Origin of the sequence: Citrobacter sp. RHB20-C16, assembly GCF_013890155.1 — a bacterium.
In the GTDB taxonomy this organism is placed as follows: Bacteria; Pseudomonadota; Gammaproteobacteria; order Enterobacterales; family Enterobacteriaceae; genus Citrobacter_A; species Citrobacter_A amalonaticus.
In genome coordinates this window covers 1,953,075-2,010,463 of sequence record NZ_CP057630.1, presented here as the reverse complement: position 1 = coordinate 2,010,463, position 57,389 = coordinate 1,953,075, and the positions used below count along the sequence as shown (strand labels likewise).

Genomic DNA, 57,389 nt, shown 5'->3' with positions numbered 1-57,389 from the left:
ACTGGCGTAACGCAGGACATCCATGCTCTGATCGCCGACGGCAAAACCACCAATAGAAGCCAGGCTCTTACTGAAGGTTCCCACAATAATATCGACATCCTGCTCCACACCGGCGGCTTCCGCCAGTCCCCGTCCCTTCGCGCCCATCACGCCGAAGGAATGGGCTTCATCGACAATTAAAAAGCCACCCAACCGTTTTTTGATCTCGACAATATCGACCAGTGGCGCAATGTCGCCCAGCATGCTGTAAATGCCTTCGACAATGATGATCGCGTCTTTGGCGCGCTCACCAAGGCGCATCATGCGCCGCTCGAGATCTTTCGCGTCATTATGACGAAAGCGGATAATTTCAGCTCCACCTAACGCGCAGGCATCATAAATGCTGGCGTGGCTGTCAGCATCCAGCAATACCACGGCATTGTGACTGGCAAGCGTGCTGATTATCCCCAAATTCGCGGTATAGCCTGTGGAGAATACGATGGCTGATGGCCGCTCAAAAAACTCGGCAATCTCCTTTTCTAAGGCTAAATGTGGTCCATAGCTGCCATTCGCCATTCGTGAACCGGTCGTGCCTGTCCCCTGACTGGCTAAAGCGGCCTGCCCCTCGGCAATCGCCTGTGGATTAAAGGTGAGCCCCAGATAGTTATTCGTACCTGCCAGAATAATTTTTTGGTTGCCAATCCGTCCTTCCGTTGCGGAAAACACCTCATCGATACAGGTGCCAAATGGGTTAATTCCTGCCATGCTAAATTGTTCTCGCTCGCAGGCCAGGCGCGAAAATTTATCATAGAGACTCATTGATACTCTCCAGATAAGGGATTAACGCTTCCATTAATTGCGCCGGGGTTCTGACATCCAGCAAAATATTAATAGGGATGGAAATGTCGAATTTATCTTCCAGCAACATTAATAAATCCATAACTTTAATCGATTCCAGCCCAAGATCATTAACCAGATCGCTGTCAGGATGGATATCTACGCCGCTTTCGACCATACCCTGTAAACACTCAAGGGTGTAATCCATTACTTCTTCATGATTTAACATAGAAAATAACATACCTGTAATATAAATAATTAAAATAACCCCTGCCGTAACGCATATTCCAGGCTAACCCGGGGAAACCAATTTATTTTCTCGCACAGAGATTTATTATTTGCCGACCAGTCAGAGTGGATTAACTCACAAACTTTACTCCGGGTTAACATCGGTTCTTTTCCGGCAAACCGACTGATTAACGTACTCGCGTCGGCAAACAATGTGAGTAACGGTAACGGAATGGTTACGGTGTGAACCGGTCCGTTGCGCACTGCGGCCGCAATTTCCTGAATGCGTTGCCAGTTGTAGCCACCGGCAACACCATCGCAGAGTTCATACGGATAAACCGGCGTCTGGTCGGCCATGAGCCATTGACTGACAGCCTGCGCTAAATCGCTCACGTGCAAAAATGACAAACGGGCCTCGGCAGCGCCAAAACGCGGAAGGTAACCGCGCAGCATCGCGCGAAACAGCGGTGTTAACTCTTTGTCACCGGGTCCATACACTGCCGTAGGTCGAAAAATCCCCAGCGTAATTTCTGCGGCCATCGTCGTTAGCCGTTGTTCTGCGACATACTTGGAATTTGCATACCATGAGAGTTCCGGGTGACGTGCTGCAAGCGACGAGATAAACAGAAAGCGTCGACAGCTGCCGCTCTCTTTCGCGGCCTGCATCAGCCGTTGGCTGCCTTCAACATTGCAGCGGGTGAAGATCGCTTCTGTGTGTCCGCGAACCTGCCCGGCACAGTGGATGACATGTTCCGCCCCGGCGACCAGTTGCGCCAGTACCTCACTGTCTTCCAGCGCCCCCCTGATCCAGACAAGATTATCGCGCACGTCGTGGCGAATCGTTCGGGTTAACGCCCGAACGGCAAAACCGCGGGACAGCAGGTCATCAATAATATGCTTCCCGATAAAGCCGGTTCCACCTGTCACCGCAACCGTGATGCTCATTGCAAGTATCCCGGCATAGGGATCGGTGAGTTAAGCGACTCAGCAAAGAGATTCAGGTAGCGTTTTTTTGCTTCCGCACGCGCTGGTTTCCCGGATGATGTCCGTGGAATACTGTGCGGCGGCAAGAGTTCGATGCTGACAGAAACCCCAAACTCGCTTTGTACCCGTGCGGTCAGGCTATGGACGATCTGCGCCCGACGTTCTTCACAACTGACCCGGCATTGGATCTGTAAAATAATCCGTTCCTGAGACGTCACAAATGCTATCGCATCGCCGGAATGTATTTCCGGTTCCTGTTCCGCAATATACTCAATATCCTGTGGCCAGATATTCCGACCGCGAATAATGATCAGATCTTTTATACGTCCCGTCACGTACAGGTAGCCATCCAGAAGATAGCCCAGATCCCCGGTATCCAACCATCCCGTTGACTGGATATCCTTCTGCGAAACCGGATCCTGAAAATAACCACTCATCAGACTCGGACCGGAAATGCAGATATGGCCAACGTCTCTTTCAGGCAATGGGCTCCCAACTTCGTTACGAATTTCAATGCGGTGGCCGGGAAGCGCTTTACCGCAATTCACGAAGGTAGATATCGCCCGGGTACTTTTCGTCGGCGCAACCGCTTTACCCTGGCATTCGAGTACGTCGCGATCGACATCGTTCACCTGTGAGCCGGAGGCTTCATCAGAAAAGCTCACCGCCAGCGCATTTTCAGCCAAACCATAGCACGGCATGAATGCTTTGCTGTCAAATCCCGCGCGCTTGAAACATTCGCCAAACTGATTCAGTTGTCCGGCGGAAATGGGTTCTGCCCCCACTCCGGCTACGCGCCAGCAGGAGAGATCCAACCCGGCAAGTTCGTTGTCATTGATACGACGCAGGCATAAATCGTAACCGAAAGGCGGCGCAACGGAGACGGTGCAGCGGTTCTGACTGATTAATTTCAACCACTGCAGCGGGCGCATAGCAAAATCCTGGGTGCGCAGATAGTCAACGGATAGCTGAGTCGCCACAGGCGTAAGCAGAAAGCCCACCAGCCCCATATCATGATAAAAAGGCAGCCAGGATACGCAACGGTCACTGTCTCGCAATTTGATTCCATCATGGCTAATCACATGCAGATTCGCCATAACTTCACGGTGAGTAATAATGACGCCACGAGGAAAACGCGTGCTGCCTGAGGTGTACTGAAGGTAAGCAATATCGTCTGGCGACGGTAATGGCAACTCAATATCCTTTTCCGGCAGCGCATTAAATTGCGCATTGCTGAGAATGCGGATTGCCGCACCATGCTCGTTGACCACATTTATCAGCGACAACCATTGGTCACTGCTGATGATAGCCGCAGGCTGACAACTGGCGAGCAGGCCCTGCAATTTCGCGGAATAAGAATCGCGTTGTCCAACCCCCATAGGAATGGCCAGCGGTACCGCCACCAACCCCGCATACTGACACGCAAAAAAGGCTTCGACAAAACCGACGCTGGTTTCCGCAATCAGCGCGACGCGATCGCCCTTGTTGAGATTCAATGAAAGCAACCGTCTGGCTCCGGCTTTAGCCCGCATTTTTAGCTCTCGGTATTCCAGTACCGCTTCAGGCTGAATGCGTCGATCATAAAAATTCATTCCTGCATTTCCCAAAGCGGCATAGTCCAGAGCTTCCACCAGGGTTGAAAAGTCAGCATAACGCATAGGAAGAGAATGAGTTGAGATTCTATTGGACATATACACCATGAAAATGTTTGAATTTAAAATCGATGGATATACAAAACAAATAATCGGCGGGTGATAATATAAATTAAATAGTCATTAAACAGTATCTCTTTTTTGGCTAAAAGATCATCAGCAAAATAAATGTTTTTCTGCATTTCAATTTCAATAATTATGATATTACCCAGCTAAATATTTTATTTCATTCTCCGAAGGGAGAGTTATCATTAAACGCCCTGTCCGACTCCAGCCTTATGTTTTACCGTCCTGTTTTATCACCAACCGCATTAAGTGGTAAAAGAGAGAAAGAAACATTCAGTAATTTATTTCGTTTCGACTGACCAGTTGGCAGTCAGTGTAATTATGTTTATTTCTGCACTTTTTATTTAAGGCTGTTTATGATTCAGATACAAAAAGTCATGAATAAACATGACCTCAACACGTTTATCTCTTTCCCTTCTTCACTTTATTGCGCCGACGACAGCTGGATCGACCCCTTGCACCTTGAACGTGCAGAGCATCTGTCCGCGAAAAATCCGGGTTCTGAACATATTCGTTGGCAGGCATGGATCGCTAAAAAAGCAGGACGGGTCGTCGGACGCATCACGGCACAAATTGACACCCTGCATCGCAAACGGTATGGCAACGACACGGGTCATTTTGGCATGCTCGATGCCATCGACGACCCTGAGGTCTTTAGCGCACTGTTTGCCGCCGCCGAATCATGGCTGAAATCCGCCGGGGCGCAAAAAATCACCGGACCTTTTAGCCTGAACATTAACCAGGAAAGCGGCCTGCTGGTTGATGGCTTTGAGACGCCGCCCTGTGCGCTGATGCCACACGGGAAACCCTATTATGGCGCTCACGTGGAACAACTGGGATACACCAAAGGAATCGATCTGCTTGCCTATTGGATGCAGCGCACAGATTTATCTTTCTCACCGTCGCTGGTCCGACTGATGGATCAGGTGCGTCAAAAGGTCACCATTCGCAGCATCAACCGTAAGCGGTTTAGTGAAGAAATGCAGATTCTGCGTGAAATTTTCAACTCCGGATGGCAGCACAACTGGGGATTTGTCCCCTTCACGGAACACGAATTCGCCTCCATGGGCGAGCAGCTCAAATTCCTTGTTCCGGACGATATGATTCACATTGCTGAAATAGATTCGGTGCCTTGCGCCTTTATCGTTGGCCTGCCGAATATTAATGAGGCGATCGCCGATCTCAACGGTCGGCTGTTGCCTTTCGGCTGGGCCAAACTGCTCTGGCGACTAAAAGTGAGCGGCGTACGCACCGCGCGGGTGCCTCTGATGGGCGTTCGTCAGGAATATCAGTTCAGCCGCATTGGCCCGGTCATGGCTCTGCTGTTAATAGAGGCATTACGCGACCCGTTTGCCAGACACCATATTGACGCGCTGGAGATGTCCTGGATTCTGGAGTCTAATAGCGGGATGCGCACAATCCTGGAACGCATCGGCGGAGTTGCCTACAAGCGCTATCGCCTGTACGAAAAACAACTCTGACTGCGGTCTGAAGAAGCAAACGCGGGTATCAGTAAGTTCCCTCTCTAAAGCAGGTCTTAGCCCATAACGTATGTTTTTCTGCTAACAGGCGTCGCAGTAAATGTTCGGTTTTAATGGCCCACATCAGGTATGCCAAAGCCATTCAATTAACGAACGTCAATCCTGACGTAACCCGGAAGGGCTTATCATCTGTATAGAATATCAGTCTGATGCGGCAAGGGGTGCCCCCTGCCGGATCTCCCTTGCCATAGACGTGCTGAACAGGACACGCGAAAAAGGAATCCGTCAGGATTCCCTTTTCTGTTACGTTTCAGTGCCCGTTGATCGTTTCATTCACTTCTGAGCCTGGTGGAAAATCCGCCACAGAAAGGACAATATTCAGGCCCTGAGGCCGGAATGTTGTTGAATGAATCAACATATATTTATACCAGCGAAAAAATAACCGCTTATCCCTTACGTTAATACGTTCAAGAATACTGTACAACCTTGAGTATATCGACTTCTGGCTCAATCCCAGATATTGCGAAGCGTCAGCATAGGTATCCAGACAAACAATCGCATTGAGCGTGTGTTTATCCGCCCGATTCATCTTCGCCATAAACTGGCAGAACTCACACGTCTGCTCCCCACTGTTAGCCTGCGCATCCTTAAGTTTTTCAATAATCAGACTAATAGAATCACTATAGTTTATATGTTGTTTCAGGAACAAATTATCTTGTTTATCTGAAATACTCACTAATGTATATTCAGCGACTATGGCGCAACAGCATCGTGTTTGTACCCACATTGCAGGAAGAAAGCAGAATGGTTTCCGATCTGATGGCCTCGCTGCCCAATTTTTTATTTCACTCAGCGCAAGAGCGATCAGTGGAGAAATTTTATCATCGACAACCACGTTATCCCTCCTTGTATCGCTATTCGCAAATATACACTTAACTTAAAAAAAACTGCCAAATGATATAACTGTTCAATCTAATACATCATGATAGGAAAAAACTATCACTATTCTTATTTCTATCGTCACACCAGATCGGAATATTAACAAAAACCAACATATTTATATAAATATCAATTTGTTACAAAAAACAAAAAAGTCATATGGTGTAACAATACAGAAAACAAACAGAAACAATAAATCAACACAACAACGTGTTAAATCATAAAAAAACCAGGATTATTTAATCGCCATCCAGGAAAATAAATAAATATCAGCATCAATCTTAGGAATTATCAAAAATACATTTTAAGAATCTTCTGAAAATACTGAATTATCCTACAAACACAAGAGAAGAGAATGTTAATTATTAACAAGAAATTATTTAACGTATTTAAAAACAGGTCCTAACCTTTTATGGATTATTAAATAATTATTATAACCGCGTCACAGAAACAATCCATTTTCGCTGTTTTAACGATTAATTGTGGACGCACCTGGCCGGACGTCTTTGTGAGACAGAAAGGAAGAAGGTTTCAGGTGTGATAATTATGTATTACGGTCGTTGCTTTCGCCACGACGCTTCTCTTCTGGGGAGAATACGACATAGCCCTCAGGCTATGCCGCATAACTTACTTTATCGTGCGATTAACGCAAATACGCCCCAACCGAAGTATTCCCGGGTGTAGGTGACATGGCGTTCAGGCGCTATCGTCAACTCCGCGCGAACCTCATCGGCAAAATCATCCTCTGCATTAGCTTCTAACCAACGGCGCATTGTCAGCCATTTCGCCGCTTCATATCGGTCCCAGCCCTCCTGGTCTGCCAGTACCATTTCCACAACGTCATAGCCAAGTTTGTCGAAAGAGGCGACGAGCCCAGGAAGGGTGAGAAAATCAGCCTTCGACGAAACACCGCAGGCCTGGGCGATCTCTTCCGTTGCGGGAACCTGACGCCAGTAAGGTTCACCGATCAGTATCATTCCGCCTGGCTTGAGGCTTTTTGCCAACAGCCCGACGCTTCCGGCTACGCCACCGGCAATCCAGGTCGCGCCAACACAGGCCGCCACGTCGCATTTTTCGTCCGTGACGTAGCCCGCCGCGTCGTTATGAATAAAATGGACGCGTTCGCTGACGCCAAGCTCTTCAGCACGCTGTTTTGCCTGGGCAGTAAAAAGCTGGCTCATGTCGATACCGGTACCGTTAATGCCGTGATCGCGCGCCCAGGTGCAGAGCATCTCACCAGAACCACTGCCGAGATCAAGAATGCGCGCTCCCGGCTTCATGCGTAACACCCGGCCCAATGTGGCATACTTTTCCGGCGTAAACGGGTTATGAATGCGATGTTCGCTTTCGCTAATCGTAAAAATACGTGGGATATCCATTAGTTAATTCCTTTCATTGCGTTACGAGTAACAGAGCGTTCAGTCTGATTGTTATTCACGCCAGTGCTCCGGTTTCATTAAGGCCTGCGCACATTGGATGTCGCCGGCACGATCAAAGGGTTGTGCGGAGAGGGACTGCATCATCCAGCAGGCCTTATGTTCCTCCGCAATGGGGTAAGGCGCGGGAAAGCCTTTGTCTCCTGCACAGGGTTCAAATCCATGTCGCGGATAGTAAGTGGCATGACCGAGAACAAAAACGCACTGGCATCCCATCGAGCGTAAGTGTTCTATACCGGTACGAATCAATAATCCGCCCACGCCCCTCCCCTGGTATTCAGGGATGACCGCCAGGGGAGCAAGGATATGCATCAGAGGGGAATCCATTTCTCCTTTGAATGTCGCCCGGGTAAACAGGATATGCCCGACGGCGTTACCTTCCTGTCTGGCCAGCAACGATAACGTTGGACGCGCAGTGTCGTCCTCGAGCAAAGAAGCCACCAGGCAGGCCTCTTTACTGTAGCCAAAGGCGCGAGTTTCGACTTCCCGGATGTCGTTGGTATCACTTTCATCGGTAATATGAATAGTGAAGTTGCGTGTTGTCATAACGCTCTCCTTAGCGGTTATCTGGCTGAGCACGCACGTTGTTCAGCCCGGTGGTATTAATGCGGTACGGCTGACCATTGACGGATTTGATCAGCTTTTTGGTTTTGAGTTTTTTGAAGACGGCAAGTGTACAGTCGGCGAGCAGCAGCCCTTCGCGGCTGTAGCATTCAACGGCGGTGACGCGGCCTGACGCATCGCGGACGTGCGCAATACGTCCACCTTTGGCGAGAACGTGTAAGGTACGTTGTTCCTGACGGGATAAATTCATACTGGAAAACCTGTTTAATCATCATGTGCAAAACGTGCAAACACACAGCGGTGTCCGCATTCGATTTCGGCGCATTGATAATCAGTCCGGCCTGAAAAGGTCGGGGAAACTGATTATCAGATGATTACATTCTCCAGCATCAAAGCCTCGGGTTGAGTTGAAAGGTATTTACGAGATGAATGGTAACACGTAATTTCAGCAGGGATATGCGCAGGTCGGAAAAATGTGATCGCCGTCGAAATCACGCCCGTCGTCGCAGACATTGCCTCATTTACCATCCCAGGCCATATTTGCGAAGATGAGGATGACGGAATTGATCGCCAGATTCAGGGTCGCGTCACCCATTGCCTGCCGCTACCGACAGGCAATAGAAACGTACTTACTGCTGACGCGTTGCCGCTTTCATGCTCATCACAAATGCCTTTAACTCAGCCAGCATCGTTTCCTCATTATCTCTGTTTTTCTCAATGATCCTGACGATGGCAGAGCCTGAAATGGCCCCCGTCGCACCAGCGCTAATTGCATCCGCCACCTGATCGGGCGTGGAAACATCAAACCCCTGCAGTGTTGGTGGAGCCTGTTGCATAAGATATGTTCAGTATTCGTCTGCATAGTAGACAAACGCCAGCTTATTGCCGTCGGGATCTCTGACATAGGCGCTATGAAAGCCTTGTCCATACTGTGGTCTGTGACCCGGCGCGCCTTCATCCGCGCCGCCCAGGCGAAGAGCGAGCGCGTGAAGTTGTTGGATATGTTCGACGGATCGGGCATTCAGCGCCACCATCGTGCCATTACCGACACCTGCGGCCTGGCCATCAAAGGGTTTGCCAACGCACAATCCGGTGGTGTGGTTTTCACTGAACATCCCCCATGATGCGCCCTCTTCGCCGCGGCCTGCTTTCGGGTGCCCAAGCAGCTCCATTAACGGATCGTAGAAACCGATCGCACGTGGCAGATCGTTCGTACCCAGCATGATGTAAGAAAACATACTCCCTCCTCATTTGATGTCGCAGGGATTATCCGCTTGATCCCCCTGCGGGCGTCACCGTCAGGTTACGTGTGACTAACATACCGAACGGCAGCGAGTCGTTAAGCGCGTCAGATCAATAGAACAGACCTATACCATAATGAAGATTGATTGAACTTATATCCCCGGCGATCGCCGTTTTGCTGGTTTCAACGTATCTCTTGGCCGGTGAGCAGGATGGCAACGCTGGAATTTTTTTTCATGTTCCTTTTCCGCTCAGTACGCCATCCAGTATATATGGATAAAATAAGATGGATGAGAATGCGGTTCTGACATTGCTCAATGAGCGGGGTATGTATTTGCCGATCGGATTTATTACGGCTGTTGGCTTTTTACGGTCATTTTCCGACAGACATTCAATCTGATGACATACTCCGGTTTAAGCATGATGCGCCTTCATCCTGACTTTGTGAGTTTTGTAGTGACTGGTATCAGTGCTACCTAGCGCAACACAACTTTACCCAGCAGATACGTGGTTGCCTGTCCGCCGATATGTACACGCTCCCCGGCACTCTGACAGCGTAGCTCCCCACCGCGTTCGGCTCCCTGATACGCCAGCATCTCCGTTTTGTTCAGTTTTTCCGCCCAGTAAGGAATGAGCATGCTATGCGCTGAACCGGTAACGGGATCTTCCGCTACGGCTTCTCCTGGACAGAAGAAACGGCTGACAAAATCGTATTTCCCTTCACCCGGTGCGGTGACACAAACCATTTTCCCTAAAGGGATCATCGCGTGGATATTCGGGCGCAGCGCGTCAACCTGCTGCTGATTATCCAGCACCACCATATAATCCCTCCCAACGCGCATGTCTTTGTATTCCGTGATACCCAACGCCTCCAGCAGAAGAGACGGCGGCGTGACGGACTCGGTTCCCCAGGCAGGAAAATCCAGCGTCAACCATTCACCGCTACGTGCAACAGTCAGCGGGCCAACAAATCGGGTAGTAAAATGGATACTGTCGCGCGGATAATTCAGATGTTCAAAGATGACATGAGCAGCCGCCAGCGTGGCATGCCCACACAGATTGATCTCTCCCTGTGTGGTAAACCAGCGCAGCTCAAAGCCGTTTTCAACAGGGACAAAATAGGCCGTTTCTGACTGGTTATGTTGTTTAGACATCTTCAGTAACGTCTCATCAGGCAACCATTCGGTTAGCGGACAGACTGCTGCGGCATTGCCGCCAAACGTCGTGGTACTGAAGGCATCAACCATGTAAAAATCAATTTGTTGCATCGCGCAAACCTCGAATGTTCTTTGTGCAATTTACACTTTATCATGCCACGACGACCTGTCGTCTTTCATTTTCAGGTATTCATATTCAGCGTACTGGCAGTGCGATAATTCTGCTATTAAAACTGCGTACAAGATCACATTTAATCATCGCATTACGGTTCAGCATGTTGAACAAGGCATATTTTCAACTGTGCAATGCCGATATTATTTATTCTAACCACAGGAGGGAGCCAGTATGGTTCGCAAAGGGTGTAATTCATTAGTCCGTGCCGAAAAAATATTAACCCATATTGCATGGGTAGGCGTGGCGAGTTATATGGAGCTATTAAAAGAATTCCAGTATCCCAAAAGCAGCCTGCTTAATTTATTAAATGTGATGGTGGAGTGCGGCTTCTTAATTAAAAACAAAAACGGCCATTATTCGCTGGGAATAAAAAACTACGAACTGGGTTGTCAGGCACTGCACCGCCAAAATATCTTTGAGGTGACGAAACGGCCTATGCAGGAGCTGTCGCTGAAAAGCGGCCTGGTTTGTCACCTGGGGGCAATGGAGCGCTATTCTGCTATCTATCTCGACAAGGTTGAAAGCCCGGAATCAGTGCCAACGAGTAAAAGCTGGATTGGCAAAAAACTGGAATTACACATTACCGCGCTGGGTAAAGCGTTATTAGCCTGGAAAACACGGGAAGAACTGGATTATTTTTTAGATGCGATCACGTTAACGCCGCATACGCGCAATACGTTAACCGATAAAAAGTTATTTCTGGAGGAGTTGCAAAAAACACGACTTCGGGGATGGGCCATAGACAGTGAAGAATCAACCTATGGCGCGGTATGTTTAAGTATGCCGGTATTCAATATGTATAACCGGGTCAACTATGCGATCTCGCTGTCAGGTGATCCTGTGGTTTATTCAGGAAATAAGATCGACGGCTATCTGGAACTGCTCCGCAAATGTGCCGGGCAAATATCTTATGGGCTGGGCTACAGAAACGAAAATGAGTATTTACGAAAAGGAAACTGAGGTAATGAGAAAATTCAGCGGCATTATTCCACCGGTATCCAGCACGTTTCATCGTGACGGGACCATTGATAAAACAGCAATGCGTCAGGTTGCCGACTTCCTGATCAATAAGGGAGTCGACGGGCTGTTTTACCTTGGCACCGGGGGTGAATTTAGCCAGATGAATACCGCCCAGCGAATGGCGTTCGCCGAAGAAGCCGTTGCCGTTGTCGGTGGTCGGGTTCCGGTCCTGATTGGCGTCGGTTCGCCTTCTACTGATGAAGCGGTCAAACTGGCACAACATGCCCAGGCCTGCGGCGCTGACGGCGTCGTCGCAATTAACCCCTACTACTGGAAAGTCGCGTCACGCAATCTTGACGACTATTACCAGCAGATCGCCCGTAGCGTCACGCTGCCGGTGATCCTGTACAACTTTCCGGATCTGACCGGTCAGGACTTAACCCCAGAGACCGTGAAACGTCTGGCGCTGCAAAATGAGAACATCGTCGGGATCAAAGACACTATCGACAGCGTCGGCCATCTGCGCACGATGATTAACACCGTTAAGTCAGTGCGCCCGTCATTTTCGGTCTTCTGCGGCTACGACGACCATTTACTCAACACCCTGCTGCTGGGCGGCGATGGCGCAATATCCGCCAGCGCGAACTTTGCTCCGGAGCTCTCTGTCGGTATCTATCACGCCTGGCGCGAGGGCGATCTGGCAACCGCCGCCACCCTGAATCAAAAGCTGCTGCAACTGCCGGCGATTTACGCCCTGGAAACGCCGTTTGTCTCACTGATCAAATACAGCATGCAGTGCGTGGGATTGCCGGTGGAGACGTATTGCTTGCCGCCGATTCTCGATGTGTCAGAAGAAGCCAAAGAAAAAGTCCATGCACTGCTGGTCGCGCAGGGAATTATATCGCTCTGAGGAGAAGATCATGTCTGTTCGCTCTATTTTTGCTGACGAGAGTCACGATATCTACACCGTCAGAACGCACGCCGACGGGCCTGACGGTGAACTGCCGCTGACGGCGGAGATGCTCATCAACCGCCCGAGCGGGGATCTGTTCGGGATGACGATGAATGCCGGAATGGGCTGGTCTCCGGATGAGCTGGATCGCGACGGCATTTTACTGCTCAGCACGCTGGGAGGGTTACGCGGGGAAGACGGTAAGCCCATCGCACTGGCGCTGCACCAGGGTCACTACGAGCTGGATATCCAGATGAAAGCGGCAGCAGAGGTGATCAAAGCGAACCGCGCCCTACCCTATGCCGTGTATGTTTCCGATCCCTGCGACGGACGAACACAGGGTACAACGGGCATGTTTGATTCACTGCCATACCGTAATGACGCCTCAATGGTGATGCGCCGCCTGATCCGCTCCTTGCCCGATGCGAAAGCCGTTATTGGCGTGGCGAGCTGTGATAAGGGACTCCCGGCCACCATGATGGCCCTCGCCGCGCAGCATGACAAAGCGACAGTGCTGGTGCCTGGTGGCGCGACGCTGCCCGCGAAGGATGGAGAAGATAACGGCAAAGTGCAGACCATTGGCGCACGCTTCGCCAATGGCGAGTTATCGCTAAAGGACGCTCGTCGTGCTGGCTGTAAGGCCTGTGCCTCCTCTGGCGGCGGCTGTCAATTTCTGGGTACCGCCGGGACATCGCAGGTGGTGGCCGAAGGTCTTGGGCTGGCGATCCCGCACTCTGCGCTAGCCCCTTCCGGTGAGCCGGTATGGCAAGAGATCGCCAGAGCATCCGCGCGGGCAGCGTTGAACTTATGTAAAAAAGGTATCACTACCCGGGAAATCCTTACCGACAAAGCGATTGAGAATGCGATGACGGTTCATGCAGCGTTCGGCGGTTCAACAAACCTGCTGCTGCACATCCCGGCGATTGCCCATCAGGCAGGCTGCCATGTCCCGACCGTTGACGACTGGATCCGCATCAATAAGCGTGTGCCCCGACTGGTGAGCGTGCTCCCGAATGGTCCGGTTTATCACCCGACAGTGAATGCATTCATGGCAGGCGGTGTGCCGGAAGTGATGTTGCATCTTCGCAGTCTTGGATTGCTGCATGAAGACGTGATGACCGTAACCGGCAGCACACTGAAGGAGAACCTCGACTGGTGGGAACACTCCGAGCGGCGGCAGCGATTCAAACAGCTGCTGCGCGACCAGGAACAGATCGACGCCGACGAGGTGATCATGTCACCGCAACGCGCACGGGAGCGTGGCCTGACTTCAACGATCACCTTCCCGGTTGGCAATATTGCTCCGGAAGGATCGGTGATCAAGTCCACCGCCATTGACCCCTCGGTAATTGATGATCAAGGCATCTATTACCATAAAGGGGTGGCGAAGGTTTATCTGTCCGAGAAAACAGCAATTTACGATATCAAGCACGACAAAATTAAAGCAGGCGATATTCTGGTCATTATCGGCGTTGGCCCTTCCGGTACCGGGATGGAAGAAACCTACCAGGTCACCAGCGCCCTGAAACATCTGTCTTATGGTAAGCATGTCTCCCTGATCACGGATGCGCGTTTCTCGGGCGTTTCCACTGGCGCGTGCATTGGTCACGTGGGACCGGAAGCCCTCGCCGGGGGGCCAATCAGTAAATTACGCACCGGGGATATTATTGAAATCAAAATTGATTGCCGCGAACTTCAGGGCGAAGTCAATTTCCTCGGAACCCGTAACGATGAAAAATTACCCTCACGGGAGGAGGCTACCGCAATATTGAACGCCAGACCCAGCCATCAGGATTTACTTCCTGATCCGGAACTGCCAGACGATACCCGGCTTTGGGCGATGCTTCAGGCAGTGAGCGGCGGGACTTGGACGGGCTGTGTTTACGATGTGAATAAAATCGGTGCGGCCCTGAACGATTATATGAATAACACCTTAAAGCAAAAATAATAATATCCAGACCGCTAAATAACCCGGCTACACATTATTAAAACATTGTGTAGTCGGACTATGACCGGTCGCAACCCTACAATGAGAGGACGTTATGCCACTAATTATCGTTGTGGCAGGGATTGCTTTACTCCTGCTTTTAACCATTAAAATTAAACTCAATACGTTTGTTTCCTTAATTATTGTCTCGATTGTTGTCGCCATTGCCAGTGGAATGGATCTGAATAAAGTCGTCACGTCGGTCGAATCCGGCCTTGGCGGTACGCTGGGCCATATTGGTTTAATCTTCGGCTTCGGCGTGATGCTCGGTCGCTTACTGGCTGACGCGGGTGGCGCACAGCGAATCGCCCTGACCATGCTGAATTATTTCGGTAAAAAGCGGCTTGACTGGGCGGTAGTCTGTTCAGCCTTTATCGTCGGTATCGCACTCTTTTTCGAAGTTGGCTTAATTCTTCTGGTGCCTATTTTATTCGCCATCGCCCGTGAAGCGAAAATATCGCCGATGTTTATGTGTGTGCCCATGCTTTCCGGTTTGCTGGTCGCGCACGGTTTTTTACCCCCGCATCCCGGCCCAACCGTTATTGCCCGTGAATATGGCGCAGATGTGGGACTGGTACTGATCTACGGCATTATTGTCGGCATTCCGACCTTTATTCTTTGCGGGCCGATATTGAACAAATTCTGTCAGCGGATTATTCCTGACGCGTTTAAAAAAGAGGGGAATATTGCCTCCCTCGGTGCGACCCGCCGGTTCAGCGAAAACGAAATGCCCGGCTTTGGCATCAGCTTTCTCACCGCGATGCTGCCGGTGATCCTGATGGCGGTAGTGACAATTATCCAGATGACCCATGCTAAAAACGCCTCGGAGTCAGGCACGTTCTATAACGTATTACTGTTCTTAGGTAACTCGACGATTGCAATGCTGATCTCGTTGCTGTTCGCGATTTATACCATGGGTCTGGGTCGCGGAAAGACAATCCCTGAACTGATGGACTCCTGCGGCAAAGCCATTGCCGGTATCGCAGGACTGTTGCTGATTATCGGCGGTGGTGGCGCATTCAAGCAGGTGCTCATCGATTCTGGCGTGGGTCAGTACATTTCTACTCTGGTCTCAGGCATGGATATTAATCCGATTCTGATGGCCTGGGGCGTTGCCGCGTTCCTGCGTATTTGCCTGGGTTCTGCCACCGTAGCAGCGATCTCGACTGCCGGACTGGTTATCCCGCTGCTGGCGGTACATCCCAACACTAACCTGGCGTTGATTACGCTGGCCACTGGAGCAGGTTCCTGTATCTGCTCCCACGTCAACGATGCCAGCTTCTGGATGATTAAAGACTTCTTCGGCCTGACAACCAAAGAGACGCTGCTGTCCTGGACGCTGATGTCAACGCTGTTATCCATCTGCGGACTGATATTTATCCTGCTCGCCAGCATGGTTCTTTAATTCTCCTCTCGCCAGTGGATCGCGTTGTCGATTCACTGGCGCCCCTCCCTTCACGTGGTATCAGAAAACAACTGTTAACAGCTTACAAACGTCAGCAATGGGCCGAGCAGCAGTATTGTTACTTTTGTATTCTGTTAACGCGAACCACAAGCGGTTGCGTTTTGGTGTCCAGACTGCCGTTAATACTGATCATTTGATCGGGTTTTACCGTGCGACCATCAAAGACAGAGAGTGGAATCAGCGTATGGATACTGCCGGTTTTATCGCGAAAAACAAATTTATCATCGCCCAGATCGTCAATCAGATTACCACGCAGAGAGATGGTTGCGCCGTCATGCATGGTTTTAGCTTGTTGAACCGTCATGGTTCTCGCATCTTCAACACCACGATACCCCTCATCCAGGGCGTGAGGCGGCGGCGGTGCCGTATCTTTTTTCAGCCCACCATTATCGTCAGCAAACACTGTCGGGATTAAAAAACAACATAGTAATGGTGCCACGGATAATTTCATTTCACCCTCATCTCATTGTCGACTTGACTTATTAAGTCTGATTGCTATTCCTTAATCTGGCAAACTGGAAGAGTCTTAAAAGGTAATAGTGTTACGAATCAGATAACTGACGGGATACAAGCGAAACGGTGAGGTTAAAGATGCCCAGAGAAAACATGAAAGTCCCCGGCATTGAAGAGAGTCAGCGTTTTCTGAATTTTGAAGCGAGATTTCATAAGATTGGGTTTGTCATTTTACTGTGTATTATTTCCCTGGCCATAGTCGGTGTTTTTTCTGGTGGTTATTTCAGTGATTCGGGGAAGAGGAATACTACCGGGGAGGTGACATTAAATTTTGAACGGTTTGGTCGATTGCAAACAGAATTTAAATTAAAAATCTCTGCTACAGACCAACGATCCGGGAAGAATATTTATCGCATTGGTGGAGATTTCAATTCTTTTTATGAGACAGCGAATATCTGGCCTCAACCTGACAGCATGTACAGCAAGGGAGACGATCTGTACCTGGTGTATAACGCACATGAAAATCAGCAACATACCTCTATCTGGTTACTCGTTACCCCCGTAAAGCCTGGCAGCGCAAAAAGTGTTATTCAATTAAACTCCGGCCCTGAAATCGATTTCAGGCAATTTATTTATCCGTAGGAGGTCTGTATGGAAATGGTGCTGAGGGCTTTAGCCATATATCTTATTTTACTTGTCGTGTTTAAGATTGCTGGACGCCGGGCGTTATTACAGATGACCAGTTTCGACCTGATTTTACTGTTGATTATTAGCGAAGCCACACAGCAGGCATTATTAGGCAATGATTTCTCCGTTACCGGAGCAATGCTCACCATTGTCACGTTGGTGACGATCGACATATTGTTCGGATTCATTAAAAAACAGATGCATGGGGCTGAATCTGCTCTCGATGGATCACCGGTTATTCTGCTGGAACACGGCGAACCATTAATGGAAAAGATGAGAATGGTAGATGTCTCTCTCGACGATATCTTAGTGGCTGCCCGGCAGAGCCAGGGCATTACGGAGCCGGGTAAAATTAAATACGCCATTCTGGAGCGTAATGGGCATATTTCAATTATTCCTGATGAGGATTAAGGAAAAAGAGAATGAAAAAATCGGCATATAACGAAGCGAAAACCGCTGGCGTGTTAACGAAACAGATCGCGAAGACGTTTATTGCCAAGGGCTTATCCTCGACCACAGCTGAATCGACATCTGGCTACCGCACTTTGCGCTGAGGCAGATATGTCCGCGTTGATGATGCTTCGAATTCATTAAATTTGTTCTACGCTTATTTATGCTTGTCAGAAAGATAGACTGAGGTGAATGAATGGCTAATAAATATAATGAAAAACAGGTGGCTATTATGACAAAGACAGAGCGTTTTCCTGCTCGCCTTGTCCACACCCACAACAACGCTTTGCGGAGCTTGTTGGAAAAATGCAACCACGTCCCGCTGCCCCGATCGTTGTGAAGAAAGCTATCCGGGATAGTGGTCGACTTTTTGGCAGCAAAAAGCAACCTTCAAGACCCATGTCTACTCAATATTATGGATTACCAAAGCGGCGATCGTTGCTTTTACAAAATCGCAGGCAAAGCGACTGGCGCTGATAAATGCTGTTACTGGACGGTTTTACAATGTTGTGGAGACCAACCACAGGAGAACGACTGATGAAAGTACTGACCTGTCAGCGCTCTCAACATGTCAACATCGATACACTCGCGGCGGACGATATCGTTGCTCTGGCTGAATATTTATCCACCCAGGGTTCATATAACCTTGATGTTATACGTATTTAGTTTGAATCCTCTATTCACAGATACCCAGGAGATTACATGGCTGACGTAAATGAACGCATTGAAATCCTCGAGAAAAACCTTAATGATCTGAGCCTCGATCTGCACGCATCAAAGGTTGCTATTAACGTTTTATCTACGGTGGTAAACACCCTAAGTGGTGAACCTGGTTTACTTGAGAGATCATATGAGCAAACCAGAAGTTCTGCTCCACTTGTAAAGTTCAATCACCCGGTAGAGGAAGGTTATGAGGATAAACTTACGGAGAGAATATTGAATTTACTCTCGACTACCCAACACGAGCTTTAATAATCCACAGCTTCCTCAGAGGATAAGCGGAATATCCTCTCGGGAGGATCGCATCCCGGGCTCCCCAGCCAGGGACAAATCTGCCCCGGAACGGGTGTTCCGATATGCACACTATTCCCCTCAATGGAAAACCTGGGCGCAGTAGTGACGTACGCACTGTCTGCCCATGGCATAGCGTGGACAAGCTGGCAAAACTGAAGGTCCCTATTGAACAAAGAGTAGATGTTTATGTCCATCATCACCGCTGAAGGACGCATAGCATATGGGGGATATCAATCAACGGGGAGTCACTCAACTTAAGCAGGTACATTTGTTTTGTATTAAGATGCTTGTCCGGCAGGTGCTTTAAGCTCAAGTCCAAGATCAAGATGGATTTTTCAACATGACCAGAACAGAAAGGCTTCTCGAATTATTACAGATATTAAGGGCACAACGATATCCGATCACAGCTTCCGCTCTCTCAGATCGATTAGGCATAAGTGTACGCTCCCTTTACAGAGATATTAAAACGGGCTTTGTTGAATAAATCAGATTTCGGGTAAGTCTCCCCCGTAGCGGGTTGTGTTTTCAGGTAATACGCACGCTTTCAGGCATACCTGCTTTCGTCATTTTGTTCAGCGCTCGTACCAGGGCCATAGCCTCCGCAACCTGACCATCGTAGTCACGCAGCGTCAGTGAACCCCCGAACAGCTGTTTTACCCGGTACATCGCCGTTTCCGCTATCGAGCGACGGTTGTAATCTGTTGTCCATTTCCACCGCGCATTACTCCCGGTCATTCGCTGATTAGCCACTGCACGGTTACGGTCTGCATATTCACCGGGCCAGTAACCCGCACCTTTTCGGGGTGGGATAAGCGCGCTGATTTTCTTACGCCGCAGTTCATCGTGACAGAGCCGGGTGTCGTAAGCGCCGTCTGCCGATGCTGCCCTGATTTTTCTGTGAGTCTGCCGGATAAGACCCGGGAAGGCTTCTGAGTCCGTCACATTGTTCAGCGACAGGTCAGCGCAGATGATTTCATGTGTTTTACTGTCAACGGCGAGATGCAGCTTACGCCAGATACGGCGGCGTTCCTGGCCATGCTTTTTGACTTTCCACTCGCCTTCACCGAAGACCTTCAGCCCGGTGGAATCAATTACCAGGTGTGCGATTTCACCCCGGGTGGGCGTTTTGAAACTGACATTAACCGACTTTGCCCGCCTACTGACACAGCTGTAATCCGGGCAGCGCAACGGAACATTCATCAGTGTAAAAATGGAATCAATAAAACCCTGCGCAGCGCGCAGGGTCAGCCTGAATACGCGTTTAATGACCAGCACAGTCGTGATGGCAAGGTCAGAATAGCGCTGAGGTCTGCCTCGTGAAGAAGGTGTTGCTGACTCATACCAGGCCTGAATAGCTTCATCATCCAGCCAGAAAGTTATGGAGCCACGGTTGATGAGGGCTTTATTGTAGGTGGGCCAGTTGGTGATTTTGAACTTTTGCTTTGCCACGGAACGGTCTGCGTTGTCGGGAAGATACGTGATCTGATCCTTCAACTCAGCAAAAGTTCGATTTATTCAACAAAGCCATTAAAACGCTACAACACCAGGGCGCGGCAAATGGTGAATACTGAGTCGTTCCACTGCCGCTCATCAGCACAAACTGGTTGGCGTTAAAACCGACACGGGTAATCACGGGCTGACCATCCTGCGCCAGCACTGCAATCGACATCCCGGCGTTGTACATCACGCCGTTGATTCGCACACCAGCCTTCAGCGTGTGAATTGCTGTCGCCCCGTCCGCATCAACTACCGCAGTGAGCTTGTCCTCCAGCGTGGCGGTCACATCCTCGATCTGCGCCTGAACCTGTGTGGACAGTTCAGCCATCGCTTTATCAACATCAGCGATGGTTGTTTTAACAATCAGGATATCTGCACGGACCTCTCCAAACTGCGCCCACTGATGCTCAACGGTTGAATGATTCGCCAGAGCATTTTGCAGTGCAGCTTCCAGACTGGTGTCAATGTCTCCGGTCAGGCGATCGCCATCTTCGGAAGTCAGGAAGCCATCCGCAATATCGCCGAGATAGTCATCGGCGTTATCGTTGGACATGCCGCGGATCCAGTCGGTATATCCCGATTCGTTTCCGGTCTTATCCACCAGTTGCGCGCGGTACCAGAACTCCTGCCCCGCTCTCAAGCCGAGTTGTGTGTATTCCGATGAAGGATAAGGCACATCAGAAAGCAACAACGGATCTGAAAAATCACTGTTCGCGGTGTACTGAATCTCCGTTTTCAGCGTATCAGCAGTGTTTGCCGGGAACCCCCAGTTCAGACGAATACCCCAGTTGATGCCCGTTGCCATAAAACCAACCGGCTTCGGCGGGTTACCGACCTTACCCGTCAGTGTTTTCTCTTCCGAGTAACCCCATCCGGAGGAGATCTCCGCGGCGTTAATGGCACGCACACGCACCAGGTAGCGCCCGGCATAAATACCCGTAACATCGAAAGACGTGGTGGAGCTGCGCGGTACGTTTACCCAGTTGCCATCATTGCGGCGCCACTGCGCTTCATAAGCGATAGCATTGGGTGCCTGGTCCCAGCTGGCACGCATCGTTTCGACGCTGATACCCTGCTGAACAACGGAAAACGAACTGATAATGATGTTTTCCGGCGCATGCTGATTACCCGGAGGAACGACACTGACAGGCCGCTGATCAATGATGGCGCCAGTATCAATGCAGGCATATTTATCCGGATCATGAGAAGCCCCGGAAATCGTGAATGTGCCATCGTTATTATCGGCCACACTCACAACGCGGTACTGCTGCGCATAGAGCTCATCTGATTCAGCAACCCATACACATTCGGCCTGCGGTGTTTCTCCGTAAGCTGTCGTGACTGTAATGGTCCTGCCGTTCACCGCCTGTACTGTTCTGGCCTGCGACACGCCGGACGGCAGGTTCACAATAAGACGGTTACCGGGTGTGATATCCGCCACGCGATCAAGGGTGATGACCCTGCCATTCACAGAACTGATACGACCGCCGGTGACTTTCCCCGACAGCATTTCGTCAGCAACCGCAATGACGTAACCTGGCTGCGGGATGTTACCGTCCAGACCAACAGAGAAAGTAACTACCCGATCTTTGTTATTGGTCAGGATCCCCCAGCGCCCCTTACGATTTGCCTCCGATTGCCGGGTGCAGCCGATTGCAGTGAGCTCGAGCTGATTGAAGCCGTACCGGGCAACCAGTGACTGTTCAAACACCGGCTCCATCGCATCCGCATAAGCATTATCCGGATCGGACCAGGAAACCAGAGAAGTTGTATAGCGGGTCTTGGTTGTGCTGCTTGAATAGACGAACTGCCCGTCAATAACGTTGGCGCGCGTATAGGTGTAATCGATATCGCGGGGCATGTCCGCCAGCGCCACTATCTGATTGCCACCCCAGTAAGTCATCCCACGGAATATGGCCGCGAAATCCCGCAGCACGGTGTATGCCTCATTCCTGTTCTGCACGTAGACGTTGCAGATATAACGGGGCTCGGTACCACTGCCTCCCTTACCGTCCGGCACCGGCTGATCGCAATACTGCGCGACCTGGTACAACGTCCATTTATCAATGTTTGCCGCCGTCAGGCGATTACCAAGACCAAACCGATCCGTCACAACCAGATCGTAAAAAATCCAGGCCGGGTTGTCTGTCCACGCCCATTTAAACGCGCCGGTCCATGTACCACCATAGGTCCGGGTTTCGGGGTTGTAATTATCCGGAACACGAATTACGCGCCCGCGCGGCTCGCAGGAAATCTGCGGAATAGAGCCATTAAACTGACTGGAGTCAAATTCAATGTAGAGCAAAGCGGTGTTCGGATAGCGCAACTTGGCATCGATCACCTCGGTGTAGCTTTGCAGCGTCATCGCATCGCCAATTTTTGCACTGTTGGCATCGGCGGTGATTTTGCGAAGTCGCACGGTCCATGTTGTTCCTGCCTGCGGCAGAGCAATGCGATGGCTGCGCTCATAACCGGATGTAGTTTTCCCGGTCACACGCGTGTTGATCACTGTCTGCCATGCGCCGCCGTCGGTCTGCAGATCGATCGCATAATTAATCGAGTACCCGACCAGGTCGCCGTCGTCTTCCTGCCTGAAAAGTGAAGGCCATTTCAGACGCAGGCGGATGGCTGAAAGCTGGATATTTGTGAAGGTGTGAGTCCATGCCGTACTGCTGGAGATCGCCGTACCCACATTAATTTCATTTTCGGTGCCCGGTATCCCCTGAATATATTTTTGCGCCTGAGTACCAGGACGAAATTCCCAGGCCACTCCACCGAAGTTTTTCGAACCGTCATAGTTTTCAATGGGTGTTCCGTCAAGGTAGATGACTTTCCCGGTCAACTGGCCTGCAAATTCGCCTTCGCCCAGCGCGATCAGGATTTTTGCTTTTGCAACAGACTGCAGGTCATCGGGTTGTTCGGTTGGTGTGCGGGTCTTTGAACTGCCGCCCTTGCGGCCTTTAATCGCAGTTGCAGTTGCAGTTACCATATCGTACCCATAAAAAAGCCACCCGAAGGTGGCCTGGTGGAGAGTGATTTTTTATTGCTGATCTTCGACGTAGATGCCAGCGGAGATAATTGCGCCACCGATGCGACGCTTACCGTAAAGCAGAGGAACTGGGTAACCCTGTGCGGCAGTATTCGTCACGCCACCGAAAGCGTAACTGGCCTGATTAGCTGCATCCTGCTTGCTGGCGAGACCAGTTGGTTGCGGAGAAAGCATTTGTATAACCCCACCGAGCATCATTGATGCTCCTGTACCATAAAACCATGGTGCGGCTGCAGCTGCTGGAGTAAAACTTAATACGACACCTACAACGACTAACACAGCTCCAAGTATTGTTTGTAAAACTCCTGATTTTTTGCTTCCTATTACCACAGGTACAATACGAATTATTTCGTTTGTTACAGGAAATGCTAAATCCTCTTTACTTAAATTCTTTTTGCCTCGAAAAACAGCATAAGTTATCCCTCTTTGCTTACTGGTGTTCAGGTAATTTTCAAAGCCATTTATAGTACAACATAAAGCTCTAATAGCTTCTGCCGTAGTTGTAACAACACGATTATGTGATTTACCGAAAGTTTTACCTAAAGTTCCGCCAAGCACAATAGTAATCATAGTCATGTATTCGAAACCCCCAATAAAAAGGCCGAAATTTTTCGGCCTAAAATACAATATATTACTTGGTTCGCCACATCCTATATTGGCCCCACACTCCTTGTTCAGTAATGTATTCCTGTTCAGCCCCATCAGCAATGATATCAAGCGTCTTACGCATACCCATACTGAGGGTTGCGCAATCATTACTTACTCGTAACTTATGAGGACCTTTATCTAAATAGGCGGTTACGAACTGATTTTGACGGAGAAGAGCTAAATCTCTATCATCGATTGCAATTAAAAATTTACACATTCCCCCACTGCCACCGCCAATAAATTGTTTATTCCTGGTAATGGTAATTTTCGTTTGCTCTTTATTGTTATTAGGTGTCACTAACTCTTGATTTAAAATTTTCTCGGCTGGACCATATGGACGAGCACACCCAATCAATCCCAAAACAGCAACAAATAGAAGAATAGCTCTCATACATACTTACCCTCAATAAAAACATCAACGTTAAAACGGATTCAATTAAAAAACTTCATATACAACCCAGGGAGAAATTTTTCACACACTTCAATATGTTCAAGAGAAAACTCCTTATATTTCTCCTTAATCGTACCAAAACTATCTGGACATTGGCCTGCATATTTATAGTAATTATATATACACGGATCAACCTTTACCTTATCAAAAGAGTGAGCTATACCATCAATCACTGTAAGAGAAGAGTTTAGATGTTGAGCAAGTGATAATTGATAGATTAACTCAGAGCTAGTGTAAACAGGTCCTAAAGCGCAAGTTTTTGCCGCGTTATTAAAAATAACTGATTTATCACCGCACTTATCGGAAGCATTGTTAAAAGCAATAGTAAGGTCGCTACGAAGATCAATATGCTTGATATCCAGTGCTGTTGACTGATTTACAATCCCTATAACTCCTAAAATAAAAATAGCGCCTACAATAATATTAGTTGTATCTAAATTAAATTCCCTGCTAAATATGCGTTCCACAGCTGCCGCCCCCCCAACACCCGCTAATATATAGCTCCCCCCTGTCCATAAATTAACTTTACAGCCTAATATTTCATTAGCACACAGCAAAATTCCAGCGACTATTAACAAAACAATTAATGCTATTTTTACATAATATAAGACATTAGCTATCATTTTAATTAAATTGCCTTTGTGATGATTAATCATCTTGCCATTATCCATCAAATAGACCGACATGACGAACTACTAAAATTGTCCTATCTTGCCAGTATCCACCATACGGGACACGCTGGCTCAGGTGTCCGTAAAGGTGATGCAGCAACATATTACCCTCCAGCAGGATCCCGGCATGGTTCCACTTATTCGCCTGGACCTGCATGATCACCATGTCGCCAGGTTGTGGCGCACCGGTGAACTCCCGGAATCCACATTCAAACCAGCACTCCTGATAAAAGTTATCCGGATACTGATCTTCCCACCACGGATAATCCACGCGGTAATCGTGAAGTTCTATCCCGTGGGTTTGCCGGAAGTAGCTCATCACCAGCCCCCAGCAATCGAAGTGACCAAGAACAAACGGTCGCTCGAGCAACGGTAGCTCCCCGCGGGGCTGAATGGTCCGTAAATCACCTTCCGGCCAGCTGACAATATGCCAGGGGAGAAGCGTTGCGTCACACTGAGCCTTATGTCGCGCTGGCGATAAGCTGCCCGGCGCTACAGTTCATGTCGTTCGCCAGCGCCCAGACCGGTTTGATATCCCGCAGACGGGCAATAATGTCAGCGCAGTCAAAAGCACCGGATACCATGCCGCCAGGTGTATCCATATCCAGAAGAATGCCGTCCACGCCGGGATCACTGATAGCCTGTTGCAAGCGGGCAATAATGCCGTTGTAACCCGTCATACCTGAATACGGTTGCAGCGAACGGGTTTTACTCACCAGCGTGCCAGAAACCGGCAAAACCGCGATACCGTCGATCACCTGGTAACTGCGTGACGGGCGCGGCCCCATCTCTTCATCGTCACCAAACAGCGCAAGAGGTTCAGCAATCTGTTCACCGCTGAGAGTGACGCCGGAAACGGTATCTGTCAGACGGGTAATACCCAACTGGCCCGCCAGCGCGCAAAAGAAAACCCGCGCATAGGCGGGTTCAAGTAGCAGCGGCTCATTAAAAGCCAGGCTGGCAATATGCGGGAGATTACGCAGCTCGGGCGTCATCTTTCTCCTCCTTAGTGGAATTCTCTAACCCGGACTGGAAGGCAGCAGCAGCCCATGAAGGCGGTTTGAGCCCGGCGGCGCGGCGCTCCATCGTTTCGCGAACCTGCTGCGCGAAAATTTCCTGATAATCTTCACCGCGTTTGGCGCACTCTTTTTCATAAGTACTGAGGCCCGCTTCGATCAGCATGACCGCTTCCTGAACCTCTTTCAGTCCATCAATAGCCATGCGCCCGGAACCAATCCAGTCGCAGTTTCCCCAGGCGCTTCGCGCTTCCTGAAAGCTGAACCTCGCCCGGGAAGGCAATGTCACAACCCGACGGATAATGGCCTCCTCCAGCCAGCAGAGAAACATCATGCACGCCTGACGGGACGCCACGAATTTCCGGCGCCCCATAAAAAACGCCCATGATTCATTGGCGCTGGCGCGGGCGGTGGAGTAACTCATCTGGGAGTAATTCCGGGACAGTTGTTCAAACGAAACACCAAGCCCGGCAGAGATGTACCTCAACAGCGACTGTTCGAAGACCGAATAGCCGTTATCCGCGTTCGGTGGCGACTGGAGATTCAGGGAATCACCCGGCATAAGGTGCGGTACTTTAGCCCCACCCAGGCGAACCGGCGCCGCAGAGTAGTACGACGCCATTTCCGCCAGCCAGCCCGTGAATTTGTTCTGCTGCTCTTTATTATCAGCGCCGAGAATAAAATCCATCGCGGTCTGGGTATCGAGTTCACTCTCGATAGTGGCAGCATACATTGCCTTCACGATAGCGCTCTGTAACTGTGTGTTCTGCAACGTATCGAGCATCTTCATTTGCTCCATGACGCTGTAAAACTGGTTGGCGCCGCGGGTCTGACCGTCCTCCAGCGGTTCAAAAATGTGAATGAATGAAGTGCGCCCACCAGCCAGCTCACGCGGAATATACGTCCATTTCTGCGGCATCCAGCCAGGATAACCATCATCGCTGACGTAATACCCCACCGCCGCCCCGGTGTTGTTCACCGCCACACCGGCACGACAGTTTCGCGTGTCGCCCGTGTTATTCGGATTACTGATGCGCTTCGGACTGACCATTTTGAACTGTGTACGGAAAAGTCGTCCGGTGCTGCTGTCCCACGCGGGCTGCACACACAATTCACCATTAAAGGAGTGCATTGCCACGCCTTCACGGATCATCATCGTGAAAGTGCGTTTGCGCTCCGCATCGATAAAGCAGTTGTCGTCTTCGGCAAACTCTTTCCACGCGGCTTCCACCTCGCGGGAGAAAGCCCGGGCGTCCTCTTCAGAAATGCCAAGAAAACGCCAGCTCGGACGGTGGCTCAGGCGAAAGAATGAACCAACGATATGATCCTGGTGCAGTTGTATCGCATTTGCGGCATAGCCGTTATTCCTGACCAGATCGTCTGCGCGGGCGTTACCGCGCGCAAAATTGGGCAGTAACGCCGCATCAGGGCTTTCGCTCTGCGGTTGCCACCCCCTGAGTTGACCACCAAAACCATGACCACCGCCGTGATAACCGGCGTATTCCCGTAACGACGTCCTGCCGTCCGGCCCCAAAAGTGCAGGTGTTTTCATACGTAAAATCCTGCCGGCCCCCGGCGACGTTGAGTGATACCGACCTGAACCTCCAGATCAGCAATGTATTTTTTAAGGTCGCTCACCGAAGTCACCGTAAACTCCACCCGGCGATATCAGGGTTGTTGGGGAAGTGAACGGCCCCCGGCAACGGTTCATCACCTTCGGCTACCAGGGTGAAACGGTTGTAAATCTGCTCTTTCGCGGTATCAGTACCGACTTCCGTCAGATAGACACCGTTCTTGTTGCGCTTGCGAGGCATATTCGCGACGGGCTTGCCGTAAACGGATGCCCCTTTTATCGGGATCACACGGAACAGACCATGCTTTTTCGAGCGGTTATAGACAATGGTGGGATCAATACCGCCGATATCCCAGCAGATACGGGATATCGACATTTCAACGCCATTCTGTCGGGGATATGTTTTGTTGATCGCCTCATCAACCCTGAGAAGCGTCGCCTCATCATCATGACGGCCCATGATGATCTGCCGGTCAATGAGCCAGCTTTCTTCGCCAGGCCCCCATCCCCAGACGCGCATTTCGTATCGATCAAGCTGGGAGTCGATCCCGGCGGTCAGATAGGCAACCCGATCAGGGACTGAGGCTTCAAAGTGTTCCTTACGCTCAGCCATCACATCCGCGTCAGGCCGTTCACCGATTTTCGGCTCCCACGTTTCACCCAGCGTGGTATTCACGAAGGTTTTGCGCTTTCCGGTATCCCCCTTCGTTTTGATCCAGTCCTTGACGATCTGTACCCAGGTAGTGAACGGGCTGTATGCCGTCCAGATGTGAAACGTCACGCTGTCCGGCGGGTCAATTTCTGCGCCTGTTGATGAAAACCAGGATAAACCGTCACGCGTCCAGATCCCTGTGGTATCACAGATGTACCTGGCCTCAGTAAAGTCCAGTTCCTGCTGTTTAATCACGCAGGCGTTATGTTCACAAAGGTAAAAAACACTGGCCGGTTCACCGGGCGTCCACTTCAGCCCGAATGGCGTTTCTTTATCACCAAACTTAAGATATTGCTCCTCGCCGCAGTGCGGGCAGGCAACGTGGAAACGCATGAAGTGTTCTGACTCTTTTGCAGCACGTTCAATCTGGCATGTTCCTTTCACTTTGGGCGTAGAGCCGCGGATTGATTTGGGCCACACCGAACCCTCAATACGCTTATCACCGAGAAAGGTCGGAGATCCCTCTTTTTCAATATCGTCGTCGAATGCTGCGAGCTCATCGTATCCGGCAATATCCACTGATTTTTCACGGTAGTTTTTTGCCGCCTTTCCGCCCAGGCACCAGAAGCCGCGACCGTTAGAAAAACGCTTCATACTGAGCGTGTTGTCACGGTGCTTTTTGCCGTACCACGGTGCCAGTGAAAGCAGTGAAGGAATATCCCGGATAGTCGGCTCAACATGCGACTTCATGAAGTTTTCGGCGTCGCCGTCGGTAGGAAGCCAGATCAGGGAGTTTCGCTGTTTATGCTCAATAAAATATGCATAAACCCCGAGCAACATTTTTGAATAGCCAACACGGGCAGATTTAACGACGTTCACCTCGCGGATATAGTCGTTTCCCATCGCATTCATGATCGCGCGCTGAAAAGGCAATGTTTCCCAGCGCCCTTCCTGATAAGCAGATTCTTTCGGGAGATAATAATGGGTATCAGCCCATTCAACTGCCGTCTGCGGCTCTGGCCTGTACAGAGAATGAAGCCCCGCACGCGCAGAGTGCTGCAGTCCCTTAACCTGACTGTTCGATATATTCACTCAGCAACCCCGGTATGATTTCATCCAGCGCAGCTGCTTTGTTCATGGCTTTGATGATGTCCTTTTTGAGGAAATCAATATGTCGGTTTTCCAGTTCCGGAAAACGCCGTTGAACCGACAGAGGGATCCCATCGAGAATACAGGCTATTTCACCGGCGATCCGTGACAGCACGAACGTGCAGAATGCGGTCTCCACCACCTCAGCGGTATCTTTGGCATTTTTTAGCTCCTGGGCGTCAGCCTGTGCTCGGGTAAGCCGGTGCCGCTCATATTCAATCGTGCCTGGCTGGAGGTCGGATTCCGAAGCAATGCGAAGATCCTCTACCTCTTTCCGTAATTTCTCATTCTCAATCTCCGCGTCGCGCGCGGAATACCACTCGATAGCTGCGGCTGAGTCATAGAGTACTTCGTTACCTTTTCCACCACCGCGCGCAACCGGCATCCCCTGATCCTGCCAGTTCTGGATCGTGCGCACACTGACACCGAAGATGTCAGAAAGCCGCTTTTTGTTGACCTCCATAGCTCACTCCGTGCGCAAAAACAGAGAACGGAAACGATCTCGGGTTTTTTACCCATTTTTCTGGCTTAACGTTTCCTTTCTTTTGAGGGGGTGTTTTCTTTTAAAACAATGAATTAGCGAGAAGAAGAACGGAAACGGCAAAAACCCGAAAATTTTCATAAATAGCGAGAATCTGCGCGGACGCCGCCCCGTAACAGACCAGATCGCCAGAAAGGACCCACAAAAACAAAGCAAACAAAATGTGATGAAGTTCAAGCTGAATCACTTACTCAACTTCAAATGCCGAAATAAAAAAGCATCATCTCTTGAGAAAGATGATGCTTTTATTAGAACTGGCCGTCGATGACGATTAGATTAAATTAATTTTTATGTCATAGCTTTCCAGTCCAGTCATTTTTTCCCGAGCAGTAAACTGGATATCAGCAACTTCTTTACCTGTCTTTTTTTTGAGCTCAGTTATTTTTTTAGTAATGAAATCAGAAATATCCGCTTCAGTTTTTCTTTTTAACTCTTCGATTTTCATCATGCACCTCTTCTGGTCTGTATTGGCATCTATGCCCGGCAGATCCCATGATTCATGTGATAACTTGAACAACCATTGGTATCTATAAACGATAAGTTGGAAAGTTTCAATAATCAAGGGGTTAGTGCATATTGTTTATACTAAGTTCGCTCAATAATCAAACAACCATTTACTACTTTAGCCACAATCATAAAGGTATGAACAGTAATCATTTAAAGAGTTTTGATGCTGCTTCAAGAATTTCTTCAGAAGTAACATCCCGGTCTGAGGCAACATAAACAATCTTATGATCTCCGGTTATAGAAGGAAAACCTGCAGACATTACTTGTAGATGTGCTTTTTCCCCATTAGGGTACTCGCGCATTATTGTAGTAATACCCTTCATTACTGATACTACTACCGCGGATTCTGAATTAAAAAACACTATCACTTTTTTCATAATTCTCCCGTGTACACCCTGTCAATAAGAACCGCATAAAAAAGGCCCCATAAGGGGCCTGATTTTTATTTTCTGAAATCTAATGGAGACTGACCAGAACGAATGTACATTGCAATATTATCGAATGTAATCATTGTAGTTTTGCAAAAAATACATTTCGCGCCGAAAGGATTGCTATCTGTGACATCAAAAGATGATGTTCTGTACTGAGACCCATGGCAACAAGGACATCTGAAGTGAATATTATTAGTAATAACAGTTTCCTTAAAGGGCTACGACATTAACTGCCGAGGGACCTTTAGGGCCCTGTTCAACACCAAACTCGACTTCCTGATTCTCATTCAGCGTCTTAAAATCGTTACTTTGGATAGCAGAATAATGTACAAATACATCCTTACTACCATCTTTTGGAGTGATAAAACCAAACCCTTTTTCAGGATTGAACCATTTAACTAAACCAGTCATTTTGTTAGACATAATCATTACCTTTTTTGAGTAAGCCCTTGGGCAGAATGGTCCGAAAAAAATTATCAGAGAGAAAAAGCCGACAAGGAAATCTCAATAGGAACAAATAATAAAATTATTACAGTGACTGCTTCAGATAAATTTGTAACAAACCAGAGCCCCATTAACGCATGATTAACACTACATAGCAAGATATAGTTTTGTAAGGCAGTAACACTCTGCTACTGCACATGTTTTTATGTTAATTGATGAATTTTATTTTGATTCATCCCTCTGCAATACACTTTTAGTTTGCCTTAAGGATTCATATGTACGTTGACAAGTCACTCCTGCAATGTAGCGTTCGTCAGCGATTGCAGCATAACGTTTAGCTTCTGCTGCAATATCTCCGAGCATGTCGGCGAGCATTCCGGCGTCGGCTCTGGCTGTTTTGCTTCTGACGGCAGCGGCAAGATCTGCGGTGTGCTTTGCGGCGTCCAGGCGGGTGGCAAGTTTTGTTGCTTCGGTGGATCTATATGGATCAACGCGGTATGTCCAGTAAGAACCAGGCTAACCAGGAAGTGTCCAGTATGTCCCGCGTTTTTGGATGGGGATTTGAACGTGGTTACGTGAAGGGTAATCCATGCCGAGGAATTCGTAAGTTTACCCTTGTTGATCGTGACGTTTACATCCCTGACGAGGACTATTTAGCCATTTATGAAAACGCCCGAGTGGAAGTCCAGGTGGCAATGGAAATCTCTTATCTTTGCGCAGCGCGCGAGGGGGATGTATTTGATTTAAAAATACGTGATCTACGCGCAGACGGTATTTTTATTGAACAGAACAAAACAGGAAAGAAACAGATCAAGAAGTGGACTCCGCGCTTACAGGCGGCAGTTGCTTTGGCAAGCAGGAGCCTTGCAAATAAATCATCGGAAGGTTACGTGATTCCGTCCCCCAGCGGCGGAAAAATGAATAAAAAAACATTCAACACCTGGTGGAATAACGCCAAAAAAGCAGCAGCGATAAAACTTGGAAGGAACATACCGGGAACATTTCACGATATCAAAGCCAAAGCAATTTCTGATTACGAGGGAAGCAGTAAGGAGAAGCAATTGTTCAGTGGGCACATGACCGAAAGCCAGGTTGTGACCTATGACAGAAGGGTTAAAATTTCACCAACACTGGACATCCCGATGATGAAAAAAGATGACTGATTTCATTGGCTGTATGGGGAAATATACCAAGTGAATATACCAACACTATACCAACAGCCCAAAAAACAAAGGGGCTACCTTTCGGTAACCCCTTGTTTAATCTGGCGGAAGCGCAGAGATTCGAACTCTGGAACCCTTTCGGGTCGCCGGTTTTCAAGACCGGTGCCTTCAACCGCTCGGCCACACTTCCGGAATGAGGCGCACTATAAACATCCCGATGCGCTGTGTAAAGCCCGAATGTGTTCGTTTGCCTGAAAAACAGTCAAAATGCTGTTAATAGCCTGAAATAACAACAGATTGACCATTTATTCAGCACGACACTCATACTTTATCAGCTATTTACTGTTACCCACGATGAAACCTGATTTAGATCAAATGAGTAAAGATGGGTAAAAGCGCTGTGTCGTCGTCTGTGTTTTCATTATCCTCCATCATTAATTACATCTGTCATAAGAGAGTGACTCATGGATCGTATTGTTAGTTCATCACATGACCGTACATCGCTACTTAGCACGCACAAAGTACTGCGTAATACCTATTTTCTGCTGAGCCTGACGCTGGCATTTTCGGCGATCACCGCCACCGCCAGCACCGTGCTGATGCTGCCTTCTCCGGGTCTGATTCTGACGCTGGTGGGGATGTACGGGCTGATGTTCCTGACCTATAAAACGGCGAACAAGCCAAGCGGTATTATTTCCGCGTTTGCCTTCACTGGTTTCCTCGGTTACATCCTTGGGCCGATTCTGAACGCTTACCTGTCCGCTGGAATGGGCGACGTGATCGGGATGGCGCTGGGCGGCACCGCGCTGGTGTTTTTCTGCTGCTCCGCCTACGTGCTGACCACCCGCAAAGACATGTCCTTCCTCGGCGGCATGCTGATGGCCGGTATTGTGGTGGTACTGATTGGTATGGTTGCTAACATCTTCCTGCAACTGCCAGCGCTGCACCTGGCGATCAGCGCGGTGTTTATCCTGATTTCTTCAGGCGCAATCCTGTTTGAAACCAGCAACATCATCCGTGGCGGTGAAACCAACTATATCCGCGCAACGGTTAGCCTCTACGTTTCGCTGTACAACATCTTTGTCAGCCTGCTCAGCATTTTGGGCTTCGCCAGTCGCGATTAACGGCAATCCGGCATGACACCCGGCCCCGCTTATGCGGGGCTGAGACTACTGACAAAGAAGGAAAAAACGTGGTTTTTCCTTCTTTGTGGTTATCAGCCGAAAAATCAATGAATTGATTTTCCAGGTTTTTAATGAGGTGATCTCTGCTTGTCCGGTATTGTGATGAGCCCTGTCATCCCTCTCGGCCCCGCTGGACTGCACCCCAAAAGTTGGACACTCAACTGAGTAAGGTGCAGTTTTTTATGGCAAAGCCAAAATATTCCCCTGAAACAAAACTGGCTGTGGTTAATCATTATTTGTCCGGAAAAGACGGAGAAGAGCGTACAGCCGACCGTTTTGGTGTTGAAAGAACTTCCGTCCGTCGCTGGGTCAGGGCGTGGCAACTCCACGGTATGGAAGGGCTGTCAGGGAAAAATAAACATCATTCAGCTGAATTTAAACTCGTCGTCGTCCGGGCGGTTATCCGTGACCACCTGACGATGCGTGAAGCAGCTGCCCGGTTTAATCTCTCTGCAGAAACGCTTGTCCGACACTGGGTCTGCGTGTACAACGATGCCGGAGCGGAAGGACTGCTAAACATTCAACGCGGGCGGCCTGGAAAAATGACAAAACAAAAAATCCCCCCATCCCCTACAGATAAAGAACTGGAAAAACTCTCCCCCGAAGAACTCCGGGCTGAACTCCGTTACCTGCGGGCAGAGAATGCCTATCTAAAAAAGTTGAAGGCCTTGGTTCAGAGCGAAAAAAACGGCAGCAAGCCCTGATAATCAGTGAACTGAGGCATAAGCACGCTCTGCGAGACCTCCTGCGCGCGGCAGGCATGTCCCGCAGTACATGGTATTACAATATGAATGCCCTGAAGCAGGTGGACAGGCATGCCGGGCTGAAAGATAAAATCCGTGAGATATACGCCTGGCACAAAGGCCGTTATGGCTACCGCAGGATCACGCTTTCGCTGAGAAAGCAGGGTCTGCTGGTGAACCATAAAACCGTGCAGCGGCTGATGACAGAGCTGTCGCTCCGGTCTCTGATAAGGGCGAAGAAATACCGCTCATGGAAGGGGGAAACAGGCAAGGCAGCCCCCAATATCCTGAGCAGGAACTTCAGTGCATCAAAAGCCAATGAAAAATGGGTTACGGATGTTACAGAGTTCTCGCTGCAGGGTAAAAAGCTGTACCTGTCGCCGGTACTCGATCTTTTTAACCGGGAAATAATCTCCTACAGCCTGTCGGAAAGGCCGGTGATGGAGATGGTTAATACCATGCTGCGGGATGCGTTCTTAAAGCTCGGACCAGACGACGCCCCCTTGCTGCACACAGATCAGGGCTGGCAATATCGGATGGCAGGCTATCAGGCAAAGTTAAAGGCGCAGGGCATGACGCAAAGTATGTCCCGAAAAGGAAACTGTCTGGATAATGCCGTGATGGAAAACTTCTTCGGGACGCTGAAATCGGAGTGTTTTTACCTGAGTCAGTTCAGCAATATCAGCGAACTGAGGAAGGCGATAGAGGATTATATCCGTTACTACAACAACGAGCGGATAAGCCTGAAACTAAAAGGCCTGAGTCCGGTAGAGTACCGGGCCCAGGCTCTGAAGGCCGCTTAATATAAACTGTCCAGATTTATGGGGTCAGTCCACCGCTTATGCGGGGCTTTGTTTTTTGGTAAACTGCCGCCAGGTTGTCTAACGCAGTGAAGAATTATGTTGATCTTTGAAGGTAAAGAAATCGCTACCGACGCCGACGGCTATCTGAAAGATAGCGCGCAGTGGAGCGAGCCGATGGCGGTGGTCATTGCTGAAAACGAGGGAATTATCCTCTCCCCGGAACACTGGGAAGTGGTGCGTTTTGTGCGCGACTTTTATCTGGAGTTTAATACCTCGCCTGCGATTCGTATGTTAGTCAAAGCGATGGCGAATAAGTTTGGCGAGGAGAAAGGCAACAGCCGTTATCTGTATCGTCTGTTTCCAAAAGGCCCGGCAAAACAGGCCACTAAAATTGCTGGCCTGCCAAAACCGGTGAAGTGTATTTAATAACGAATACTAAAACCGGTAAACGCCTCTCGAGGACGGTGCGGTTCACTCAGGACTCTGTCTACCCGGGCAGAACGCGGGCCGCCGTCCTTGAGCCATTTAAGTAATTTGTCGACCTGCTCCGCTTCGCCGCTGGCAACCACCTCCACGCTGCCATCATCCCTATTCCTGGCGTAACCGGTTAAGCTCAGACGCCGTGCCTCCTGCTGCGTGGTATAACGAAATCCCACGCCCTGAACCCGGCCATAAACCCACGCGATAATGCAGACTCTCGACATTGTTATTCTCCTTCACATCCTCGGGCGCGTTGCAAATCCGGGTAAAACTCAGGACAATGGCGCCCATTTCTTTGATTCGACAGAACCGTTAATTATGAGTGTACGTTTAGTGTTAGCCAAAGGGCGCGAAAAATCATTACTTCGCCGCCATCCGTGGGTCTTTTCTGGTGCCGTTGCCCGTATGGAAGGTAAAGCCAACCTCGGTGAAACCATCGACATTGTTGACCATCAGGGTAAATGGTTAGCCCGTGGCGCCTTTTCCCCGGCGTCGCAAATCCGCGCACGCGTCTGGACCTTCGACAAGAACGAGTCTGTCGATATCGCCTTCTTCACCCGCCGTCTGCAACAGGCGCAGCAATGGCGCGACTGGCTGGCGAAAAAAGATGGTCTGGACAGCTATCGTTTGATCGCCGGAGAATCCGACGGCTTGCCGGGCATAACCATCGACCGCTTCGGTCATTTCCTGGTGCTGCAACTGCTCAGCGCTGGCGCGGAATATCAGCGTGCCGCATTGATTAGCGCGCTGCAAGCGCTCTACCCGGAATGTGCGATTTATGACCGTAGCGATGTCGCGGTACGTAAAAAAGAGGGGATGGAGCTGACGCAAGGCCCGGTCACCGGTGAGATCCCCCCTGCACTGCTGCCAATTGAAGAGCACGGTATGAAGCTGCTGGTGGATATTCAGGGCGGTCACAAAACCGGTTATTACCTCGATCAGCGTGACAGCCGTCTGGCGACGCGCCGTTATGTCGAAAACCAGCGGGTGCTCAATTGCTTCTCCTACACCGGAGGTTTTGCTGTTTCTGCACTGATGGGCGGTTGCCGTCAGGTGATCAGCGTCGATACCTCCCAGGAAGCGCTGGATATTGCGAAACAGAACGTTGAACTCAACAAACTCGATCTCAGCAAGGCAGAATTTGTCCGTGACGATGTCTTTAAACTGTTACGAACCTATCGCGTTCGTGGCGAAAAGTTTGATGTCATCGTGATGGATCCGCCGAAGTTTGTCGAAAACAAAAGCCAGTTGATGGGGGCATGTCGGGGTTACAAGGATATCAACATGCTGGCGATCCAGTTGCTGAATCCGGGCGGCGTGCTGTTGACGTTCTCCTGTTCCGGCCTGATGACAACAGATTTATTTCAGAAAATCATCGCCGATGCCGCAATTGATGCAGGGCGTGATGTACAATTTATAGAGCAGTTCCGTCAGGCCGCCGATCATCCCGTGATCGCTACCTACCCGGAAGGGCTGTATCTGAAAGGGTTTGCCTGTCGCGTCATGTAACTTGAAAAGTGGAATTTTACCCTCATATCGAGAGTAATGATTTCCCGGGAGGTGACTATGATTGCCAGCAAATTCGGTATCGGCCAGCAGGTCCGCCATTCCCTGTTAGGATATCTCGGAGTGGTCGTGGATATCGACCCGGTCTATTCGCTTGCAGAGCCGTCACCTGATGAGTTGGCGGTCAACGACGAGCTTCGCGCCGCTCCGTGGTATCACGTGGTGATGGAAGATGATGACGGTCGTCCAGTGCATACCTATCTTGCCGAAGCGCAGCTAAGCAGCGAAACGCAGGACGAGCATCCTGAACAGCCTTCGATGGATGAGCTTGCTCAGACCATTCGTAAACAGTTGCAGGCCCCTCGCCTGCGTAACTGATCCTTACCAGGGCCCGATGGCGCATTGCTTCTCGGGCCTGTCTTCTTTCGGCCGCCAGACTCGTCGACTTACTTCGTTAACCCCAGTCGTGGGATCTCAATCGCCGGGCAGCGATCCATCACCACCATCAATCCCGCTTCGCGCGCCAGCACCGCAGCTTGCTCATTAATCACGCCCAATTGCATCCACAGCGTTTTCGCGCCAATCGCAATCGCTTCCTGAGCGACGCCCCATGCCGCTTCTGAATTACGGAACACATCCACCATATCCACTTTTTCCGGCACGTCCGCCAGCGTCGCGTAGCCCTTCTGCCCTAACAAGGTTTTACCGGCAACCTTCGGGGAAACCGGAATCACGTGATAGCCCTGATCGAGTAAATACTTCATCACGCGGTAGCTTGGACGGTCAGGCTTATCGCTTGCGCCAACCAATGCAATGGTTCGGGTCGAGGTTAAAATGCCAGCAATATCGGTCTCTTTCATCATCATTCTCCAGGCTGTTTTGCAAAGTGTACGACAATCCTGACAACCCAACCATGCGTCCCACCCGTAAGTATGAGAGCAAAACACCAAAATATGTCTATATGTTAGTAAACATGATTATCGAAAAATTTTGATACATTCTTACCCGGCGGTCCTTGGACAGGAGAACCCTATGAAAACCGGCACTGTGACCCTGATGATAGCCCTCTGCTTGCCGGTCACGGTTTTCGCTACCACTCTTCGTCTTTCAACCGACATTGACCTGCTGGTACTGGACGGCAAGAAGGTCTCCAGTTCACTCCTGCGCGGCGCGGACAGCATTGAGCTCGATAATGGGCCCCATCAACTTGTTTTTCGGGTTGAGAAGACAATCCGCCTCCCCAGCCATGCAGAACAGCTCTACATTTCCCCGCCGCTGGTGATCAGTTTTGACACTCAGCGCGTGGAGCAGGTTAATTTTCACCTTCCGCGCCTGGAAAGCGACCGCGACGCCAGCCATTTTGACGTGGCGCCACGGCTGGAATTACTGGATGGCAATGCGATGCCGATCCCGGTACAACTGGATATCCTCGCCATTACCTCAAAAACTAAAGCCATTGATTTTGAGGCAGAAACGGAGCGCTACAATAAATCGGCAAAACGTGCTTCCTTACCCCAGTTCGCGACGATGATGGCCGACGACAGCACTCTGCTTTCGGGGGTCTCAGAACTGGATACCATCCCGCCGCAATCTCAGACGCTCACAGAACAGCGTCTGAAATACTGGTTTCGCCAGGCGGACCCGCAAACGCGTAATAGCTTTCTGCAATGGGCGGAGAAACAGCCCTCGTCCTGATGTTTTGTTCCGTCCGGCTTTTTTTTTCGTCTTTCTCTTGCAGCATCAGGCACATTCAGTACTCTGTAGCAAAACCCACAATGGAACTGAATGATGGAACTGACGACTCGCACTTTGCCGGCGCGTAAGCACATTGCGCTGGTTGCACACGATCACTGCAAAAAGATGTTGATGAGCTGGGTAGAACGCCACCAGCCGTTGCTGGAAAAACATGTGCTCTACGCCACCGGGACGACCGGAAATCTTATTCAACGCGCGACGGGTATGGACGTTAACGCCATGCTGAGCGGTCCGATGGGCGGCGATCAGCAGGTTGGCGCGTTGATTTCTGAAGGGAAAATTGATGTGCTGATTTTCTTTTGGGATCCGCTTAACGCGGTTCCGCACGATCCGGATGTGAAAGCGTTGCTGCGCCTGGCGACCGTCTGGAATATCCCTGTCGCCACCAACGTCGCCACGGCGGATTTCATTATCCAGTCGCCACACTTCAATGATGCCGTTGACGTGCTCATTCCGGACTATCCGCGTTATCTGGCTGAACGCCTCAAGTAATCCCGCGCAGGCGACGGGCGTCGCCTATTGCTTACGGTTTTCTTACCAACGGCACGTCCAGGTCTTTGAGATCCTCCACGAAGCGTGAGGGGGTCGCTTTGTTGTACAGCAGCCAGACCCGATGGCGGGCGCGGGTCAGGGCAACGTAAAGCAACCGCCGCTCTTCCGCATCCGGAAAATCTTCCACAACCGGCAGCAACGCCTCTTCCATGATGGATTCACGCGCCGGTGCCGGGAACCCATCGCTCCCTTCCTGTAGCCCGACAATGATAACGTAATCCGCCTGTTGCCCCTTGCTGGCGTGGATGGTCATGAAATCAAGTTGCAGCTTAGGCCAACGGGTTGCCGCCTTTTCGAGACTGGCCGGTTTCAGATGGTGATAACGCGCCAGCACCAGAATCCGCTCGTCGGCTTTCGCATAACCGGAGATCTTATCCAACAACGCATCAAGCTGCGTGTCATCCAGCAACGTAACGGCTTTCTTATCTCCCGTCGTCAGACTATTAAGCGGTTTCTTGAGTTGATGTGGGTTCTGCTGAATAAAGCGGTTAGCGATTTCGCCAATGCGATTGTTGAAACGATAAGTGGTGTCGAGATCGCAACGGTCACCGTCGCCGAAGGTCTGATGAAACGCAGTCGTTAAGGAAAGCTGCGCGCCGCTAAAACGATAAATAGCCTGCCAGTCATCCCCGACGGCGAACAACGTGGTATGGCTATTTTGCTTACGCAATGCAGCCAGCAGCGCGGCACGCTGCGGGGAGATATCCTGAAATTCATCCACCAGAATATGCTTCCACGGACTGACAAAACGCCCTTTTTCCAGAATCACAATGGCTTGATGAATCAGACCTGAAAAATCGACGGCGTTTTCCGCTTTCAGCGCACTTTTCCAGGCTTTCAGCAATGGCGCCATCAGCTTCACACGCTTTCCAAACAGATCCCGAATCTCCTCCGGTGCGCTGGCAATCATCTCCGCCTGGGCTCCGCCATGCATGCGCATCAGGCTCACCCAGCGATCCAGACGCGAGGCAAGACGCCGCTGTAGTTTTTCATCGTCCCAGAAATTGCCTTCCGGCACCGTCCACGCCATTTCCTCTTCCAGCCACTGTCGCCAGCCCTTCGCCTGCGCTTTTTTCTCGCTGCATTGTTGACGCCAGGTGCTGATGAATAGTTTATTTCGCGCGGCGGTGTCATTTTCAAGCTTACTAATGGTCGGTACTTTTTTGCTGCCCTGCTGAATGATGTGCAGCGCCAGGGCATGGAACGTCCGCGCCGTTATCTCCTCGGTATGCAGCCGCTCACGAATACGCTCATCCATCTCCTGCGCCGCTTTGCGACCAAAAGCCAGTAGCAGGATCTGTTCTGCGGCCGCTTCGCCCCGCGCCAGCAGCCAGCCCGCCCGCGCCACCAGCACGGATGTTTTACCGCTACCGGCCCCAGCCAGCACCAGCAAAGAATGTTCGCCATTGACGACCGCTCTGGCCTGAGCCGGATTGAGCGGTGACGATTCCACCTTCTGGAAAAAATCGGCGTATTCCGTCAACATCGTTTCGGTATACGCCTGGTTATGCTGCAGGCGACATGCCTCGATATCTTTCAGCCACGCCTGGCACTGTCGCAGCGCATCGCGACAGTTCTCAAACTCTTCCAGCCGATTAACCGGTAACGGCAGCGCAGCAAACGCCTGCAGGATCTGTTGCTGTAATCCCGTCGTCTGCTCGCGCGTCAGCCAGGCATTTTGCCCGGTTCGGGCCGCAATCAAATCCAGTTGCTCCTGCAGTACGCCAGCCGCAACTTCACTCATTTCCTGGCTCCACTGCTGCCAGCGGCTATTCAGATGGTGATGGAAGCGCTGAGTTTCTGCCCACTCGGTGCCATGCAGTCGCACCACTTTTTCGTCCGGCAGCACAAATTCCAGCTCACCCCACACCAGCCCGCGCTTACAATGAATCGCCAGTAACTGATTGAAGGGAATGAGATATTCATGGCGATCGCCCGATACCTTAATGCCGGCATTAAGGATCACCGCCCGATCGTACGGGTGTTGCGCCAGACGTTTACCTATAGACGTTGCTTTCAGTTCCATGACTCAGCCGATCCAGACAAAGCGTATTTCTTCTCAGTGTAACCGCCAGAGAATACGTGCTCCAGCCCAAAAAAACGTTACAATTGCCGGAAATCACAGAAAACCAGAATCAATCGAGGGTTTATGCGTACCGTTCTGAATATTTTGAATTTTGTGTTGGGGGGTTTTGCCACCACGCTGTCCTGGTTCCTGGCAACGCTGGTCAGTATAGTGCTGATCTTCACCCTGCCGCTCACCCGCTCATGCTGGGAAATCACTAGGTTGTCGCTGCTGCCTTACGGAAACGAAGCGGTTCATGTTGATGAACTGGATCCGGCGGGTAAAAGTGTGCTGATGAATACGGGCGGGACGCTGCTGAATATTTTCTGGCTGATCTTCTTCGGCTGGTGGCTGTGTCTGATGCACATCGCCGCAGGTATCACCCAATGCATCACGATCATTGGTATTCCGGTTGGCATTGCGAACTTTAAGATTGCCGCGATTGCACTCTGGCCAGTGGGACGTCGCGTTGTCTCCGTAGAAGTTGCACGTGCAGCACGCGAAGCGAACGCCCGTCGCCGTTTTGAGTCATCAGGACGCTAAGTCAGTATGTTAAGTCCCCTGCTTCGCCGCTATACCTGGAACAGCACCTGGCTGTATTACGTGCGTATTTTTATCGCCCTCTGCGGAACAACAGCGCTGCCCTGGTGGTTGGGTGATGTCAAACTGACCATCCCCCTGACGCTGGGGATGGTGGCAGCAGCGCTGACCGATCTGGACGATCGTCTCGCGGGTCGTCTGCGCAACCTGATCATTACGCTAATCTGCTTTTTTATCGCCTCTGCGTCAGTCGAGCTACTGTTTCCTTACCCATGGCTGTTCGCCATCGGACTGACGCTCTCTACCAGCGGTTTTATCCTGCTCGGCGGTTTAGGGCAGCGTTATGCGACAATTGCCTTTGGCGCATTGCTGATCGCCATTTACACCATGCTTGGGGCGTCGTTGTACGCCCAATGGTATCAGCAACCGCTTCTGCTGCTGGCGGGCGCTATCTGGTACAACGGGCTGACGCTTATCGGTCATTTGCTGTTCCCAATTCGTCCCTTGCAGGACAATCTGGCACGCAGCTATGAGCAACTGGCGCACTATCTGGAGCTGAAGTCACGGCTTTTTGACCCGGATATTGAAAATGAAAGCCAGGCACCGCTTTATGACTTAGCGCTGGCCAACGGCCAACTGATGGCGACACTGAATCAGACGAAAGTGTCCCTGTTGACTCGCCTGCGCGGCGACCGGGGGCAGCGCGGCACACGGCGAACTCTGCATTACTACTTTGTGGCGCAGGATATTCATGAGCGCGCCAGCTCCTCGCATATTCAATACCAGACGCTACGTGACCATTTCCGTCACAGCGACGTGATGTTCCGCTTTCAACGCCTGATGTCGATGCAGGGCCAGGCCTGTCTGCAACTGTCGCGCTGTATTTTGTTGCGCGTCCCCTATCAGCACGATCCGCATTTTGAACGCGCCTTCACGCATCTCGACGCCGCGCTTGAGCGAATGCGGGCAAACGGCGCCTCCGCCGATCTGCTGAAAACGCTGGGATTTTTACTGGCTAATTTGCGCGCCATCGATGCACAACTGGCAACAATTGAATCAGAACAGGCGCAGGCTATGCCGCGTAACGAATCGGAGAGCCAGCTCGCCGATGACAGTCCGCACGGGTTCAGCGATATCTGGCTGCGTCTGAGTCGTAACTTTACTCCCGAATCGGCGCTGTTTCGCCATGCGGTCAGGATGTCTCTGGTTCTGTGCGTCGGCTACGCGATCATTCAGATAACCGGTATGCATCACGGTTACTGGATCCTGCTGACCAGCCTGTTTGTTTGTCAGCCAAACTACAACGCCACGCGGCACCGCCTGGCGCTGAGGATTATCGGTACCCTGGTCGGGGTGGCGATTGGTATCCCGATTTTATGGTTTGTTCCGTCGCTGGAAGGTCAGCTTATTTTACTGGTGATCACCGGCGTTCTGTTCTTTGCCTTTCGCAACGTCCAGTATGCCCACGCCACTATGTTTATCACGCTGCTGGTTCTGCTGTGCTTCAACTTGCTCGGCGAAGGGTTTGAAGTCGCCCTCCCCAGGGTGATTGATACGCTCATCGGCTGCGCCATCGCTTGGGCGGCAGTGAGCTTTATCTGGCCGGACTGGCGTTTCCGAAACCTCCCGCGAGTGATGGAAAGAGCGACCGATGCAAACTGTCGCTATCTTGACGCCATCCTGGAGCAGTACCATCAGGGACGCGATAATCGACTGGCATATCGGATTGCCCGTCGCGATGCCCATAACCGCGATGCTGAGCTGGCCTCCGTGGTGTCGAATATGTCCAGCGAGCCCGACGTGACGGCACAAACACGTGAGGCCGCGTTCCGTTTGCTCTGCCTCAATCATACATTCACCAGTTATATTTCTGCTTTAGGTGCGCATCGTGAGCAACTCACCAACCCCGACGTGCTGGCTTTGCTGGACGATGCGGTCTGTTATGTCGATGATGCGCTGCATCATCTCCCGGCCGACGAAGCCCGCGTGCAGCAAGCTCTCGCCGAACTGAAACAGCGCATTCAGCAGCTTGAGCCACGTCCGGACAGCAAAGAACCACTGGTGATTCAGCAGGTCGGTTTACTGGTGGCCCTGCTGCCGGAAATGGGGCGGCTACAGCGGCAAATCACTCACTCTTCTCCACCGACATCGGCACCGGTGAAAGCGACTTAACCCACAGAGCAAGCTCCTGGCGGCGTATCGCCGGGAGCGCCGCTTCATGGATACCATAAATAGCCCCTTCAAGATTAAACAGCACCTTGTCAGTGATGGATTTGTTCATTTGTCGCAGTCGCAACCAGCACATTTTAGCGCCCAGCATTCGCAGGGTGGCGACGTCGTAGATCCCCGCTTCATTCAGCAAACTCTCCAGATGAAAGGTCATATTGGGGAGATCCTTAAGCCGCTGCTGAGAACTGCGGGACAACTTCTCTTGCAACGCGGCATCCAGCGAAAACTTCGACAACTGGATCAACTGTTGCTGGTCGCGCCAAAGAGTGTCATCAACCTGATAATAATTAAGCATGACCGGACGCCCGCGTTTAAGAAACGTCAGCCAGACCGGGGAATGTTGCACGCAATACTGTACGCTTTGCTCACAGGCACGCAGATAGAGCTCCCCATTGGCAACCATCGCAAAGACGGTATTCCTGATTGTCAGACTGTAACTGCCAAACAGTGAGCGGAAGTGGATCGTCCCCAGAGAAGATAAATATTCCTGTGATTTATAGATCCTGTCATAGGAGTGAATTTTCATAAAATTCCCTTTTAAATCATAAACTAAAAGAATGATTTGCCGTCACGAATCCGTTAATGACGAAAATAGGCAACTTATTCTCAAGGGGCAAGCTGAATTTCGTTTTTACCGCTACCATGAATAAAAATTGCGAGTCTCTTTCCGAAAATAAAGTTGATCTTTCACGACATCAGGGTTACTGTACATCCATACAGTAACTCACAGGGCTGGATTGATTATGTACACTTCAGGCTACGCAAATCGTTCTCCGTCATTCTCTTCCACATCGAACACGATGGCGCGCGTCTCTTCCGAGAAAGTGTCCACAGGGCTTATCAGCGAAGTGGTCTACCGCGAAGACCAGCCCATGATGACGCAGTTACTGCTGTTACCGCTTCTTCAGCAGTTAGGACAGCAATCGCGCTGGCAGCTCTGGCTGACACCACAACAGAAGCTGAGCCGTGAATGGGTTCAGTCTGCCGGGCTTCCGCTAACTAAAGTGATGCAAATTAACCAACTGTCCCCCTGCCATACGCTGGAATCAATGGTTCGTGCATTGCGCACGGGCAACTACAGCGTGGTAATTGGCTGGCTGACAGAAGAATTAACAGAAGAAGAACATGCTGAATTGGTTAAGGCGGCAGATGAAGGAAATGCGATGGGATTTATCATGCGTCCCGTGAATGCGCACACTCATGCCAGGAGACAGCAAACCGGGCTAAAAATTCACTCAAATTTGTATCATTGAGTAAATTTAGGATTTATCCTGGAATTTTTTTTCCTCCTCGACCTTCACATTGAGGACTAACGTTTTTTTTCTGTGAACGCTTGGCGCACGCGGTTCCCGCGAAATCTGGCGATAAATTCTGATGCGCCAAATGTTAAATATTATGTATACAAGTTTTTTTTTTTCATATGCCTGACAGAGTTCACACTTGTAAGTTTTCAACTACGTTGTAGACTTTACATCGCCAGGGGTGCTCGGCGTAAGCCGCAGATATCGGTAGAGTAACTATTGAACTACTCCCCCGGTGAAGGATTTAACCGTGTTATCTCGTTGGAGATATTCATGGCGTATTTTGGATGATAACGAGGCGCAAAAAATGAAAAAGACAGCTATCGCGATTGCAGTGGCACTGGCTGGTTTCGCTACCGTAGCGCAGGCCGCTCCGAAAGATAACACCTGGTACACTGGTGCTAAACTGGGCTGGTCCCAGTACCATGACACTGGTTTCATCAACAACAACGGTCCGACCCACGAAAACCAACTGGGTGCCGGTGCGTTCGGTGGTTACCAGGTTAACCCGTATGTTGGCTTTGAAATGGGTTACGACTGGTTAGGTCGTATGCCGTACAAAGGCGACAACATCAACGGCGCTTACAAAGCTCAGGGCGTTCAGCTGACCGCTAAACTGGGTTACCCAATCACTGACGATCTGGACATCTACACTCGTCTGGGTGGTATGGTATGGCGTGCAGACACCAAGGCTAACGAACCTGGTGGCGCTTCCTTTAAAGACCACGACACTGGCGTATCCCCAGTATTCGCAGGTGGTGTTGAGTACGCAATTACTCCTGAAATCGCTACCCGTCTGGAATACCAGTGGACCAACAACATCGGTGACGCTAACACCATCGGTACTCGTCCAGACAACGGTCTGCTGAGCGTAGGTGTTTCTTACCGTTTCGGTCAGCAGGAACAAGCTGCTCCGATCGTAGCGCCGGCTCCGGCTCCGGCTCCTGAAGTACAGACCAAACACTTCACTCTGAAGTCTGACGTTCTGTTCAACTTCAACAAAGCGACTCTGAAACCAGAAGGCCAGCAGGCTCTGGATCAGATGTACAGCCAGCTGAGCAACCTGGATCCGAAAGACGGTTCCGTAGTGGTTCTGGGCTTCACGGACCGCATCGGTTCTGACGCTTACAACCAGGGTCTGTCTGAGAAACGTGCTCAGTCTGTTGTTGATTACCTGATCTCTAAAGGTATCCCGGCTGACAAGATCTCCGCACGTGGTATGGGCGAATCCAACCCGGTTACTGGCAACACCTGTGACAACGTGAAAGCTCGCGCTGCACTGATCGACTGCCTGGCCCCGGATCGTCGCGTTGAGATCGAAGTTAAAGGCATCAAAGACGTTGTAACTCAGCCGCAGGCTTAAGTTTCCGTCTTATGAAAAAACCCCGCGTTGCGGGGTTTTTTTTGGCTGTCAGCAAAACAGCTTTGATGAAAGCCAGTCACTCTTTGCCTAACAGCGCCTGCAGATCCTGCTTTAGCGAAGACATCTTGTTAGCGTACTTCTCTTTATTCTCTGCATCTTCAATCAGCTGCACTACGGTCTCTGATAGCGTTTTGCCTCGCCGCTGTGCCAGCCCTGCCAGTCTCTGCCAGACAATAAATTCCAGATCGATAGATTTCTTTCGCGTGTGCTGATGCTCGGCATTGAAATGACGTTTACGCCGCGCGCGTATCGTCTGTTTCATGCGGTTTTGCAGCGCGGGACTCATATGTTCGTCAATCCAGAGATTGACCCGCACCGGTTCATTTTCCAGCGTAAGCAACAAATCCACGGCCTCCTGGGCTGCACTGGCCTCCACATAACGGGTTATTAATTCCCCTTCGCGATGCTTCTTCACCAGGTACTTCCACTTCCAACCGCTTTCAAGATTCTCAAGTTGTTGATATTTCATGGCGATCTCAATGTTACCGTGTCACTCCTATCAGAATATCAGCTTTTTTAGCATCTGAAGAAAAGAATCTTCAGGCTGTGAGCCACTCTGCAGCCTCCTGTGCGTTTGCCATCGCATTCCACGTGTGAAGCGCGGACGGTTACGCTATAATCGCGTCTTTTACAACAGACTAAAAAACATCAACTTTGACCATTACGAAACTTGCATGGCGTGATCTTGTCCCTGATACCGAAAGCTATCAGGAGATTTTTGCACAGCCACATGTCACTGAAGAAAACGACACATTACTGAGTGATACTCAACCACGTTTGCAATTTGCCCTGGAGCAATTGTTACAGCCCAGAGCCTCATCCCCTTTCATGCTGGCCAAAGCACCCGAAGAGCTTGAGTATCTTAATCTTCTTGCCGATGCCGCACGTGCCTTGCAGCACAATGCCGGTCACCTGACGGGAGGTCATTACGAGATCTCTGGTCATACGATTCGCTATCGTGACGCTGAGCGGGAAGAGGATAATTTTTCTACCTTATCTCAGGTGGTGATTGCCGACTGGGTTGAGGCAGAGCAACTGTTTGGCTGCCTGCGTCAATTCAATGGCGACATCACGTTACAACCGGGACTGGTTCACCAGGCCAATGGCGGCGTGCTGGTTATCTCGCTGCGCACTCTGCTTGCACAACCGCTACTGTGGATGCGCCTGAAAGCGATTGTCAGCCGCGAACGCTTTGACTGGGTAGCCTTTGATGAATCACGTCCGCTACCAGTCTCTGTGCCGTCTATGCCGCTTAAACTGAAGGTGCTGTTAGTCGGTGAGCGCGAATCGCTGGCGGACTTCCAGGAGATGGAGCCCGAACTGGCCGAGCAGGCGATTTATAGCGAATTCGAAGATAACCTGCAGATTGTGGATGCAGAATCCATGACGCAGTGGTGCCAGTGGGTAACGTGGACCGCGAGACATAATCAGTTGCCTTACCCGGCACCCGACGCCTGGGAAGTGCTGGTTCGCGAAGCGGTGCGCTATACCGGCGAACAGGATACGTTACCACTCAATCCGCTGTGGATCATCAGGCAGTTCACGGAAGTCGCGCCGCTGTGCGAAAGCGAAACCTGCAGCGGTGAACAACTTAGCCTGATGCTTGCTCAGAGAGCGTGGCGTGAAGGGTTCCTGGCTGAACGCATGCAGGATGAGATCCTCCAGGAACAGATTCTGATCGAAACCGAGGGTGAGCGCGTGGGTCAGATCAACGCCCTGTCGGTGATTGAGTTTCCGGGTCACCCTCGCGCCTTCGGTGAACCTTCTCGCATTAGTTGCGTCGTGCACATCGGCGATGGCGAGTTCACGGACATTGAGCGGAAAGCAGAACTTGGCGGTAATATTCATGCTAAGGGGATGATGATCATGCAGGCGTTCCTGATGTCGGAACTCCAGCTCGAACAACAGCTCCCCTTCTCGGCTTCACTCACGTTTGAACAGTCCTACAGTGAAGTCGATGGCGACAGCGCGTCCATGGCGGAACTGTGTGCACTCATCAGCGCCCTGTCAGATGTGCCGGTAAATCAGAACATCGCTGTTACCGGGTCGGTCGATCAGTTCGGTCGAGCCCAGCCGGTTGGTGGTTTAAATGAAAAAATTGAAGGCTTCTTCGCGATTTGCCAACAGCGTGAACTGACGGGTAAGCAAGGGGTGATTATCCCTTCTTCTAACGTCAGACACCTGAGCCTGCAACCCGCACTGTTACAGGCCGTTGAAGAAGAGAAGTTCACTATCTGGGCGGTAGATGACGTGACCGACGCATTACCGCTGCTGTTAAATCTGGTGTGGGATGGCGAAGGCCAGATGACGCTGATGCAGACTATCCAGGAGCGTATCGCCCAGGCGACGCAACAGGAAGGACGTCACCGTTTTCCATGGCCGCTGCGTTGGCTGAACGGTTTTTTTCCTAACTGATCGGACTTGTTCAGCGTACACGTGTTAGCTATCCTGCGTGCTTCAATAAAATAAGGCTTACAGAGAACATGGTAGATAAACGCGAATCCTATACAAAAGAAGACCTTCTTGCCTCTGGTCGCGGTGAGCTGTTTGGTGCGAAAGGCCCACAGTTGCCTGCTCCTAACATGCTGATGATGGACCGTGTCGTCAAAATGACCGAAACGGGCGGCAACTTCGACAAAGGTTATGTTGAGGCAGAGCTGGATATTAATCCTGATCTTTGGTTCTTCGGATGCCACTTCATCGGTGATCCGGTCATGCCGGGTTGCCTGGGACTGGACGCCATGTGGCAGTTGGTTGGATTCTACCTCGGCTGGCTCGGCGGTGAAGGCAAAGGCCGCGCGCTGGGCGTAGGCGAAGTGAAGTTCACCGGTCAGGTGTTGCCTTCTGCGAAGAAAGTGACCTACCGTATCCACTTCAAGCGCATCGTAAATCGCCGCCTGATCATGGGTCTGGCAGATGGTGAAGTGCTGGTGGATGGTCGTCTGATTTATACCGCAAACGATCTGAAAGTCGGGCTGTTCCAGGACACCTCTGCGTTCTGATGCCAACCGGGTGAATGACCAGATAGCGTCATTTATCACAGGTCATAAAAGGCGAAACCTCCGCACTGCGGAGGTTTCTTTTTAAAGAGACAGAATCAGGCCATTACCACCCTGTCAGCCATGGCTTCTCGCCAGCCTCCTAGCCAGTACGACCTCTGATTCAGCGTCTGATAGGGACACATTTCTTTTGAGCGTCCGGCAATACCGGCCTGATAACCACGTTGATGTGCCCGTTCCAGGCGATCTCGTTTTTGTCTCTTCATGCCTCGTTTCCCTCATACTTAATATCTGGTGGAAAAGATAACAGTGATTACGAAGTGTGCAATCACACTAAACGAATACCGCGAATCCCCGGTTCCGTCAATGCGCAAAATTCACACAGGTGTCATATTTGTGAGCTAGTGAAAAACTCGGTTGTACAAAAAATGTGAACCGGAACAAGTTCCTGGCCCCTCTTTATGGCCAAAAAAAACCGCCTCAAACGCACGGTCTGAGACGGTTTTATTTACAAAATTTTAAACTATGGGATGCGCTTCAGCTCCTGAGCGATCGCCGCCGCTTCCTGACTCCAGACGTTCGCCAGCACTTTCACCATTTCATCGTAACCGTCCTGTGTCTGTATGGCTTCAATGTGGAACGGGCGCTTAATGAGACGTCCCTGATGGTTTAGCAGCCACTCACCGCTGACCACCACTTTGCCATCATAACGACCGTGGAAGCCGGTGACCGTCACGTTGAGCGTGTCCTGCACGCTGCCTAACGGTTGAGACGCCACCACCCAACCCGGCAATTGCGTACTGAGATTGGCAACCAGCGTATTGCGCAACTGTTGATCCAGCGGACTGGCCCACAGATTATTATTGGCGATCACGTACTGTACATCGCTGGTCTGATAGACCACGCCATTGCCGGCCAGATAATCCGGCACTGCAACTTGCTCGACCCACAGCAGACGGTTCCCCTGGCTTGCGGTACTCTGCACGCCACCTTGCGCAACAGGAAGCTGGTAATAGCTTTTGTTATCTCCACTGGTACTGCATGATGTCAGCCAGAACGCCATCGCCACCACTAGCCACTTTTTCATTGTTTCGCCCTCTTCGGCTCTGGATCTTTCTTGTCCTTCGCTTCAAACACCAGCGCGTTACTCTTGTCATTCAGCGTTTTCAGCACCGGCTGTAGCTCGCGGAGCACCTGATCAAGACGTTGCATATCGGCCACCATCTTGTTGTAGGCTGCCGAACCCGGCTGGAAGCCCTGCATGCTGCGATTCAGTTCACGCAGAGTATTCTGCATATCTGCCGGCAGTTGTTGCATAGACTGACTGGACGTAATCTTGTTCATGTTATCCAGTGTCGTTTGCAGATGTTTCATCGTGCGCTGGCTTTCACTCAACGTATTGGTGGCCTGCTCAATCATCGGGTTCAGCGGCAGATTGTTGATCTTATCCAGCGCTTCCATCAGCCGCTGCTGAATTTGTGCCAGACCGCCGCTCACCGTCGGGATGATCTGATAACCGTTAAACTCGCGAATGCCGGTAATCGGCGGCTCTTTTGGATAGAAGTCCAGATCGACATACAACGCCCCGGTCACCAGGTTCCCGGTTTTCAGCGAGCCGCGTAAGCCCCGCTTCAGCAGGTCGGCCAGATGAGCGCCCACGTCGGTATCTTCACCCAACTGCGCTTTCAGACGCTCGGGTTCAATGCGCACCAGCACAGGAATACGGTAATCGTTGTTAAACACCTGACGCATATTTGGCGCAAAGAACGGCACTTTACTCACCGTCCCCAGACGAATACCGCGGAACTCCAGCGGCGCTCCCGGTTGCAGACCGCGGATCGAATCTTTGAAGAACATCAGGTAATCGATGTGCTCGGTGAACAGCGAATCCTGGATGCTTTTCTGATCGTCATACAGGCTAAAGGCGGCCTTCTCGGCAACCGGCTGACCCTGCTCAAGCCCTTCAGGTACGTCAAAACTAACACCTCCGCCAAATAACGTCGTCAGCGAGCCCATTTCTACCCGCATGCCTGCGGACGTCAGATCCACGGCAATCCCGCTGTCTTTCCAGAAACGGACGTTGCTGGTGACCAGGCGATCGTTAGGTGCATTAATAAACAGCTGATAGCTGATGCTGCGTTTTTGTGGATCAAAAGTACTGGTTTCCACCGATCCGACGCGATAGCCACGGAACAGAACCGGATCGCCGGGACTAAGCTGACCGGCTTTTTTACTGTCGAGCACCACGCGGATCCCCTTGGCATCAGGCGGCGCCAGCGGCGGCGAATCCAGCAGATCATACTTTTCCAGTTTGTTACCTTTATTACCCGGCTGCAGTTCGATATAAGCGCCAGAAAGCAGCGTCCCTAAGCCGCTGATCCCTTCACGTCCAACCTGTGGCTTCACCACCCAAAACACGGAGTCTTTGTGCAGCAGTTTTTCCATACCGGCGTTCAGGCGCGCTTTGATTTCAACATGCGTCAGATCGTCGGTCAGCGTGGCGCTTTCGACGACACCCACGTCAACGCTGCGGCTTTTGATAGTGGTTTTTCCGCCCTCGATGCCCTCGGCATTGGTGGTAATCAGGGTCACAACCGGTCCCTGATGGCTGTAGTGATAGAACAGAACCCATGCCCCAATCAGCGCAGTGACGATGGGAAAAATCCACACGGGAGACCAGTTTTTTACCTTCTGGATTTTGGCTTCCCCACTTTTAGATTCCATGTTATCAGGACTCCTCATGGCCTGGTTCTGGTTCACGATCCCACGACAGACGCGGATCAAATGTCATCGCAGAAAACATTGTCATAATGACGACTAAAGCAAACATTAATGCACCCATTGCTGGATAAATATTCATCAAACCTCCCATGCGCACCAGCGCAGAGAGCACGGCGATAACAAACACATCAATCATTGACCAGCGACCTACAAACTCCACCACTTCATAAATCAGGTGCATGCGTTCACTGTCACGCTTGCCATGCCCTTTGGCGTCCCAGCACAGCCAGGCAATGGCGATCATTTTTAGCGTCGGCACCATAATACTGGCGATAAAGATCACCGCCGCGACCGGATAAGAGCCTTCACTCCAGATTAAAACCACCCCTTCAAGAATGGTGGAAGGCAGTTTCGACCCCAGTAAATCGGTGATCATGATCGGCAAAATATTCGCTGGAAGATACAGCATGATCGACGTGAACAGTAATGCCAGCGTCCATTGCAGGCTGTTTCTGCGGCGCACATACCCTTTCGTTTCGCAGCGCGGGCAAAGATGCTCATCCGCCGGAAGGATCGCCGTACAGCAGGAACAAGAGCGTAATCCCTGACGAATGCCGGGAACGCCAGGTGTTAACGTCTGTTTAATCACGGGCATAGGGGCGATGTCGTCCCACAGCCAGCGACGGTCAACACACTGAAACGCGCGGAGTTGCAGAATGCAGAAGAAGCACCAGGGGATAAAGCTGCTGCCGACGCCGATATCGCCGTATGCCATCAGTTTGACGAAACTTACCAGCACGCCCGCGAGAAAAATTTCCGCCATTCCCCAGCTCTTTAGCTGAAACAGAATGCGAGCCAGTTGGGCTTTGAGCCTTGCGGGCATTTGTACCCGATTCACCAACAACAGAATGGTTAACAGGCAAAATGCGGGAACCAGTTGAACGAAGAGTAAAAAGAACGTACCGAGACTGGCGTAATTTTCCGAAAACAGGACACCAGGGATTTGCATCAGGGTCACTTCACTGCTCACCCCAGCGACATTCATATTCACAAAAGGGAACAGATTCGATAAAAGCAACATAAACAGCGCAACTAACGCATAAGCAGTGGGACGCTGTCTCGGCGCGTCCCACATCACCGTCAATGTTGTGCCACATCTCGGGCATGCCGCTTTCTGCCCATGCTCAAGGTGGGGCAATGCCACCAGCATGTCACACTGCGAGCACAAAATGTGCTTTGCGGCATGATGATGTTCGCACATGGTGTGCTCCTTAATTATGCACCATTCTTTAACGCTTCAAGATACTCCCAGCGCTCAAAGGCCTGCTCAAGTTCTTGCTCTGCATTTGCCAGATCGGCCAAAACCTGTTGTGTCTGCTCATGAGGCTGGCTGAAAAACGCGGCGTCGGCAACCTGTGCCTGCAGGGCTTCCAGCTTCGCTTCCAGTTCTTCCAGCAGTTGCGGTAACTGTTCCAGTTCGCGCTGCAGTTTATAGCTTAGTTTGCTACTGGCGCGTTTTACAATTTCTGCTTTCGGGGCAATCACTTCCTCAGTTTTTTTCGCCGCTGGCTGTTTAAACGCCAGATGCTGTTCCTGTTGACTGCGTGCATCATGATAGCCGCCGACATAACGGCCGATTTTCCCGTTGCCTTCGAAAATCCAGCACTCGGTCACCGTATTGTCGACAAACTGACGATCGTGGCTCACCAGTAACACGGTGCCCCGATAACCATCAATCAGCTCTTCCAGCAACTCCAGCGTTTCGACGTCGAGATCGTTCGTTGGTTCATCGAGAATCAACAGATTGCTGGGTTTCAGAAAAAGACGCGCCAACAGCAGACGATTTCGCTCACCGCCAGACAGTGCGCGTACCGGGGTCATCGCCCGTTTCGGATGGAACAAGAAGTCCTGCAAATAGCCGAGCACATGGCGCGGTTTGCCGTTAACCATCACTTCCTGCTTACCTTCGGCGAGGTTGTCCATCACCGTCTTGTCTGGATCCAGTTCGGCGCGGTGCTGGTCGAAATAAGCGACTTCCAGTTTCGTACCGACGTGAATACGACCGCTGTCCGGCGGCAACTGGCCTAACATCAGCTTCAGCAGCGTGGTCTTACCGCAGCCGTTAGGACCGATCAGGGCAATTTTATCGTTGCGCTGTACCTGAGCTGAAAAGTCTTTCACCAGCTGTTTGCCGTCGACCTGGTAATCCACGTTCTCCATTTCGAAGACGATCTTACCAGAGCGGGTCGCCTCTTCGACCTGCATCTTCGCGGTGCCCATCACTTCGCGGCGTTCGCTGCGTTCGCGGCGCATCGCTTTCAGCGCCCTCACGCGGCCTTCATTACGGGTACGACGGGCTTTAATGCCCTGGCGGATCCACACCTCTTCCTGCGCCAGCTTGCGATCGAACTCGGCGTTCTGGAGTTCTTCGACGCGCAGCGCCTCTTCTTTCTCCACCAGGTATTGATCGTAATTCCCCGGGTAGGTCACCAGCTTGCCACGATCGAGATCGACAATGCGGGTCGCCATATTGCGAATAAAAGAACGGTCGTGGGAGATAAAAATAATCGTCCCATTGAACGACTTCAGGAACCCTTCTAGCCAGTCAATGGTTTCAATATCGAGGTGGTTGGTCGGTTCATCCAGCAGCAGAACGCGCGGATTACTGACCAGTGCACGACCCAGCGCGGCTTTACGCAGCCAACCACCGGACAGCGACGACAACGCGGCATTAGGATCCAGTCCTAACTGCGCCAGCACCTCATTGATGCGGTTTTCCAGTTGCCACAGATTGTGGTGATCGAGCTGCTCCTGCACTTTTGCCAGCTCATTTAAGTTTCTGTCGCTCGGATCGGTCATCACCAGACGCGAAATTTCGTGATATCGCTTAAGGTAGACCGCCTGTTCTTCGATGCCTTCCGCGACAAAATCGTAAACGGTGCCTTCAATATTGCGCGGAGGATCCTGTTGCAAACGGGCAACGATCAGATCCTGCTCATAAATAATGCGCCCATCGTCCAGACCCTGCTCACGATTGAGGATCTTCATTAACGTTGATTTGCCGGCGCCGTTACGGCCCACCAGACAGACGCGTTCGTTATCTTCGATATGCAGTTCTGCATTATCAAGAAGCGGCGCGTCGCTGAACGACAGCCATGCGCCATGCATACTGATTAATGACATTTACTTATCCTTTCAGGCCGCGGTAATCAACCAGCAGTTGTGGATTTGACGGTTACGGGCAAAGTCCTGGGAAAGCGTTTTTTGGGTGATTTCTTGTGCTTTCAGCCCCAGCGCCGCCAGTCCGTCAAGATCCATACGGAATCCGCGTTTATTGTTGGAGAACATGATCGTGCCGCCTTTACGCAGCAGACGTTTCAGATCTTTCATCAGCGCCAGGTGATCGCGCTGAACGTCAAAGGCATCCTCCATCCGTTTCGAGTTGGAGAACGTCGGGGGATCGATAAAAATCAGATCAAACTGTTCATTAGCTTCACGCAGCCAGGCCAGACAGTCGGCCTGGATCAGGCGATGCGCGCGTCCGCTCAAGCCATTCAGACGCAGGTTGCGCTCTGCCCACTCAAGATAGGTACGCGACATATCGACCGTCGTGGTGCTGCGCGCGCCGCCTAAACCTGCGTGCACACTGGCGCTGCCGGTGTAGGAAAACAGGTTAAGGAAGTCTTTGCCGTTGCTCATCTGCCCCAGCATCCGTCGCGCAATACGGTGATCGAGGAACAGTCCGGTATCCAGGTAATCGGTCAGGTTCACCCACAGGCGAGCGTTGTATTCGCTTACCTCGATGAATTCCCCCTTCTCGTTCATCTTCTGATACTGGTTTTTCCCTTTCTGCCGTTCACGGGTTTTCAGCACCAGCTTGTTCGGCGCAATCTCCAGCACCGACAAGGTGGCGGCGATGATGTCGAACAGTCGCTGACGCGCTTTCTGCGCATCGACAGTTTTCGGCGGAGCGTACTCCTGAATCACGACCCAGTCGGCGTAGCGATCGACCGCTACGTTGTATTCAGGCAGATCGGCATCGTACAGGCGGTAGCATTCAATCCCTTCCTGACGCGCCCATTTTTCCAGTTTCTTGATGTTTTTACGCAGACGGTTGGCATAGTCTTCCGCCACCGTTGCCGGTTTGCTGTCCGGCGTGCTTTCCGCTACATGGTAGTTTTTCTGCACACAGTCCAGCGGGCCGTTTTTCGCTTTGAATTGTTTGTCCGCGCGCAGTTGCAGGCTGCTTAGCAAATCCGGTGAGGCGCTGAACAAAGAAAGGTTCCAGCCGCCGAACTGGTTCTTCATGGTGCGTCCCAGCAGGCTGTGCAGCGCAATCAGCGCCGGCTCGCTGTCCAGACGTTCGCCGTAAGGCGGGTTGCTGATCACCGTCCCGTAAGGACCTTTCGGCAGCGGATTGCTCAGCTTCGCCACGTCTTTGACTTCGAAGGTAATCAGTTCGCCAATCCCTGCGCGACGGGCGTTGCTGCGCGCGCGTTCGATCACTCGGGCATCACTGTCAGAACCGTAAAAACGCGAGGTATATTCAGCCAGACCTTTGCGGGCGCGGGTTTGCGCTTCCGCCTTC

The 57,389-nt window shown here is 50.9% G+C and carries 56 protein-coding genes, 1 tRNA gene and 8 pseudogenes (2 of these 65 cut by a window edge); 25 read left to right on the top strand and 40 right to left on the bottom strand.

The features are described from left to right. The 4 genes in view from HVX64_RS09595 to HVX64_RS09580 are tightly spaced (at most 29 nt apart) and all read right to left on the bottom strand, a layout consistent with a single transcriptional unit that may run on beyond the window. On the bottom strand, positions 1-798 hold the 5' portion of the coding sequence (locus HVX64_RS09595) for an aminotransferase class I/II-fold pyridoxal phosphate-dependent enzyme (RefSeq protein ID WP_156595356.1). 375 nt of this gene lie to the left of the window's left edge; the window shows 798 of its 1,173 coding nt (coding positions 1-798); its start codon is at positions 796-798; its stop codon lies off the left edge, out of view. Then, entirely contained in the window at positions 785-1,045 is a 261-nt protein-coding gene (locus HVX64_RS09590; protein ID WP_043001963.1) for an acyl carrier protein, read from the bottom strand. Before HVX64_RS09590 ends, HVX64_RS09595 begins: the two co-directional genes overlap by 14 nt. 29 nt (positions 1,046-1,074) lie before the next feature. Beyond that, positions 1,075-1,989 (bottom strand): NAD(P)-dependent oxidoreductase, encoded by a 915-nt coding sequence (locus HVX64_RS09585; protein WP_044258107.1) that lies wholly within the window; start codon positions 1,987-1,989, stop codon positions 1,075-1,077. Further along, on the bottom strand, positions 1,986-3,719 hold the full coding sequence (locus tag HVX64_RS09580) for a fatty acyl-AMP ligase (RefSeq protein WP_206268216.1): 1,734 nt from the start codon (positions 3,717-3,719) through the stop codon (positions 1,986-1,988). The genes HVX64_RS09585 and HVX64_RS09580 overlap by 4 nt, the downstream gene beginning before the upstream one ends. A 383-nt stretch (positions 3,720-4,102) precedes the next feature. Between HVX64_RS09580 and HVX64_RS09575 the strand changes: the two genes are divergently transcribed. Continuing rightward, a complete protein-coding gene (locus HVX64_RS09575; RefSeq protein WP_043001073.1) occupies positions 4,103-5,227 on the top strand; it encodes a hypothetical protein in 1,125 nt (374 codons plus the stop codon). A 310-nt stretch (positions 5,228-5,537) separates the two neighbouring features. On the opposite strand, the gene HVX64_RS09570 is transcribed toward HVX64_RS09575, so the two are convergent. The 7 genes and pseudogenes from HVX64_RS09570 to HVX64_RS09540 all read right to left on the bottom strand — a co-directional run bounded on the left by HVX64_RS09570 (position 5,538) and on the right by HVX64_RS09540 (position 10,676). After that, on the bottom strand, positions 5,538-6,122 hold the full coding sequence (locus tag HVX64_RS09570; RefSeq protein WP_044258110.1) for a hypothetical protein: 585 nt from the start codon (positions 6,120-6,122) through the stop codon (positions 5,538-5,540). A gap of 676 nt (positions 6,123-6,798) precedes the next feature. After that, on the bottom strand, positions 6,799-7,545 hold the full coding sequence (locus HVX64_RS09565; protein WP_044258113.1) for a class I SAM-dependent methyltransferase: 747 nt from the start codon (positions 7,543-7,545) through the stop codon (positions 6,799-6,801). A 55-nt stretch (positions 7,546-7,600) separates the two neighbouring features. Further along, positions 7,601-8,148, bottom strand: a pseudogene (locus HVX64_RS09560) (N-acetyltransferase). A 10-nt stretch (positions 8,149-8,158) separates the two neighbouring features. After that, complete coding sequence (locus HVX64_RS09555) at positions 8,159-8,416, bottom strand: YjhX family toxin (RefSeq protein ID WP_043001077.1); 258 nt, start codon at positions 8,414-8,416, stop codon at positions 8,159-8,161. Positions 8,417-8,795: 379 nt separating this feature from the next. Beyond that, positions 8,796-8,996, bottom strand: a pseudogene (locus tag HVX64_RS09550) (tryptophan synthase subunit alpha); the annotation flags it as partial. Positions 8,997-9,011: 15 nt separating this feature from the next. Beyond that, the gene (locus HVX64_RS09545; protein ID WP_044258118.1) at positions 9,012-9,404 is read right to left on the bottom strand and encodes a VOC family protein; all 393 of its coding nucleotides are present in this window, start codon (positions 9,402-9,404) and stop codon (positions 9,012-9,014) included. Between the two features lie 480 nt (positions 9,405-9,884). Then, entirely contained in the window at positions 9,885-10,676 is a 792-nt protein-coding gene (locus HVX64_RS09540; protein WP_044258121.1) for a PhzF family phenazine biosynthesis protein, read from the bottom strand. A 235-nt stretch (positions 10,677-10,911) separates the two neighbouring features. Here HVX64_RS09540 and HVX64_RS09535 point away from each other — a divergent pair, with 235 nt between their 5' ends. From HVX64_RS09535 to HVX64_RS09520, 4 genes are all read left to right on the top strand, one after another. Beyond that, entirely contained in the window at positions 10,912-11,700 is a 789-nt protein-coding gene (locus HVX64_RS09535) for an IclR family transcriptional regulator (protein WP_043001081.1), read from the top strand. A 4-nt stretch (positions 11,701-11,704) separates the two neighbouring features. Continuing rightward, positions 11,705-12,610: a dihydrodipicolinate synthase family protein gene (locus HVX64_RS09530; protein WP_043001082.1), complete on the top strand. Its 906-nt coding sequence runs from the start codon at positions 11,705-11,707 to the stop codon at positions 12,608-12,610. 10 nt (positions 12,611-12,620) lie between these two features. Next, positions 12,621-14,600 (top strand): xylonate dehydratase YjhG, encoded by a 1,980-nt coding sequence (gene yjhG, locus HVX64_RS09525; RefSeq protein WP_044258124.1) that lies wholly within the window; start codon positions 12,621-12,623, stop codon positions 14,598-14,600. A gap of 94 nt (positions 14,601-14,694) precedes the next feature. Next, positions 14,695-16,044, top strand: coding sequence for a GntP family permease (locus HVX64_RS09520; protein WP_043001084.1), 1,350 nt, complete (start codon positions 14,695-14,697; stop codon positions 16,042-16,044). A gap of 118 nt (positions 16,045-16,162) precedes the next feature. Here HVX64_RS09520 and HVX64_RS09515 read toward each other — a convergent pair whose 3' ends face one another. Continuing rightward, entirely contained in the window at positions 16,163-16,555 is a 393-nt protein-coding gene (locus HVX64_RS09515; RefSeq protein ID WP_043001085.1) for a YdeI family stress tolerance OB fold protein, read from the bottom strand. A 155-nt stretch (positions 16,556-16,710) separates the two neighbouring features. Here HVX64_RS09515 and HVX64_RS09510 point away from each other — a divergent pair, with 155 nt between their 5' ends. The 6 genes and pseudogenes from HVX64_RS09510 to HVX64_RS09495 all read left to right on the top strand — a co-directional run. After that, positions 16,711-17,199 carry a hypothetical protein gene (locus HVX64_RS09510; protein ID WP_249418900.1) on the top strand — a complete coding sequence of 163 codons (489 nt, stop codon included), beginning with the start codon at positions 16,711-16,713 and terminating at the stop codon, positions 17,197-17,199. A 9-nt stretch (positions 17,200-17,208) separates the two neighbouring features. Beyond that, positions 17,209-17,655, top strand: coding sequence for a YetF domain-containing protein (locus HVX64_RS09505; protein ID WP_044258127.1), 447 nt, complete (start codon positions 17,209-17,211; stop codon positions 17,653-17,655). Positions 17,656-17,666: 11 nt separating this feature from the next. After that, positions 17,667-17,798, top strand: a complete 132-nt coding sequence (locus tag HVX64_RS24235) for a hypothetical protein (RefSeq protein WP_256434243.1) — start codon at positions 17,667-17,669, stop codon at positions 17,796-17,798. A 433-nt stretch (positions 17,799-18,231) separates the two neighbouring features. After that, positions 18,232-18,360 (top strand): hypothetical protein, encoded by a 129-nt coding sequence (locus HVX64_RS24230; protein ID WP_255347751.1) that lies wholly within the window; start codon positions 18,232-18,234, stop codon positions 18,358-18,360. A 36-nt stretch (positions 18,361-18,396) separates the two neighbouring features. Continuing rightward, the gene (locus HVX64_RS09500) at positions 18,397-18,666 is read left to right on the top strand and encodes a hypothetical protein (protein ID WP_044258129.1); all 270 of its coding nucleotides are present in this window, start codon (positions 18,397-18,399) and stop codon (positions 18,664-18,666) included. Between the two features lie 382 nt (positions 18,667-19,048). Beyond that, positions 19,049-19,177: pseudogene (locus HVX64_RS09495) on the top strand (HTH domain-containing protein); the annotation flags it as partial. 56 nt (positions 19,178-19,233) lie between these two features. Here HVX64_RS09495 and HVX64_RS09490 read toward each other — a convergent pair. From HVX64_RS09490 to HVX64_RS09420, 16 genes and pseudogenes are all read right to left on the bottom strand, one after another. After that, complete coding sequence (locus HVX64_RS09490) at positions 19,234-20,157, bottom strand: IS5-like element IS903B family transposase (RefSeq protein ID WP_346010953.1); 924 nt, start codon at positions 20,155-20,157, stop codon at positions 19,234-19,236. A 46-nt stretch (positions 20,158-20,203) separates the two neighbouring features. After that, positions 20,204-23,194 carry a host specificity protein J gene (locus HVX64_RS09485; protein WP_249418899.1) on the bottom strand — a complete coding sequence of 997 codons (2,991 nt, stop codon included), beginning with the start codon at positions 23,192-23,194 and terminating at the stop codon, positions 20,204-20,206. 51 nt (positions 23,195-23,245) lie between these two features. After that, positions 23,246-23,830, bottom strand: coding sequence for a tail assembly protein (locus HVX64_RS09480; protein WP_220186617.1), 585 nt, complete (start codon positions 23,828-23,830; stop codon positions 23,246-23,248). A 55-nt stretch (positions 23,831-23,885) separates the two neighbouring features. After that, positions 23,886-24,293 carry a hypothetical protein gene (locus HVX64_RS09475; RefSeq protein WP_141227560.1) on the bottom strand — a complete coding sequence of 136 codons (408 nt, stop codon included), beginning with the start codon at positions 24,291-24,293 and terminating at the stop codon, positions 23,886-23,888. Positions 24,294-24,334: 41 nt separating this feature from the next. Next, complete coding sequence (locus tag HVX64_RS09470; RefSeq protein ID WP_090049422.1) at positions 24,335-25,009, bottom strand: hypothetical protein; 675 nt, start codon at positions 25,007-25,009, stop codon at positions 24,335-24,337. 7 nt (positions 25,010-25,016) lie between these two features. After that, a pseudogene (locus HVX64_RS09465) lies at positions 25,017-25,487 on the bottom strand (NlpC/P60 family protein); the annotation flags it as partial. Between the two features lie 4 nt (positions 25,488-25,491). After that, positions 25,492-26,019, bottom strand: a pseudogene (locus tag HVX64_RS09460) (S49 family peptidase); the annotation flags it as partial. Next, the gene (locus tag HVX64_RS09455) at positions 26,000-27,592 is read right to left on the bottom strand and encodes a phage portal protein (RefSeq protein ID WP_181825394.1); all 1,593 of its coding nucleotides are present in this window, start codon (positions 27,590-27,592) and stop codon (positions 26,000-26,002) included. The gene HVX64_RS09455 and the pseudogene HVX64_RS09460, both read right to left, overlap by 20 nt. Then, a pseudogene (gpW, locus tag HVX64_RS09450) lies at positions 27,589-27,705 on the bottom strand (gpW family head-tail joining protein); the annotation flags it as partial. The gene HVX64_RS09455 and the pseudogene gpW, both read right to left, overlap by 4 nt. Beyond that, positions 27,705-29,357: pseudogene (locus tag HVX64_RS09445) on the bottom strand (phage terminase large subunit family protein); the annotation flags it as partial. The pseudogenes HVX64_RS09445 and gpW, both read right to left, overlap by 1 nt. Next, entirely contained in the window at positions 29,332-29,877 is a 546-nt protein-coding gene (locus tag HVX64_RS09440) for a terminase small subunit (RefSeq protein ID WP_181825391.1), read from the bottom strand. The pseudogene HVX64_RS09445 and the gene HVX64_RS09440, both read right to left, overlap by 26 nt. A 349-nt stretch (positions 29,878-30,226) precedes the next feature. Continuing rightward, positions 30,227-30,400 (bottom strand): addiction module toxin, GnsA/GnsB family, encoded by a 174-nt coding sequence (locus HVX64_RS09435; protein WP_043001969.1) that lies wholly within the window; start codon positions 30,398-30,400, stop codon positions 30,227-30,229. 208 nt (positions 30,401-30,608) lie between these two features. Then, on the bottom strand, positions 30,609-30,839 hold the full coding sequence (locus HVX64_RS09430) for a hypothetical protein (RefSeq protein ID WP_043001123.1): 231 nt from the start codon (positions 30,837-30,839) through the stop codon (positions 30,609-30,611). 65 nt (positions 30,840-30,904) lie between these two features. Beyond that, positions 30,905-31,093 (bottom strand): cold-shock protein, encoded by a 189-nt coding sequence (locus HVX64_RS24100; protein WP_071887719.1) that lies wholly within the window; start codon positions 31,091-31,093, stop codon positions 30,905-30,907. Positions 31,094-31,103: 10 nt separating this feature from the next. Further along, complete coding sequence (locus HVX64_RS09425; protein WP_181825390.1) at positions 31,104-31,316, bottom strand: cold-shock protein; 213 nt, start codon at positions 31,314-31,316, stop codon at positions 31,104-31,106. Positions 31,317-31,559: 243 nt separating this feature from the next. Beyond that, entirely contained in the window at positions 31,560-31,784 is a 225-nt protein-coding gene (locus tag HVX64_RS09420) for a DUF2514 family protein (protein WP_249418901.1), read from the bottom strand. Positions 31,785-31,804: 20 nt separating this feature from the next. Here HVX64_RS09420 and HVX64_RS09415 point away from each other — a divergent pair. Next, positions 31,805-32,500: pseudogene (locus HVX64_RS09415) on the top strand (tyrosine-type recombinase/integrase); the annotation flags it as partial. 102 nt (positions 32,501-32,602) lie between these two features. Here HVX64_RS09415 and HVX64_RS09410 read toward each other — a convergent pair. Then, positions 32,603-32,690 (bottom strand) — tRNA-Ser (locus HVX64_RS09410). Positions 32,691-32,964: 274 nt separating this feature from the next. Here HVX64_RS09410 and yccA point away from each other — a divergent pair. The 3 genes from yccA (at position 32,965) to tusE (ending at position 35,656) form a co-directional block, all read left to right on the top strand. After that, positions 32,965-33,624 (top strand): FtsH protease modulator YccA, encoded by a 660-nt coding sequence (gene yccA, locus HVX64_RS09405; protein ID WP_012905355.1) that lies wholly within the window; start codon positions 32,965-32,967, stop codon positions 33,622-33,624. Positions 33,625-33,866: 242 nt separating this feature from the next. Then, a protein-coding gene (locus tag HVX64_RS09400; RefSeq protein WP_249033498.1) for an IS3 family transposase occupies positions 33,867-35,230 on the top strand; the annotation gives its coding sequence in 2 pieces (ribosomal slippage) (positions 33,867-34,371 and positions 34,371-35,230; 1,365 coding nt in all). Positions 35,231-35,326: 96 nt separating this feature from the next. Beyond that, positions 35,327-35,656: a sulfurtransferase TusE gene (gene tusE, locus HVX64_RS09395; protein WP_043001148.1), complete on the top strand. Its 330-nt coding sequence runs from the start codon at positions 35,327-35,329 to the stop codon at positions 35,654-35,656. Here tusE and yccX read toward each other — a convergent pair. Further along, a complete protein-coding gene (gene yccX, locus HVX64_RS09390; protein WP_043001149.1) occupies positions 35,653-35,934 on the bottom strand; it encodes an acylphosphatase in 282 nt (93 codons plus the stop codon). The two genes, tusE and yccX, sit on opposite strands and share 4 nt — an antisense overlap. A 94-nt stretch (positions 35,935-36,028) precedes the next feature. On the opposite strand from yccX, the gene rlmI reads away from it, so the two are divergent. Both rlmI and hspQ read left to right on the top strand, forming a co-directional pair. Next, on the top strand, positions 36,029-37,219 hold the full coding sequence (gene rlmI / locus HVX64_RS09385) for a 23S rRNA (cytosine(1962)-C(5))-methyltransferase RlmI (protein ID WP_181825388.1): 1,191 nt from the start codon (positions 36,029-36,031) through the stop codon (positions 37,217-37,219). 57 nt (positions 37,220-37,276) lie between these two features. After that, on the top strand, positions 37,277-37,594 hold the full coding sequence (hspQ, locus tag HVX64_RS09380) for a heat shock protein HspQ (protein ID WP_042319966.1): 318 nt from the start codon (positions 37,277-37,279) through the stop codon (positions 37,592-37,594). Between the two features lie 68 nt (positions 37,595-37,662). Here the strand turns inward: hspQ and HVX64_RS09375 are convergent, their stop codons facing one another. Further along, positions 37,663-38,076: a CoA-binding protein gene (locus HVX64_RS09375; RefSeq protein ID WP_044256299.1), complete on the bottom strand. Its 414-nt coding sequence runs from the start codon at positions 38,074-38,076 to the stop codon at positions 37,663-37,665. 172 nt (positions 38,077-38,248) lie between these two features. Between HVX64_RS09375 and HVX64_RS09370 the strand changes: the two genes are divergently transcribed. Next, positions 38,249-38,911, top strand: coding sequence for a DUF2057 family protein (locus HVX64_RS09370; RefSeq protein ID WP_043001152.1), 663 nt, complete (start codon positions 38,249-38,251; stop codon positions 38,909-38,911). A 93-nt stretch (positions 38,912-39,004) separates the two neighbouring features. Then, entirely contained in the window at positions 39,005-39,463 is a 459-nt protein-coding gene (gene mgsA, locus HVX64_RS09365; protein ID WP_044256300.1) for a methylglyoxal synthase, read from the top strand. A gap of 31 nt (positions 39,464-39,494) precedes the next feature. On the opposite strand, the gene helD is transcribed toward mgsA, so the two are convergent. Further along, positions 39,495-41,549: a DNA helicase IV gene (gene helD / locus HVX64_RS09360; protein ID WP_044256301.1), complete on the bottom strand. Its 2,055-nt coding sequence runs from the start codon at positions 41,547-41,549 to the stop codon at positions 39,495-39,497. A 123-nt stretch (positions 41,550-41,672) separates the two neighbouring features. Between helD and HVX64_RS09355 the strand changes: the two genes are divergently transcribed. Next, positions 41,673-42,131, top strand: a complete 459-nt coding sequence (locus HVX64_RS09355) for a YccF domain-containing protein (RefSeq protein ID WP_043001155.1) — start codon at positions 41,673-41,675, stop codon at positions 42,129-42,131. A 6-nt stretch (positions 42,132-42,137) separates the two neighbouring features. Beyond that, positions 42,138-44,300 (top strand): YccS family putative transporter, encoded by a 2,163-nt coding sequence (yccS, locus tag HVX64_RS09350; RefSeq protein WP_043001156.1) that lies wholly within the window; start codon positions 42,138-42,140, stop codon positions 44,298-44,300. Here the strand turns inward: yccS and HVX64_RS09345 are convergent. Then, positions 44,254-44,883, bottom strand: a complete 630-nt coding sequence (locus HVX64_RS09345; RefSeq protein WP_043001157.1) for a TfoX/Sxy family DNA transformation protein — start codon at positions 44,881-44,883, stop codon at positions 44,254-44,256. The two genes, yccS and HVX64_RS09345, sit on opposite strands and share 47 nt — an antisense overlap. A 217-nt stretch (positions 44,884-45,100) precedes the next feature. On the opposite strand from HVX64_RS09345, the gene sulA reads away from it, so the two are divergent. Together sulA and ompA are read left to right on the top strand one after the other, a co-directional pair. Then, positions 45,101-45,610 (top strand): SOS-induced cell division inhibitor SulA, encoded by a 510-nt coding sequence (gene sulA / locus HVX64_RS09340; protein WP_044256302.1) that lies wholly within the window; start codon positions 45,101-45,103, stop codon positions 45,608-45,610. 355 nt (positions 45,611-45,965) lie between these two features. After that, positions 45,966-47,021 (top strand): porin OmpA, encoded by a 1,056-nt coding sequence (gene ompA, locus HVX64_RS09335; protein WP_043001975.1) that lies wholly within the window; start codon positions 45,966-45,968, stop codon positions 47,019-47,021. A 76-nt stretch (positions 47,022-47,097) separates the two neighbouring features. Here the strand turns inward: ompA and matP are convergent, their stop codons facing one another. Further along, on the bottom strand, positions 47,098-47,550 hold the full coding sequence (gene matP, locus HVX64_RS09330) for a macrodomain Ter protein MatP (RefSeq protein ID WP_043001159.1): 453 nt from the start codon (positions 47,548-47,550) through the stop codon (positions 47,098-47,100). Positions 47,551-47,735: 185 nt separating this feature from the next. Between matP and HVX64_RS09325 the strand changes: the two genes are divergently transcribed. Beyond that, positions 47,736-49,496: a Lon protease family protein gene (locus HVX64_RS09325; protein ID WP_043001160.1), complete on the top strand. Its 1,761-nt coding sequence runs from the start codon at positions 47,736-47,738 to the stop codon at positions 49,494-49,496. A gap of 68 nt (positions 49,497-49,564) precedes the next feature. Continuing rightward, complete coding sequence (gene fabA, locus HVX64_RS09320) at positions 49,565-50,083, top strand: bifunctional 3-hydroxydecanoyl-ACP dehydratase/trans-2-decenoyl-ACP isomerase (RefSeq protein ID WP_013097260.1); 519 nt, start codon at positions 49,565-49,567, stop codon at positions 50,081-50,083. Between the two features lie 95 nt (positions 50,084-50,178). Here fabA and rmf read toward each other — a convergent pair whose 3' ends face one another. The 6 genes from rmf to rlmKL all read right to left on the bottom strand — a co-directional run. Beyond that, complete coding sequence (gene rmf / locus HVX64_RS09315; RefSeq protein ID WP_042320000.1) at positions 50,179-50,346, bottom strand: ribosome modulation factor; 168 nt, start codon at positions 50,344-50,346, stop codon at positions 50,179-50,181. A 257-nt stretch (positions 50,347-50,603) separates the two neighbouring features. Then, on the bottom strand, positions 50,604-51,167 hold the full coding sequence (pqiC, locus tag HVX64_RS09310; protein ID WP_044256303.1) for a membrane integrity-associated transporter subunit PqiC: 564 nt from the start codon (positions 51,165-51,167) through the stop codon (positions 50,604-50,606). Next, the gene (gene pqiB / locus HVX64_RS09305) at positions 51,164-52,804 is read right to left on the bottom strand and encodes an intermembrane transport protein PqiB (protein WP_044256306.1); all 1,641 of its coding nucleotides are present in this window, start codon (positions 52,802-52,804) and stop codon (positions 51,164-51,166) included. The genes pqiC and pqiB overlap by 4 nt, the downstream gene beginning before the upstream one ends. Positions 52,805-52,808: 4 nt before the next feature. Beyond that, positions 52,809-54,062, bottom strand: a complete 1,254-nt coding sequence (gene pqiA, locus HVX64_RS09300; RefSeq protein WP_043001163.1) for a membrane integrity-associated transporter subunit PqiA — start codon at positions 54,060-54,062, stop codon at positions 52,809-52,811. A gap of 14 nt (positions 54,063-54,076) precedes the next feature. After that, positions 54,077-55,984 (bottom strand): ABC transporter ATP-binding protein, encoded by a 1,908-nt coding sequence (locus HVX64_RS09295; RefSeq protein WP_044256308.1) that lies wholly within the window; start codon positions 55,982-55,984, stop codon positions 54,077-54,079. A 12-nt stretch (positions 55,985-55,996) separates the two neighbouring features. Further along, positions 55,997-57,389, bottom strand: partial view of a bifunctional 23S rRNA (guanine(2069)-N(7))-methyltransferase RlmK/23S rRNA (guanine(2445)-N(2))-methyltransferase RlmL gene (gene rlmKL, locus HVX64_RS09290; protein ID WP_044256310.1) — the 3' portion only. The gene runs 716 nt beyond the window's last position; 1,393 of the gene's 2,109 nt are visible here — the last part of the coding sequence; its start codon lies off the right edge, out of view — the gene reads right to left on this strand; it ends in the stop codon at positions 55,997-55,999.

Coding starts and splice junctions, on each gene's coding strand:
- HVX64_RS09590 (WP_043001963.1), bottom strand. CDS start 1,045: ATGTTAAATCATGAAGAAGTAATGGATTACACCCTTGAGTGTTTACAG.
- HVX64_RS09585 (WP_044258107.1), bottom strand. CDS start 1,989: ATGAGCATCACGGTTGCGGTGACAGGTGGAACCGGCTTTATCGGGAAG.
- HVX64_RS09580 (WP_206268216.1), bottom strand. CDS start 3,719: ATGTCCAATAGAATCTCAACTCATTCTCTTCCTATGCGTTATGCTGAC.
- HVX64_RS09575 (WP_043001073.1), top strand. CDS start 4,103: ATGATTCAGATACAAAAAGTCATGAATAAACATGACCTCAACACGTTT.
- HVX64_RS09565 (WP_044258113.1), bottom strand. CDS start 7,545: ATGGATATCCCACGTATTTTTACGATTAGCGAAAGCGAACATCGCATT.
- HVX64_RS09555 (WP_043001077.1), bottom strand. CDS start 8,416: ATGAATTTATCCCGTCAGGAACAACGTACCTTACACGTTCTCGCCAAA.
- HVX64_RS09545 (WP_044258118.1), bottom strand. CDS start 9,404: ATGTTTTCTTACATCATGCTGGGTACGAACGATCTGCCACGTGCGATC.
- HVX64_RS09540 (WP_044258121.1), bottom strand. CDS start 10,676: ATGCAACAAATTGATTTTTACATGGTTGATGCCTTCAGTACCACGACG.
- HVX64_RS09535 (WP_043001081.1), top strand. CDS start 10,912: ATGGTTCGCAAAGGGTGTAATTCATTAGTCCGTGCCGAAAAAATATTA.
- HVX64_RS09530 (WP_043001082.1), top strand. CDS start 11,705: ATGAGAAAATTCAGCGGCATTATTCCACCGGTATCCAGCACGTTTCAT.
- yjhG (WP_044258124.1), top strand. CDS start 12,621: ATGTCTGTTCGCTCTATTTTTGCTGACGAGAGTCACGATATCTACACC.
- HVX64_RS09520 (WP_043001084.1), top strand. CDS start 14,695: ATGCCACTAATTATCGTTGTGGCAGGGATTGCTTTACTCCTGCTTTTA.
- HVX64_RS09515 (WP_043001085.1), bottom strand. CDS start 16,555: ATGAAATTATCCGTGGCACCATTACTATGTTGTTTTTTAATCCCGACA.
- HVX64_RS09510 (WP_249418900.1), top strand. CDS start 16,711: ATGAAAGTCCCCGGCATTGAAGAGAGTCAGCGTTTTCTGAATTTTGAA.
- HVX64_RS09505 (WP_044258127.1), top strand. CDS start 17,209: ATGGAAATGGTGCTGAGGGCTTTAGCCATATATCTTATTTTACTTGTC.
- HVX64_RS24235 (WP_256434243.1), top strand. CDS start 17,667: ATGAAAAAATCGGCATATAACGAAGCGAAAACCGCTGGCGTGTTAACG.
- HVX64_RS24230 (WP_255347751.1), top strand. CDS start 18,232: ATGAAAGTACTGACCTGTCAGCGCTCTCAACATGTCAACATCGATACA.
- HVX64_RS09500 (WP_044258129.1), top strand. CDS start 18,397: ATGGCTGACGTAAATGAACGCATTGAAATCCTCGAGAAAAACCTTAAT.
- HVX64_RS09485 (WP_249418899.1), bottom strand. CDS start 23,194: ATGGTAACTGCAACTGCAACTGCGATTAAAGGCCGCAAGGGCGGCAGT.
- HVX64_RS09480 (WP_220186617.1), bottom strand. CDS start 23,830: ATGACTATGATTACTATTGTGCTTGGCGGAACTTTAGGTAAAACTTTC.
- HVX64_RS09475 (WP_141227560.1), bottom strand. CDS start 24,293: ATGAGAGCTATTCTTCTATTTGTTGCTGTTTTGGGATTGATTGGGTGT.
- HVX64_RS09470 (WP_090049422.1), bottom strand. CDS start 25,009: ATGATTAATCATCACAAAGGCAATTTAATTAAAATGATAGCTAATGTC.
- HVX64_RS09455 (WP_181825394.1), bottom strand. CDS start 27,592: ATGAAAACACCTGCACTTTTGGGGCCGGACGGCAGGACGTCGTTACGG.
- HVX64_RS09440 (WP_181825391.1), bottom strand. CDS start 29,877: ATGGAGGTCAACAAAAAGCGGCTTTCTGACATCTTCGGTGTCAGTGTG.
- HVX64_RS09435 (WP_043001969.1), bottom strand. CDS start 30,400: ATGAAAATCGAAGAGTTAAAAAGAAAAACTGAAGCGGATATTTCTGAT.
- HVX64_RS09430 (WP_043001123.1), bottom strand. CDS start 30,839: ATGAAAAAAGTGATAGTGTTTTTTAATTCAGAATCCGCGGTAGTAGTA.
- HVX64_RS09425 (WP_181825390.1), bottom strand. CDS start 31,316: ATGTCTAACAAAATGACTGGTTTAGTTAAATGGTTCAATCCTGAAAAA.
- yccA (WP_012905355.1), top strand. CDS start 32,965: ATGGATCGTATTGTTAGTTCATCACATGACCGTACATCGCTACTTAGC.
- tusE (WP_043001148.1), top strand. CDS start 35,327: ATGTTGATCTTTGAAGGTAAAGAAATCGCTACCGACGCCGACGGCTAT.
- yccX (WP_043001149.1), bottom strand. CDS start 35,934: ATGTCGAGAGTCTGCATTATCGCGTGGGTTTATGGCCGGGTTCAGGGC.
- rlmI (WP_181825388.1), top strand. CDS start 36,029: ATGAGTGTACGTTTAGTGTTAGCCAAAGGGCGCGAAAAATCATTACTT.
- hspQ (WP_042319966.1), top strand. CDS start 37,277: ATGATTGCCAGCAAATTCGGTATCGGCCAGCAGGTCCGCCATTCCCTG.
- HVX64_RS09375 (WP_044256299.1), bottom strand. CDS start 38,076: ATGAAAGAGACCGATATTGCTGGCATTTTAACCTCGACCCGAACCATT.
- HVX64_RS09370 (WP_043001152.1), top strand. CDS start 38,249: ATGAAAACCGGCACTGTGACCCTGATGATAGCCCTCTGCTTGCCGGTC.
- mgsA (WP_044256300.1), top strand. CDS start 39,005: ATGGAACTGACGACTCGCACTTTGCCGGCGCGTAAGCACATTGCGCTG.
- helD (WP_044256301.1), bottom strand. CDS start 41,549: ATGGAACTGAAAGCAACGTCTATAGGTAAACGTCTGGCGCAACACCCG.
- HVX64_RS09355 (WP_043001155.1), top strand. CDS start 41,673: ATGCGTACCGTTCTGAATATTTTGAATTTTGTGTTGGGGGGTTTTGCC.
- yccS (WP_043001156.1), top strand. CDS start 42,138: ATGTTAAGTCCCCTGCTTCGCCGCTATACCTGGAACAGCACCTGGCTG.
- HVX64_RS09345 (WP_043001157.1), bottom strand. CDS start 44,883: ATGAAAATTCACTCCTATGACAGGATCTATAAATCACAGGAATATTTA.
- sulA (WP_044256302.1), top strand. CDS start 45,101: ATGTACACTTCAGGCTACGCAAATCGTTCTCCGTCATTCTCTTCCACA.
- ompA (WP_043001975.1), top strand. CDS start 45,966: ATGAAAAAGACAGCTATCGCGATTGCAGTGGCACTGGCTGGTTTCGCT.
- matP (WP_043001159.1), bottom strand. CDS start 47,550: ATGAAATATCAACAACTTGAGAATCTTGAAAGCGGTTGGAAGTGGAAG.
- fabA (WP_013097260.1), top strand. CDS start 49,565: ATGGTAGATAAACGCGAATCCTATACAAAAGAAGACCTTCTTGCCTCT.
- rmf (WP_042320000.1), bottom strand. CDS start 50,346: ATGAAGAGACAAAAACGAGATCGCCTGGAACGGGCACATCAACGTGGT.
- pqiC (WP_044256303.1), bottom strand. CDS start 51,167: ATGAAAAAGTGGCTAGTGGTGGCGATGGCGTTCTGGCTGACATCATGC.
- pqiB (WP_044256306.1), bottom strand. CDS start 52,804: ATGGAATCTAAAAGTGGGGAAGCCAAAATCCAGAAGGTAAAAAACTGG.
- pqiA (WP_043001163.1), bottom strand. CDS start 54,062: ATGTGCGAACATCATCATGCCGCAAAGCACATTTTGTGCTCGCAGTGT.
- HVX64_RS09295 (WP_044256308.1), bottom strand. CDS start 55,984: ATGTCATTAATCAGTATGCATGGCGCATGGCTGTCGTTCAGCGACGCG.